This is a genomic window from Chthonobacter rhizosphaerae (assembly GCF_013839525.1).
Taxonomy (GTDB): domain Bacteria; phylum Pseudomonadota; class Alphaproteobacteria; order Rhizobiales; family Pleomorphomonadaceae; genus Chthonobacter; species Chthonobacter rhizosphaerae.
Map to the genome: position 1 here is coordinate 1 of NZ_JACDIS010000008.1, position 57,671 is coordinate 57,671.

Below are 57,671 nucleotides of genomic sequence, written 5' to 3' on the forward strand. Positions count from 1 at the left end.
CCAACCGACCGCACCATCACCCGCGACCGTGGGAAATTCCCCCCGTCGGCTGGATCCCGGCTTCCGCCGGGATGACGATCGAGCGTTCGGCGGCCGACCAGCGAAGCTCGCCCGCTCCGCCCCAGGTCGTCACCCCGGCGAACGCCGGGGCCCAACCGACCGCACCATCACCCGCGACCGTGGGAAATCCCCCCGTCGGCTGGATCCCGGCTTCCGCCGGGATGACGATCGAGCGTTCGGCGACCGACCAGCGAAGCTCGCCCGCTCCGCCCTTGGTCATCACCCCGGCGAACGCCGGGGCCCAACCGACCTCACGATCACCCGCGACCGTGGGAAATTCCCCCCGTCGGCTGGATCCCGGCTTCCCCCGGCCAAGACAGCTGCTCAGTCTTCGATCTGCCCCACGTCCCGGATCGCCCCCCGCGCCGCGCTCGTCGTCATCGCCGCGTAGGCGCGAAGCGCAGGCGTCACCTTGCGGGGGCGCGCGACCTCCGGCTTCCAGGCCGCCTTACCCTTCGCCGCCATGGCGGCGCGGCGTTCGGCGAACACGGCGTCCGACACGTCCACCCGGATCACCCGGTTCGGGATGTCGATGACGATCGGGTCGCCTTCCTCCACGAGCCCGATCAGCCCGCCTTCCGCCGCTTCGGGCGACACGTGGCCGATGGAGAGTCCCGAGGTGCCGCCGGAGAAGCGGCCGTCGGTCACGAGCGCGCACGCCTTGCCGAGGCCCTTCGACTTCAGGTAGCTGGTCGGGTAGAGCATCTCCTGCATGCCGGGGCCGCCCTTCGGGCCCTCGTAGCGGATCAGCACCACGTCGCCGGCCCGGATCTCGTTGGAGAGGATCGCCTTCACGGCCGCGTCCTGGCTCTCGAAGATCCGCGCCGGGCCGTTGAACTTCAGGATGCTCTCGTCGACGCCCGCGGTCTTCACGATGCAGCCCTCTTCGGCGAGGTTGCCGTAGAGCACCGCGAGGCCGCCGTCCTTGGAGAAGGCGCTCTCGACCGACCGGATGGTGCCGCCTGTCCGGTCGTCGTCGAGGTCCTCCCAGCGGTTCGCCTGGCTGAACGCCACCTGGGTCGGCACGCCGCCGGGGGCCGCGCGGAAGAAGTCCTTCACGCTCTCGGACCGGGTGCGGGTGATGTCCCAGCGCTCGATGGCGTCCTTCATGGTGGCCGAGTGCACCGTGCCGCAGTCCGCGTGGATCAGCCCGGCCTTTTCCAGCTCGCCGAGGATCGACATGATGCCGCCCGCCCGGTGCACGTCCTCCATGTGGACGTTGGCGACCGACGGGGCCACCTTGCAGAGCACCGGCACCCGGCGGGACAGCCGGTCGATGTCCTTCATGGTGAAGTCGACGCCCGCCTCGAAGGCGGCCGCCAGCAGGTGCAGCACCGTGTTGGTGGACCCGCCCATGGCGATGTCCAGCGTCATGGCGTTCTCGAACGCCTCGAAGGTGGCGATCGAGCGCGGCAGGACCGACGCGTCGTCCTGCTCGTAGTAGCGCTTGGCAAGATCGACCGCCAGGTGGCCGGCCTCCACGAACAGCCGCTTGCGGTCGGCGTGGGTGGCCAGCGTCGAGCCGTTGCCCGGCAGCGACAGGCCGAGCGCCTCGGTCAGGCAGTTCATGGAATTGGCCGTGAACATACCCGAGCAGGATCCGCATGTCGGGCAGGCCGACCGCTCGATCACCTTCACGTCCTCGTCGGAGATCTTCTCGTCCGCGGCCGCCACCATGGCGTCCACGAGGTCGAGCTTCTTCAGCTTGTCGCCCAGGACCACCTTGCCGGCCTCCATCGGGCCGCCCGACACGAACACCGCCGGAATGTTCAGCCGCATGGCCGCCATCAGCATGCCCGGGGTGATCTTGTCGCAGTTGGAGATGCACACCATGGCGTCCGCGCAGTGGGCGTTGACCATGTACTCCACGCTGTCGGCGATCAGGTCGCGCGAGGGCAGGGAGTAGAGCATCCCGTCGTGGCCCATGGCGATGCCGTCGTCCACCGCGATGGTGTTGAACTCCTTGGCGACGCCGCCCGCCTTCTCGATCTCCCGCGCCACCAGCTGGCCGAGGTCCTTCAGGTGCACATGGCCGGGCACGAACTGGGTGAAGGAGTTCACCACCGCGATGATCGGCTTGCCGAAATCCTCGTCCTTCATGCCGGTCGCGCGCCACAGGCCGCGCGCCCCGGCCATGTTGCGGCCATGAGTGGTGGTACGGGAGCGATAGGCAGGCATCTTTCGTCCTCGGGGGTGTTCGGGCAATTTTCGTGCGTATACCGGTTTTGGATTCCGCTGTCCAAGGGATCGGGGAGCGACCCCGATCACGGACGGGCGAGGGGGTGTGGGGCCGGCCCCGTCACGGCCGACAATACCCCGCCAGTGGGACCGACAAACCCCGGTGTGGGGGCGTGTCGTCGCGCCGGTGTCAGCCGGCCTCCAGCTCCGCCGCCTCGTAAGTGCCGGAAAGCTCCAGCCATTCCTCCTCGGCGGCGTCGATCGCCTTCAGGGCGTCCGCCCGTTCCTTGGAGAGCTTCGCCCCCTTGGCCGGGTCCCGGGTGAAGAGATCCGGGTCGGCGAGCGCCCCGTCCAGCTTGGCGACTGATTTGCGAAGCGTCTCGATCCGGCTCTCAACCGCTTGAATCTGCTTGCGCAGCGGCGCCAGCTGAGCGCGCCGTTCGGCGGCCAGCCGGCGGCGGTCCGCGTTGGTCACCTTGTCGGCCGCCTTGGCGTCCGCCTTCTGGCCGGAGGTACCGGAAAGGACGTAGCGGGTGTAGTCGGCCATGTCGCCGTCGAACGGCTTCACCTGCCCGTCCGCCACCAGCCAGAGCCGGTCCGCGGTGGCCTCCACCAGGTGCCGGTCGTGGCTGATCAGGATCACCGCCCCGTCGAAGGTGTTCAGCGCCTCGATCAGGCTTTCGCGGCTGTCGATGTCCAGGTGGTTGGTCGGCTCGTCCAGAATCAACAGGTTGGGACCGTGGAAGGTGGCGAGACCCAGCAGCAGCCGGGCCTTTTCGCCGCCCGAGAGTTCCCGGGCCGGCGTGTCCATCTTGGAGGTCTCCAGCCCCATCCGGGCGACGCGCGAGCGCACCTTCGCCTCCGGCTGGTCCGGCATCATCCGCCGCACGTGCTCCACGGCGCTCTCCGCCGGGCGCAACTCGTCCAGCTGGTGCTGGGCGAAGTAGGCTATCTCGATCTTGGTCGCCCGCGTGACATCGCCGTCGAACGGCTCCAGCCGGCCGGCGATCAGCTTTGCGAGCGTCGACTTGCCGTTGCCGTTCTTGCCGAGAAGCGCGATCCGGTCGTCGTCGTCGATCCGGAGCGACAGGTTGCGCAGCACGGGCCTCGCCGGGTCGTAGCCGACCGTCAGCTTGTCGAACACCAGGATCGGCGGCGCGATCTTGGCGCGCGGCGGCGGAAAGGTGATCGGCTCAACGTGGTCTTCCACGACCGCGTCGATGATCTCCATCTTCTCCAGCATCTTCACGCGCGACTGCGCCTGGGTGGCCTTCGAGGCCTTCGCCTTGAACCGATCCACGAACGCCTGCAGGTGCTTGCGCCGGGCCTCCTGCTTCTCCCGGGCCTTCTCCTGCAGCAGCAGCTTCTCGCGCCGCTGCCGGGCGAAGCTGGAATAGCCGCCGCGCCAGAGGGTCAGCCGCATCTGGTCGAGATGGCAGATGTGGTCCACGGCGGTGTCCAGCAGGTCCCGATCGTGGCTGATCAGCAGCACCGTGTGCGGATACTTCTGCACATAGCTCTGCAGCCAGACGGTGCCCTCCAGGTCCAGGTAGTTGGTCGGCTCGTCGAGGAGCAGAAGGTCGGGCTCGGCGAACAGCACCGCCGCCAGCGCCACGCGCATCCGCCAGCCGCCTGAAAAGTCCTTGCACGGCCGCAGCTGGTCCGCCGCGTCGAAGCCGAGGCCCGCCAGGATGGTGGCCGCCCGCGCTTCCGCCGAATGGGCGCCGATGTCGGCGAGCCGGATCTGGATTTCCGCGATCCGGTGCGGGTCCGTGGCCGTCTCGGCTTCAGCGAGAAGCGCCAGCCGCTCCGTGTCGGCCGCGAGCACGAAGTCCAGGAGGCTCTGGTCCGTTCCCGGCGCCTCCTGGGCCACGCGGCCGAGCTTCATTGCCCGCTTGAGGTCGACCGATCCGCTCTCCGGCGACAGGTCACCCGCGATCAGGCCGAACAGGGTGGTCTTCCCCGTCCCGTTGCGCCCCACGAGCCCGACCTTCGCGCCGTCGTGGATGACCACGGACGCCTTCTCGAGGAGCGTTCTCCCGGCGATGCGGTAGGTGAGGTCGGTGATCGTCAGCATGGCACGGGTTTGGCCGACGCGCCGCCGGAACGCAAGTCCCCGCGCGCCGCGGACGACGTATCCCCGTCCTGCATGCAAGCTTCAGCACGTTTTTGCCCGGCATCACCGCCGAAGGCTCCATGGGCCCGCCGGGCGCTTACGCCCGGCACAGGCCGAGAGGAGGTGAGACGATTGAAGATCCGGCTTAGGCTGGTCGTCAGGCTGTATGGTTGGCGCCTGCAACTGATGATCAGCATCTAAGAGAACGGAGGTCGGGCTCTCAGCCCGGCCTCCACCGGATGGGTCCGTCTCACCTCCCTCGTGCTGAAACTCTAGCACAACGCTTTCCCAGTGGAAGCATCCGTGGCTTTCCACGGAGCATCGCAGACTGCGATCGAACGGCTCGGCCGCTCGTAACAACCTTCCGAAACCATGATGTTTTTGTCAGGCCCGCACTGCCCGGTCACAGTGGACCTGCCGGGCATTCTCGCCCGGTAAAGGCCGAGAGGAGGTGAGACGATTGAAGATCCGGCTTAGGTTGGTCGTCAGGCTGTATGGTTGCCGCCTACTTCTGATGATCAGCATCTAAGAGAACGGAGGTCGGGCTCTCAGCCCGGCCTCCACCGGATGAGGTCGTCTCACCTCCCTCGTGCTGAAACTCTAACACAACGCTTCCCCAGTGGAAGCATCCGTGGCTCTTCACGGAGCATCGCAGACCGCGATCGAACGGCTCGGCAGCCCGTAACAACCTTCCGAAACCATGATGTTTTTGTCAGGCCTGGAATGCCGGGTCACAGTGGACCCGCCGGGCAGTCTCGCCCGGTAAAGGCCGAGAGGAGGTGAGACGATTGAAGATCCGGCTTAGGTTGGTCATCAGGCTGTATGGTTCCAGCCTGCACCTGACGATCAGCATCTAAGAGCACGGGGGTCGGGCTTGAAGCCCGGCCTCCACCGGATGGGTCCGTCTCACCTCCCTCGTGCCGTCAATTCTACCATGTCCGGCCACGCCGTCAAAGCCCGTCCGGCGGTTCACACGGTGAACTGCTGGCCGAGCTCCACCACCCGGTTGGACGGGATGCGGTAGAAGTCCGTGGCGTTCGCCGCCATGCGGGTGAGGGCGATGAACAGCCGGTCCTGCCACACCGGCATGCCCGACTGGGGCGACGCCCTGAAGGACCGGCGGTTCAGGAAGAAGCTCGTCGACATGATGTCGAACTTCAGCCCCTGCTTGCGGCAGAGCGCCAGCGCCTTCGGCACGTTCGGCGTCTCCACGTAGCCGAACGTCAGCGTCACGCGGGTGAAGTCCTCGTTGAGGAAGTCGATCTTCACCCGGTCCGCGTCGGACACCCGCGGCGCGGTGGAGACGCGCACGGTCAGCACCACGTTCTTGGCGTGCAGAACCGTGTTGTGCTTCAGGTTGTGCATCAGCGCGCTCGGCGCGATCTCCGGGTCTGACGTCAGGAACACGGCCGTGCCCGGCACGCGGACCGGATGCGACTTCTCCAGCATGCGGATGAGTTCCACGAGCGGCACGCTCTCCCGGTGCGACTTCTCGTAGACGATCTGCGTTCCCCGCACCCAGGTCCACATGGTGATGGTGATCAGCGTGGCCAGCATCAGCGGGAAGTAGCCGCCGTCCATCACCTTCAGGAGGTTGGCGCCGAGGAAGATGATCTCGATCGCCAGGAAGGGCGCGACGATCGCCACCGCCATCCAGAGCGGCCGCTTCCAGGCCTTCCAGACCACGATGAAGGCAAGGAGCGAGGTCATCACCATCTCGCCGGTCACCGAGATGCCGTAGGCCGACGCGAGGGCGCTGGACGACTGGAAGAACACCACCAGCACCAGCACGCCGGCGAGGATCAGCCAGTTCACCCGGGGCATGTAGATCTGGCCCGCCTGGGTCTCGGAGGTGTGCCGGCTCTCCAGGCGCGGCAGCAGGCCGAGCTGCACCGCCTGCTGGGTCAGCGAGAACGCGCCGGTGATGACCGCCTGGCTCGCGATGATCGTCGCCACGGTGGCGAGGATCACGTAGGGGAGGCGCGCCCACTCGGGCACGAGCAGGAAGAACGGGTTCTCCATGGCCTCTGGATGGGCGAGCACCAGCGCGCCCTGGCCGAGATAGTTGAGCGTGAGCGCCGGGAACACGAGAACGAGCCACGCCGCCTGGATCGGGCCGCGGCGGAAGTGGCCCATGTCCGCGTAGAGCGCCTCGGCGCCGGTGACGGCGAGGAAGACGGAGCCGAGCACCACCAGCGCCAGGAACCCGTGTTCCACGATGAAGGAGACGGCCGACAGCGGGTTGAGCGCGTGGAGGATGCCCGGATCGTCGCCCACGTGGATCGCGCCGGATACGGCCATGCACAGGAACCAGAAGGTGGTGATCGGCCCGAACAGGGCGGCCACCTTGCCGGTGCCGAAGCTCTGCACGGCGAACAGCGTCACGATGATCACGATCGTGAGCGGCACGACCACCTCGTCGAGGCCGGGCGCGACGAGCTTCAGGCCCTCCACGGCCGAAAGCACCGAGATCGCAGGCGTGATGACGGCGTCGCCGTAGAAGAGCGAGGCTCCGAGCACGCCGAGGACGAACACCACCGCCGAGCGGCGGCCGATGGCGCCCTGGGCCAGGGCCAGCAGCGACAGCGTGCCGCCCTCGCCCCGGTTGTCCGCGAAGAGAATGAACAGGACGTACTTGACGGTGACGATCAGCGTCAGGGCCCAGATCAGCAGCGAGACGACGCCGGTCACCTCGGCGCGTGTCACGCCGTCCACGGCCGTGTGGTGCAGCGCCTCGCGAAACGCGTAGAGCGGACTCGTCCCGATGTCGCCGTACACCACGCCCATCGACCCGAGCGCGAGCGCGAAGAAGCCCGCCTTGCTGTGGCTGCCCGTGTGGTCGTGGTCGCCGGACTTGTCGGGGCTCGTGGGGGCGGCGGTCTGAGCGGGCGGAGGAGGCACCGCGTTGCTGCCTGGGGTTTCGCTCATGTCGAACCGTTTTGGCGATCGGACGTCGAAGGACGTCGGCTCGATCGGCCGGCGCAGCGTTTACGGGATCGTGAGGTCGTTCGCAAGTGCACGCGACCCACGCGCCCCGCCGCGGCGGGTGCTGCCGGCCATTATCCGGCACGGGACGGCAAAGGGAAAGCCGGCGGATTCCTGTTGGTATCACTACGGCCGCCGCGGTTGTCCGCGGCGGCCGTCGCTCGAAGGGATAGGAACGCGATCAGATGCCGTCGGCGAGCGGCTTTACCACCACATGGCGCGCGTCGGCCGAGCAGGCGACCTGGAAGCCCTGCCCGTCGGGGGCGCTCACGTTGGCGCCGTTGCCGGCCGCGACCGACACCTGGATGCGGCTGCCCATGGCCGGGATATCGTCGTCGGACACCCGGTCGGCGATCACGACGGTCAGGTTGCAGGTCTGCCCGTCCTTGGCGAAAGTGCCGACCGCGTGCTTGGAGCCGAAGTCGTGGGTGAAGCCGTAGCCGGCGGCGTGCACGGACGGCTGGGGAGCCACGAGGCCGATGTCGGCGACAGCCGGGGCGGCGGACAGGGCGGTGAGGGAGAGGGCGGCGGCGAGGGAAAGAAGGCGGGCGTTCATCGTTTTCAAGCTCCAGACAAGACCTGGGTGGTCGGGGGGCGCGCCACCGAGGGAGGGAGGTGGCGCGCCCCAATCGACGAGAGGGAGGAGGGACTCCACCGCGTCGGGTCGGGCGGCCGGCTTGGGAGGGTTCGGTCGCCCGGGGTGGTTCACGTCGCCGGCTGGTCTAGGGGAGGACCGGCGGCGCGAACCTGAAATCATGCAACACGCAACGTGTCCGAATGCGGGGGCGTCGGCATTCGAGCGATCCGCTCGAAGCTCTGCCAGGACATTCTTCGTCAAATGAATACGTGTCTTCTCAATCGCGTCTGACGCTCAGCGGCTGGCCGTCGCGAGGCGGACGGTCGGTCCACCCGGTTCGGTGCTGAACGCCCGGCGCTGATCAGGACTTCCCCGGAGGCGTGAGGCAGGCGGAAGGGGAGGAGAGATCCATCCGTTCTGCCTTGTTTCCGGTGAAGCGCCGTACCGCGCCGATGGGTGAATCTATACCCGATGGTGCGGTGCAAAAGAAAGAGCCCCATCATAGGCTCAACCGATTGAAACGCCCCTAAACCGTTTTAGCCGAGTTCATTTCTTTTGCGGTCCGAATAAAGAAAAACTGAAAAGTGGCGCACTGCCTCTGCCTAATCGCCAAAACGGATGAGAAAATCCGGGGCAGAAGATGATGCGTTGATAGGTATTGCCTATCAATGGATGTTAGCAGGCGCAGCATTTCGGTCGGCCGGGATGGTCCGCGTCATGAACCGGGCTCGCCACGGGTCCTCGGGCGTGGTAAGCGGCGGCCGTCGGCCTGACGGTCAAGGCTGCAGCGGCGGCGCCATGTCACTCTTCCATCTGCTCGTGGTGGCCGTCGGCGGGGCGGCGGGTTCTGTCTGCCGCTATGCGGTCACGCTGGCGGCCGCTCGGGTTCTCGGGCCGGGCTTTCCCTGGGGAACGCTCGTGGTCAACGTCGTAGGGTCGGCCGCGATGGGGCTCCTGGTCGGGGTCCTGGCTGCGCGGTCCGACGGCGGGTCGCAGGCGGTGCGACTGCTGATCGCGACCGGCTTTCTCGGCGGCTTCACGACCCTGTCGTCCTTCTCGCTCGATGCGGTCATGCTCTACGAGCGGGGCGAGGGCGGCGCGGCGTTGATCTATGTGGCCGCTTCGATACTTCTGTCTCTGGGCGGGCTGGTCGCCGGTCTCGCCCTGGTGAGGACTCTTGCATGACTGACGCGCCCGCCACCGGCCCCCGGGTCGAACTCTTGACGGTGGCCAAGGACGAGGCCGGGCTGCGGCTCGACCGGTGGTTCAAGGAACACTATCCGGGCCTCGGCTTCGGCCATCTGCAGAAGCTCATCCGCTCCGGCCAGGTGCGGGTGGACGGCAAGCGCGTGGAGACGTCCACCCGCGTGGCTGCCGGCCAGGTGGTGCGCGTGCCGCCGCTGCAGTTCGGCGACGCGGCTGCCTCGTCCTCGTCCTTCGCAGTGGAGGGCAACGGCGCCCCGATGGCGCGCCCCAAACAGACGCCGTCCGCCAACGAGGCCGATTACCTGCGGGCGCTGGTGCTCTACGAGGACGAGCACGTGTTCGTGTTCAACAAGCCGGCCGGGCTCGCCGTGCAGGGCGGTTCGGGAATGACGCGCCATATCGACGGCATGCTGGAGGTGTTTCGCGACCGGAAGGGCGTGAAGCCGCGTCTCGTGCACCGGCTGGACCGGGAAACCTCCGGCTGCCTTCTGGTGGCGAAGACGCGCCTCGCGGCGTCCACCCTCGCCCGGACCTTCCAGACCCGGTCGGCCCGGAAGATCTATTGGGCGCTCGTCTACGGCCAGCCGAGGCCGGCCCAGGGCAAGGTCTCCACCTATCTGAAGCGGGTGGCGAGCCCGGACGGGGACATGATGGTGGTCGCCAAGCACGGCGAGAAGGACGCCCAGCACGCGGTGACCTACTATTCCACCGTGGACCACGCGGGCGGCAAGATGGCGTGGCTCACCATGAAGCCCACCACCGGCCGCACCCACCAGCTGCGTGTCCACTGCCAGGCGATCGGCCATCCCATCATGGGCGACCCGCGCTACTTCGACATCGAGAACTACGAGTTGCCGGGGGGCATCCAGAACCGGCTGCACCTGCTCGCCCGCCGCCTCACCATCCCGCATCCGGCAGGCAAGGGCGTGATCGACGTGACGGCGCCGCTGCCGCCGCACATGCTGCAGTCCTGGAACCTGCTCGGCTTCGAGACCGAGGACGACCCGCGCGCCGATCCGAAGTTTCCGGAGGACTGAGCGCCGGTTTTGGCGAGGGCGCGGGGTGCGACCTTCCGTCAGACCGCGATGGTCGTTCTTGCGCCGCAATCCTCGACCGGAGAATACTCCCCGCCGAGCGGTCGTCGCGCTCGGCAGGACGCCTGAGAGGGAAGACTTCCTAGTGGAAGGCACCGTAGAAGGCCGCACAGACGGAGGAAACTGTTCATGAGGACGCTTTTCGCGGCGCTGGTCGCCGGTATTGTCGCGCTCGCGCCGCTGGCAGCGGAGGCTCACGGTCCGACTCGCCAGAAAGTGGAGATCTCCACCGAGATCAACGCGCCGGCGGACAAGGTCTGGGCGGTGGTCAGCAACTTCCAGGACCTGTCCTGGGTGCCGGGCGTCGCCAAGGTCGAGGGTTCGGGCAGCGAGGTCGGCTCCGAGCGGGTGATCACGCTGGAGAACGGCGAGACCCTGAAGGAAAAGGTCGACAAGCTCGACGCGGCCAAGATGATGATCATGTATCGGGCCGAAGGGGACAACGTGAAGTTCCTGCCGGTGACCAACTATTCCTCCCGCCTCACCGTCAAGGCGAACGGCAGCAAGTCCACCGTCACCTGGTGGGGCGCCTTCTACCGCGGCTATCCGAACAACGATCCGCCGGCGGAGCTGAACGACGAGGCCGCCGTGAAAGCCGTGACCGGCCTCTACAACGCCGGCCTGGAAGGCCTGAAGAAGAAGCTGGAGAGCGGCAGCTGATGACGGCGGCGAAGGCCATCCGCCGCATGGCGGCCGCCGCCGGCGTCTTCGCCGGCTGCCTGGCGCACGCCGGGCCGGCCGCCGCCGACGAGGCCTTCGTCACCAACCAGCAGAGCGACGACGTCTCCGTCGTCGACCTCGACACCGCCACCGTGGTGGCGACGATCCCGGTCGGCGGCAAGCCGGCCGGTGTCGTCGTGTCGGCCGACGGCGCCCGGGCCTATGTGTCGAGCCCCGAGGGCAAGTACGTCACCGTGATCGACGCGGCCGCCCGCTCGGTGGTCGGCCGCATCGATGTCGGCGGCGGGCCGGTGGGGATCGTGCTCTCGCCGGACGACCGTCGCCTGTTTGTGGCCGACTGGTACAACAACCGGATCCTCGCCATCGACACGGCCACCCTGAAGGTGGCCGGCACGGTTCCGGTCGGTCGCGCCCCGGCCGGCATGGCGGTGACGCCGGACGGTTCGCTGCTCGTCTCTTGCGACCGCGACGACGACCGGCTCTCCTTCATCGACACCCGGACGCTCGCCGTGGTCGGCACGGCGACGGTCGGCACCCATCCGTTCGCCGTCACCTTGTCCCCGGACGGGGCGACCGCCTACGTGGCCAACGTCATGTCCGACGACATGTCTGTCGTCGACGTCGCGGCCCGGAAGGAGACCGCCCGCGTGCCGACGGGCGACACGCCCTACGGCGTGGCGCTTTCCGGCGGTCTCGGCTTCGTCACCGACCAGCACGCGGACACCGTGACGGTGTTCGACATCAAGACGCTCGAGGTCGTCAAGACCGTCGACACGCCGGCATTCCCGGAAGGCATCGCGGCCGCCCGGGACGGGCGGAAAGTCTGGGTCGCGAGCTGGAACGACGACCTTCTGTTCTCTCTCGACACGGCCACATTGTCGGTCGTTGACGAAATCCCCGTCGGAACGAGCCCGCGGGCCTTCGGCAACTTCATCCGCCGCACCGATTGAGAGGCCGCGCCGGTCACGGGCCGCAGGTGATGTCCACGGTCTTGGACCACGTGTCGATCACCTGTCCGGCCTCCTCGATCCGCGCCGTCACCTCGAGTCCGGCGCAGCCGTGGTCGACGATGAAGGACCGCATGGCGGTTCCGAAATTCCCGATCGACCGGATGGGCCAAGCCTTCTCGAACAGGACCGCACCCTCCGGCCGCGTTCGCGCGGTCGCGTAAAGCGTTGGCGGATCTTGGAATTCCGCATTCGGCTCGCCCTCCACGATGACGTCCACCACCAGCTGGACCGACCGCCCGTCCGGCCCGTTGGCCGCGACCGGCCGGTCCGCCTTGGCGACGTCGTCGGAGACGCCGCCGCTGTCCTCGAAGAGGAGCAGGATCTTGGACGCCCCGAACCGGAGGTCCGCCGCCGCGTCCGCGTCCACCGCCTGGAGGCCGACCGCCGCCACGACTGCACCGACCAGCCACCGCATGAACCCGATCCTCCCCTTTTCCGGCGACCCTGCCGGCGGACGCCGAGCCGAGGATCGTCTCCGAGATTGCCATCTCGCCGGAAAAGCCGAAACCCGGCTCGTCAGGCGAAACCCGGCTCGGCAGGCATGCGCACGCCCACTCTCGACAGGCGGCCTGCTTGGCGATAGTTCCCGTTCATGACCCTTTCCGCTCCCAAGCTGGTGCTCTTCGATTGCGACGGCACCCTCGTCGACAGCCAGGTGATGATCGTGTCCGCCATGACGCGGGCGTTCGAGACATCCGGGCTCGCGCCGCCGCCGCGCGAGGCGGTGCTCTCCATCGTGGGCCTGTCCCTGCCGATCGCGATCGCGCGGCTCCTGACGGCGCATCCGGACCTGCCGGTCGACCCCCTGGTGGAGGCCTACAAGGCGGCATTCTTCGAGCTGCGGCAAAGCCTTGACCATCAGGAGCCGCTGTTTCCGTTCGCCCGCGAGACGATCGAGGAACTGGCCGCCCGGCCGGACGTTCTGCTCGGCGTGGTGACGGGAAAGTCCCGCCGCGGACTGACCGCCATCCTGGCGCTGCACGGCCTCGCCGATCACTTCGCGGTGCTGCGCACCGCCGACGACGCGCCGTCGAAACCGGATCCCACCATGGTTCTGGACGCGGTCGCGGCCGTGGGCGGGGAGGTGGAGCGGACCGTGGTCGTGGGCGACACCACCTTCGACATCGAGATGGCCAGGGCCGCCGGTTCCCCGTCGATCGGCGTGTCCTGGGGCTATCATCCGCCGGAGGCGCTGACGGCGGCGGGCGCCCGCACGGTGATCGACGATTTCCGGGTCCTGCCCGGCCTTGTCACGGACCTGTTCGCCTGAGGAGCACCGCCATGCCGGATCTTTTCGACGACCTCGCCGGTCCGACCGACGCCGACCGCGACCGGGCGTCCACCGAGCGCCGGGCGGCCGCCCGCGAACTGCCGAAGCGCTTCTACAAGGAAGCGTCCGTCACGGCGGGGGAGGGCGGATTCGCCGTCCAGCTGGACGGCCGCCCCGTGCGCACGCCGGCCCGCCGGACCCTCTTTCTGCCGACGGAAGCTCTGGCGGCGGCGGTCGCGAAGGAGTGGGCCGACCAGGGGCTCTATGTGGACCCGGGCACCATGCACCTGACCCGGCTCGCCAATTCGGCCATCGACGGCGTCGCCGATCAGACTGATGCGGTGGCCGACGACGTGGCCAAGTACGCCGGGTCCGACCTCCTCTTCTACCGCGCCGACGGTCCCGAGCGGCTGGTGGAGCGGCAGACCGAGCTGTGGGACCCGATCGTCGCCTGGGGCGAGCAGCGCTTCGGCGTGCGTCTCCGCCTCGCCGAAGGCGTGATGCCGGTCGAGCAGGACGCCGCCGTCCTCGCCGCCGTGCGGAACGCGGTTCCGCGCGATCCCTTCGTGCTCTCCGGTCTGCACGCCATGACGACGCTGATGGGATCGGTTCTTCTCGCCTTCGCGGTGCTGGAAAGGCGCATCGGCCTCGACGAGGCCTGGACCGCGGCGCACGTGGATGAGGACTGGAACATCGAGCTCTGGGGTGAGGACGAGGAGGCTGCCGAGCGGCGGGCCTATCGGCGAGCCGAGTTCGCCGCCGCCGCCTCCCTGGCTGGGCTCTGAACGGCCGGCGCGCGGCTCTCCACGCCCGTTCGAGCTCGAGGTTTGCGCTTCGAAGCGAATTCCGGTCGTGCTAGGCTGCTCGCCACGAGGGAGGTGAGACGACTTTCATCCGGTGGAGGCCGGGCCTGAGCCCGACCCCCGTTTGTCTTAGGTGCTGATCGTCAGGGTTAGGCGCCACCCGAACAGCCTGACAACCAGCCTAAGCCGGATCTTCAATCGTCTCACCTCCTCTCGGCATGATGCCGGGCGGGTTACCCGGCTTCGCCACTGTGGCCCGCGGCATCGATCCTCGCAAAAACGTCATGGTTTCCGCATGAGCGGCGGTGTCCGATTGGCACCGGGCGCATTGGACAGGCATTCGGGTCGGTGCCATCACTACGTGGCTTGCGGATGCGGACACGCACGCCTTCCGGAGGCGCCGCTCTGGCCAAGGTTTGCGCTTCGAAGCGAATTCCGGGCGTGCTAGGCTGCTCGCCACGAGGGAGGTGAGACGACCTTCATCCGGTGGAGGCCGGGCCTGAGCCCGACCCCCGTTTTTCTTAGACGCTGATCGTCAGGGTTAGGTGGCACCCGAACAGCCTGACAACCAGCCTAAGCCGGATCTTCAATCGTCTCACCTCCTCTCGGCATGATGCCGGGCGGATTGCCCGGCTCGGCCACTGTGCTCGGCGGCGCTCTTATCTTCAAAAACGTCGTGTTTGATGCATCTACCGCGGTTCGGCCCGAGGTCGATGGGCTTCGGGCGCCGGCGGTATCGAGGACGCACAATCAAACCTGCGTGACCGCTGTTCGCCTGTCGTCGAACCGACCGATACTCCTTCGCCGGGGGGAGACCGGGAGAGACCGATGACGGACCGCATACCGATCACTCAGGAGATGATCCGCCTCTACGACGAGTACACGCACCTCACCCTCGACAGGCGGGGCTTTCTGGAAAAGCTCACCAAGGCGGCCGGGTCCACCGCGGCGGCGGCTGCCGTCGTGCCGCTCCTGGAAGCCAGCAAGGCGCGCGCAGCCGTGATCCCGGCGGACGATCCGAGGATCGTCAGCGAAACCGTCACCTACCCGGGCGCGTCAGGTGAGATGAAGGGCGTTCTGGTGCGCTCGGCGGACGCGACCGGCGAACTGCCGGCGGTGATCGTCATCCACGAGAACCGCGGTCTCAACGGCCATATCGAGGATATCGCCCGGCGCCTGGCGGTGGACGGCTTCCTGGCGCTCGCGCCCGACTTCCTGTCGCCCTCCGGCGGAACGCCGGCGGACGAGGACCAGGCGCGCCAGGCGATCGGCGCGCTCGATCCCAAGACGACGCTCGACAACGCGGCCGCCACGGTGACCTTTCTCCAGGCCCACGAGCGCAGCAACGGCAGGGTCGGCGCGGTCGGCTTCTGCTGGGGCGGCGGGCTCGTCAATCAGCTGGCCACCGCCAGCGAGGCCCTGAAGGCCGGTGTCGCCTACTACGGACGAACGCCGGATCCGGCGGCGGTGCCGAACATCAAGGCCCGGATGCTCCTGCACTATGCCGGGCTCGACGAGCGCATCAACGCGGGGATCCCGGACTATGAAGCCGCCCTGGAGGCGGCCGGGGTCGACCACGAGATCCATGTGTACGAGGGTGTGAACCATGCTTTCAACAACGACACGTCTTCGGCCCGCTACGACAAGGCGGCGGCGGATCTTGCGTGGCAACGCACCGTGACCTTCCTCAAGGACACTCTCGACTGACTTTTATTCATGGCGTTTGTCGATGAATCCATAGGGCGGCCGCGTGCTTCGCGGCCGCTTTTGCGTGTTGTCCGCCGTCAAGCCACGTGATTTGTTGAAGAATGCGCTCTTTGTGCAGTGCACCTAAAGAAGATCGCTATCGCAACATAGGCAATCTCAATGATTGTATTGAGAAAATCGAACTCGTGACAGAACGTCCGCTTGTGCCGACGTGCCTGTTCGGTGTTAATCTGCCGCCACAACAAAACAAGCTCGTGAACCGAGGGCAGCCTTGACCGTCAAATTCGCCGAGAAGTCGCGCCCCATGACCCGCGACGTGGCATCCCCCAAAGGACGGCAGGTCGACGACGTGTCGATCGCCGAAGTCCGCGCCCTTCTCGGTGCGGAACCCCGCCGCCGCGATCTCCTGATCGAGCACCTGCACAAGCTGCAGGACCACTACGGCTGCCTGCACGCGCGCCACCTGAGGGCGCTCGCGGAAGAGATGCGCATCGCCCAGGCGGAGGTCTACGAGGTCGCGAGCTTCTATCACCACTTCGACATCGTGAAGGAAGGCCACCAGGCCCCGGCGCCGGTCACGGTGCGCGTGTGCGATTCCCTGTCCTGCATGATGGCGGGCGCCGAGCAGGTGATCGCGGCCCTGCAGCAGGGCTTCGATCCGGCGGCCGTGCGCGTGGTGCGCGCGCCCTGCGTCGGGCGCTGCGCGGAGGCGCCGGCGGCGATCGTGGGGCGGAACGCGGTCGGCTCGGTCACCCCGGAGAGCATCCTCGGCCTCGTGGCCGAAGGCCGGACCCGGCCCGAACTGCCGGCCTATGTGGATTTCGCGGCCTATCGGGCGGCCGGCGGCTACCGGCTTCTGGAAAGCTGCCTGAAGGGCGAGCGCACGCCGGACGAGATCATCGCCTTCCTGTCGGACTCGGGCCTGCGCGGCCTTGGCGGCGCGGGCTTCCCGACCGGCCGCAAGTGGTCGATCGTGAAGGGCTATCCGGGCCCGCGCCTGATGTCGATCAACGGCGACGAGGGCGAGCCCGGCACCTTCAAGGACCGCTTCCACCTGGAGCGCGACCCGCACCGCATGATCGAGGGCGCGCTGATCGCCGCCTGGGCGGTCGGGTGCGAGCGCATCTACATGTACATGCGCGACGAATACCCGACCGTGCTGGAGATCCTCGCCCGCGAGTTCGCGGCGGTGACGGCGGCGGGTCTCGCCGACCATGCGGGGCTGGAGCTTCGCCGCGGCGCGGGCGCCTACATCTGCGGCGAGGAGAGCGCCATGCTCGAGTCGATCGAGGGCAAGCGCGGCCTGCCGCGCCACCGGCCCCCGTACATCGCAGAGGTGGGGCTGTTCGGCCGGCCGACCCTCAACCACAATGTCGAGACCCTGTTCTGGGTGCGCGACATCGTGGAGAAGGGCGTCGACTGGTTCGCCAGCCAGGGCGTGAACGGCTCGAAGGGCTTCCGGTCCTGGTCGGTGTCGGGCCGTGTGAAGGAGCCGGGCGTGAAGATCGCGCCGGCCGGCATCACCATGCATCAGCTGATCGAGGACTATTGCGGCGGCATGGCGGACGGCCACACGTTCAAGGCCTATCTGCCGGGCGGCGCCTCCGGCGGCATCCTGCCCGCCGCCCTCGGCGACATCCCGCTCGACTTCGGCGGCGGTCTCGCCGGCCACGGCGCCTTCGTGGGCAGCCACGCGGTGGTGGTCCTGTCCGACCAGGACAACATCAGGGACGTCGCCCTCAACCTGATCGACTTCTTCAAGCACGAGAGCTGCGGGCAGTGCACGCCCTGCCGAAACGGCACGGAAAAGCTCGTCTCGCTTCTGAAATCCCGTCATCACGACGAAACCGCGATTGTGGATGTGATGCAGGTGATGCGCGACGCGTCCATCTGCGGCCTCGGGCAGGCGGCGCCGAACCCGATCAGCCATCTGCTGACCTTCTTCCACGACGATCTCGCCAAGGTGCAGTCATGACCGACAGCATTGCCTTCAAGCTCGACGGCCGCGACGTCGTGGCCGAGCCGGGCGAAACCATCTGGCAGGTGGCGCAGCGCTGCGGCACCGACATCCCGCACCTCTGCTATTCGCCGGCGCCCGGCTACCGGCCGGACGGCAACTGCCGCGCCTGCATGGTGGACATCAAGGGCGAGCGCGTGCTCGCCGCCTCGTGCATCCGCACCCCGACGCCCGGCATGGAGGTCTCCACCGAGTCCCACCGCGCCGTGAAGGCGCGCGAGATGGTGTTCGAACTCCTGGCGACCGACCAGCCGCCGAAGGAGGAGGCGCCGGATCCCATGTCCCACTTCTGGGCGTGGACCGACCGCATGGACATCGAGGTGGGCCGGCTGCCGAAGAAGGAGCACGGCACCCACGACATCTCCCACCCGGCGATGGCGGTGAACCTCGACGCGTGCATCTCCTGCGGCCTTTGCGTGCGCGCCTGCCGCGAGGTCCAGGTGAACGACGTGATCGGCATGGGCTACCGCGGCGGCCACGCGGTGCCGGTGTTCGACTTCGACGACCCGATGGGCAATTCCACGTGCGTGGCCTGCGGCGAGTGCGTGCAGGCCTGCCCGACCGGCGCCCTGTTCGAGAAGAGCCTGATGGACGAGGCCGGCAAGAAGCGCACGGTGGTGCCGGACCGCACCGTCGACAGCGTCTGCCCCTACTGCGGCGTCGGCTGCCTGACCAAGGTGTCGGTGAAGGATGACCGGATCGTCCAGGTGGACGGCCGCGACGGTCCGGCCAACGAGAACCGGCTCTGCGTGAAGGGCCGCTTCGGCTACGACTACATCTTCCATCCGCACCGGCTGACCGTGCCGCTGATCCGCAAGGAAGGCGTGCCGAAGGACGCCCATATCCACATGGATCCGGGCAACCCGTGGGACGTGTTCCGCGAGGCGACGTGGGAAGAGGCGCTGGACGCGGCGGCCAACGGCCTGAAGACCGTGCGCGACCGGGACGGCGGCAACGCGCTCGCCGGCTTCGGTTCGGCCAAGGGCTCCAATGAGGAGGCCTACCTGTTCCAGAAGCTCGTCCGCCAGGGCTTCGGCACCAACAACGTGGACCACTGCACCCGGCTCTGCCACGCCTCCTCGGTGGCCGCCCTCATCGAGGGCATCGGCTCCGGCGCGGTGACGGCGCCCTTCACGGCCGCCGACACGTCGGACTGCATCATCGTCATCGGCGCCCGTCCGGAGCAGAACCACCCGGTGGCGGCCACCTACCTGAAGCAGGCCGCCAGGCGCGGTGCCAAGCTGATCGTGATGGACCCGCGCGGCCAGGGCCTGATGCGGCACGCCGCCTACGGCCTGAAGTTCACGCCCGGCCGCGACGTGGCGCTCCTCAACGCGATGATCCACACGATCATCGAGGAGGGGCTGACCGACGAGCAGTACATCCAGGCCAACGTGGACGGCTTCGAGGCCCTGAAGAAGAAGATCAAGGACTTCTCGCCCGAGGAGATGGAGCAGGTCTGCGGCATCCCGGCGGAGACCATCCGCGAGGTGGCGCGCACCTACGCCAAGGCCGAGCGGTCGATCATCTTCTGGGGCATGGGCGTCAGCCAGCACGTCCACGGCACCGACAACACCCGCTGCCTGATCGCGCTCGCCCTCATCACCGGCCACGTGGGCCGCGAGGGCACGGGCCTTCACCCGCTGCGCGGCCAGAACAACGTGCAGGGCGCGTCCGACGCCGGCCTGATCCCGATGATGTACCCGGACTACAAGTGGGTGACGGACGAGACCGTCCGCCTCGGCTACGAGGACCTGTGGGGCCGTCCGCTGGATCAGAACCGCGGCCTGACGGTCGTGGAGATCATGGACGCGATCCACGAGGGCAAGATCAAGGGCATGTACGTCCAGGGCGAGAACCCGGCCATGTCCGATCCTGACCAGCACCACGCCCGCGCGGCGCTGGCCATGCTGGAGCACCTCGTGGTCCAGGACATCTTCCTCACCGAGACCGCCTGGCACGCGGACGTGGTGCTGCCGGCCTCCGCCCACGGCGAAAAGCTCGGCACCTACACCAACACCAACCGGCAGGTGCAGATCGGCCGGCAGGTGGTGCCGCCGCCGGGCAAGGCGCGCCAGGACCTGGAGCTCATCATCGAGTTGGCCAACCGCCTGGGCTGCGGCTGGACCTACGGCTCGGTCGCCGAGGTGTTCAACGAGATGGCGGCTGTGATGCCGTCGCTCGACAACATCACCTGGGAGCGCATCGAGCGCGAGGGCTCGGTGACCTATCCGGCCGACGCGCCGGACAAGCCGGGCAACGAGATCATCTTCGGCGACGGCTTCCCGACCGCCGACGGTCGCGCCCGCATCGTGCCGACCGACCTCGTGCCGCCGGCCGAACTGCCGGACACCGAGTTCCCGCTGGTGCTGACCACCGGCCGCCTGCTGGAGCACTGGCACACCGGGGCAATGACCCGGCGCGCCGGCATCCTGGACGGCCAGGAGGGCGTGGAGATCGTCTGCATGCATCCGCGCGACATCGGCCGGCTCGGGCTCACCGCCGGCGAGCGCGTGGCGGTGGAGACGCGCCGCGGCCGGGTGGAGCCGATCCTGCGCGCCGACCGGGACGTGACCGAAGGCATGATCTTCATGCCCTTCTGCTTCACCGAGGCGCCGGCGAACTTCCTCACCAACCCGCAGCTCGACCCCTTCGGCAAGATCCCGGAGTTCAAGTTCTGCGCCGCGCGTGTGGGGCGGATCGAGCTGCAGGCCGCGGCCGAGTGATCTGAAACGCGAGGGACCGGCGGGATCGCCCCGCCGGTCCGCGCCATGCCGGCTCAAGTCGCGGACCGACCGCGCCGGACGCCATCGGGCCCGTGGGCACGACACGGGGCACGAGCTCACCCGCATCGCGCCCGGCAGCTCCGCCGCCCCTTGGCGGAAACGCGCCACGGCGGCGAAAGCGCGGTCGGGCTGACAGGATTTCCGTCTTGCCCCGGTGCCGCGGACGTGGTCTCAACGGTGCCGTCCCGCCAGCCACCGGCCCGTCCCTACGTGTCCCCCACCGCCAAAGGCGTTCTGCTCAAGATCCTGTCGACCCTCGCGTTCGCCGTGATGGTCGTGCTGATCAAGCTCGTCTCCGACCGGGTACCGCCCGGGGAGGTGCTGTTCGCGCGCGCCTTCTTCGGCACGCTGCCGGTTCTGGTGATGCTGCTTCTCGCGGGCGAGCTGCCGAAGGCGCTGAGGACGAGCCAGCCCATGGGGCATGTCCGGCGCGCCGTGGTCGGCACCATCTCGATGTTCTGCTGGTTCGCGTCGCTCACCTATCTGCCCCTGCCGGACGCAACCGCCATCAACTACGCCGGGCCGCTGTTCGGCGTCCTGTTCGCCGCCATGCTGCTTGGCGAGACGGTGCGGATCTACCGCTGGTCGGCGGTGGCGGTCGGCTTCCTCGGGGTGCTGATCGTGCTGTCCGGGCAGCTCACCGGCGACCTCGCCTCGGGCGGGGCCGACCGGCTGATGGGCGGCCTCCTGGCGCTCGCCTCGGCCGTGTTCGCGGCCCTCGCCATGGTGACGGTGCGCAGCCTGACGGCGACCGAGACCACCGGGGCGATCGTGTTCTACTTCTCCACGTCGGCATCGGTGCTGGCGCTGTTGTCGCTGCCGTTCGGCTGGGTGATGCCGCTGCCGATGGATGCGCTCGCCCTGGTGATCGCCGGCCTCTGCGGCGGCGTCGGGCAGGTGCTGATGACCCAGGCCTACCGCTACGCGGAAGCCTCGGCGATCGCGCCGTTCGACTATGTGAACATGATCTGGATCGTGATTGCCTCCTACGCGGTGTTCGGCGACGTGCCGACCGCGACGGTGCTGATCGGGTCGGCGATCGTGATCGCGTCCAGCATCTTCGTGGTGCTGCGCGAGCGGCGGCTCGGCATCGAGCGGCGACGCGACGCCGCCGCCCCCGGCGGACAGACCTGACCGCGCCCGCCGGTTGACAGGCGGGGACGGGGACCGCATATGACCTCTCAGTGACGAGGGGCGCCGAACCGGTCGGGACCGACCGGCCGCCGGCTGAGACGAACCCTTAGAACCTGATCCGGGTCGTGCCGGCGGAGGGACGTCACCGAGGCCGGACTGTCCCGAATCTCCTCGCCCTTCGCTCCATGGCCCGGCCCTCGAGGCATGATGGCGGGCGGATCCTCACCTATCGGACGAACGACACCGGACGTCGCCGTGCTCGGCGCGGGCGTGATGGGCCTCGTCGCCGCGCTCACCGCCCGGCGGGCGGGCCTTCGCGTCGCCGTGTTCGATCGGGCGGCGGATCTTTCGGCCGGCGCCGGCTGGCGCTCCGGCGGCATGCTGGCGCCCGAATGCGAGGCCGAGGTGTCGAGCCCCGCCGTGGTGGCGCTCGGCCGCCGCTCCATGGCGCTCTGGCCGGCGCTCGCCGATGTGGCGCTGAACGGCACCCTGGTGGTGGCGCCCCCGCGCGACCCGTCCGCGCTCGCCCGGTTCGCCCGCATGACCACGAGCCACGCGTCTCTCGGCGCCGACGCGGTGGCGGCCCTGGAGCCTGCGCTCGCCGGCCGCTATGGCCGTGCGCTGTTCTATGCCGGGGAGGGCCATCTCGACCCGCGCGAGACCCTGACCGGCCTTGTCGGCCGCCTGCGCGACGCCGGCGTCCCGGTCACCTTCGGCTGGACCGGCGAGGAGGCGGAGCTTGCCGCCGCCGCGGTGATCGACGCCCGCGGCCTCGGCGCGCGCGACCGGCTGCCCGGCCTTCGCGGCGTCAAGGGCGAGATGGCGCTGGTGCTGAGCCGCGAGATCGCCCTGGAACGCCCCGTCCGCCTGCTCCATCACCGGCATCCGCTCTACGTGGTGCCCCGGCGCGACGGCGTGTTCATGATCGGCGCCACCACGATCGAGAGCGACGAGGGGCTGGCCGTCACGGTCCGGTCGGCCGGAGAGCTGCTGACCCAGGCCTATGCGGTGCACCCGGCCTTCGCCGAGGCCGAGGTGCTGGAGTTCAACGCAGGGCTACGGCCCGCCATGCCGGACAACGAACCGGTGATCCGCCGGGTCGGTCGGACGATCGTGGTCAACGGCCTCTACCGGCACGGCTGGCTGCTGGCGCCGGCTCTCGCGGCGGACGTGGTCGGGTACATGCTGACGAACGAGGAGGGGAAGACCCCATGCGTGTCCGTCTGAACGGCGAGATCGTGGAGACCGCGGCGGACGACCTGCCGGGGCTCCTCGCCGAGCTGGAGTTCGACCCGGCGGTGGTCGCCACCGCCGTCAACGGTGATTTCGTGCCGAGGACGGCGCGCGCGGGCGTGCGCCTCGAGGACGGGGACAAGGTGGAGGTGATCAGCCCCCGCCAGGGAGGCTGACGCCATGGTGACCTTCTACGACCGCACGTTCGAGAGCCGCTTCCTCCTTGGGACCGCGCGCTACCCTTCGCCGGAGGCGCTGGCGGAGTCGGTCCGCCGCTCGGGCGCCGAGATCGTCACGGTCTCGCTCCGGCGCGAGACGGTGGGCGGCGCGAAGGCCGGTCACGCCTTCTTCGACCTCATCAAGCGGCTCGGCGTCACGGTGCTGCCGAACACCGCCGGCTGCCACGGCGCCCGGGAGGCCATCACAACGGCCCAGATGGCCCGGGAGGTGTTCGACACTCCGTGGATCAAGCTGGAGGTCATCGGCGACGACGAGACCCTGCAGCCGGACCCGTTCGCCCTCGTGGAGGCCGCGCGGGCGCTGTCGGCCGACGGCTTCCAGGTCTTCCCCTACATGACGGACGATCTGGTGCTGGCGGAGAAACTGATGGAAGCCGGGTGCCGGGTGCTGATGCCCTGGGGCGCGCCGATCGGCACCGGCAAGGGGCTGAACAACCCCTATGCGCTCACGCTCCTGCGCCGGCACTTTCCGGAGGCGACCCTGGTGGTCGACGCCGGCATCGGCGCGCCCAGCCATGCGGCGGCGGCGATGGAGCTCGGCTACGACGCCATCCTGCTCAACACCGCCGTGGCGACCGCCGGCGATCCGCCCGCCATGGCGGAGGCCTTCGCGGAGGCGATCCGCGCGGGTCGGCGCGCCCACGAGGCGGGCCTGATGGCCGAGACCGACCTCGCCGTCGCCTCCACGCCGGTGTTCGGCACTCCGTTCTCGCCGTTCGCCGGGTGACCGGCTCCGACACTCCTTGAGGATCCTCCATGCTGCCGCGCTTCTACCAGATCGTCGATCGCGCCCACTGGCTGCCGAGGCTGCTGCCGCTGGGGCTGAAGCTGGTGCAGCTGCGCATCAAGGACCTCGATCCGGACCATCGCCGCCAGGAGATCCGCGAGGCGCTGGCGGCCTGCCGGGCGGCGGGCGCAACCCTGGTGGTGAACGACTTCTGGCGGGACGCCATCGACCTCGAGGCCGGCTACGTCCACCTCGGCCAGGAGGACCTCGCCGAGGCCGACGTGGCGGCGATCCGGCGGGCGGGCCTGAAGCTCGGCGTCAGCACCCACAGCCACGAGGAGCTGGAGACGGCCCTTGCGGCCGATCCGGACTATGTGGCGCTCGGCCCGGTCTATCCCACCACCCTGAAGGTGATGCCGTGGGCGCCGCAGGGGCTGGAGCGCGTGACCGAATGGAAGCGGCTGATCGGCGACCGGCCGTTGGTGGCGATCGGCGGGCTCACCCTGGAGCGGGCCGAGGCGGTGGCGGCGGCCGGGGCGGACACCCTGTCGGTGGTGTCCGACGTCTTGTCGAACCCGTCGCCGGAGGCGCGTCTGCGCGCCTGGCTGGCGGCGGCGGAGCGGTGGCCGGGTGGGGCGGCGGCGGCCTGAAGGGTCTGGCGCCGGAACGGTGAAGGCCGTCAGAACGCCTTGAAGGTGATGATGGTCTTGGTGTCCACGATGCCGGCGACCGAGTGGACCTTCTCGTTGACGAAGTGGCCGATGTCCGCGTCGGCCTCCACGTAGAACTTGGCCAGGAGATCGTAGTCGCCGGCGGTGGAGTAGATCTCGGAGGCGATCTCGCGCTCGGCGATGGCGCTCGCGACCTCGTAGGCCTTGCCGAGCTGGCATTTGATGAGAACGAAGAACGGCTTCATCGAGGCCTCCGGCCTGGAGCGGATAGGGGCGAACGGCGCGCAGTCGACCAGAAGAGGCCGCCGCGCGCAAGACACGGGAGAATGGCAATGACGGCGATCGCGGTCACCATCGCGGGTTCGGATTCGGGCGGCGGAGCCGGCATCCAGGCCGACCTCAAGACGTTTTCCGCCCTCGGCGCCTACGGGGCGAGCGTGCTCACCGCCCTCACGGCGCAGAACACCCGCGGCGTCTCCGCCATCCACGACGTGCCGCCGGGCTTCGTGCGGGCGCAGATGGACGCGGTCTTCTCCGACCTCGCCGTGAACGCCGTGAAGATCGGCATGCTGGCGAGCCCGGAGGTGATCGAGGCGGTCGCCGGCGGATTGGACGCCCACGGCCAGGCCTCGGTGGTGCTCGACCCGGTGATGATCGCGGCCAGCGGCGATCCGCTGCTCAAGGACGAGGCGGTCGCGACCCTGCGCGACCTCCTGATGCCGCGCGCCCTCATCGTGACGCCCAACCTTCCCGAGGCGGCGCGGCTGACCGAGACGGGCGTGGCCGACACGCGGCAGGCCATGCAGACGCAAGGCGAGGCGATTCTCGCCATGGGCGCCCGGAGCGTGCTGGTGAAGGGTGGCCACGGCGGCGGCGCCGAGAGCGCCGACCTCTTCCTCGACGCGGAAGGGCCGTTGTGGCTGACGGCGCCTCGTCACCGGACGGAGAACACGCACGGCACCGGCTGCACCCTGTCGTCGGCCATCGCGGCGGGCCTCGCCCGGGGACGGCCGCTTCGCGATGCGGTGGCGGAGGCCAAGGTCTATGTGACGGAGGCCATCCGGGCGTCCGACCGGCTGGCGATCGGCCATGGCCACGGGCCGGTGCACCACTTCCACGCCTGGTGGCAGGACTGACGCCGATCGTGCAGGGTTCCGACCCTGGCGCTAGGGCAATGGTGGCATTCCCGCAACACGTGCTTCGGAATGTGAACGGGATTGCGGGATCGCCGGCCCGGCACGGGACAGGGTAAGCGGAGCCTTCCGCAACGACAACGATTGCCGGAAGTTCCGGGTCGCATGTCAGAACCCGAAAGGAAGGACGGAGTTCCCGTTACGTCACCCCGGCGGGAAGTACCGTAACGTCATTGAAAGTACGACGAAAATCCGCCGGTTGCCGCGCACGTCAACTCCTCGCACACTGCTTCCCAACCATCGCCGTCCAGCCGACAAAGGGGCTGTCCGGACGAGGGCGAACAAGACAAACCGGGTGAGGACCATGGCGGGACGGGCATTCAAGGCGGGTGTTGCCGCAGCGGCGCTGATGGGGGCGGCGGGCGCTGTGATGGTGGGTTCGACGGGCGCCGCGCACGCGGGCGCTTTCATGCTGCGCGAGCAATCGACCTACGGCCAGGGCGCGAGCTTCGCCGGCGTCGCCGCGCCGGGGGACAGCATCTCCAGCATGTACTGGAATCCGGCGGCGGTGACGACGGCGGTCGGCCTCGTGTTCGAGAGCAACCACACATTCATCTCGCCGCACGCGGATTTCGATCCGGACAGCCGCACGAGCCCGCTGCTCGGCGCCCTGGTGCCGGGCGATGGCGGCGACCTCGGCGTCGACGCGTACCTGCCGTCCAGCTACACGGCCTACCAGGTGAACGAGGATCTCTACCTCGGCCTGTCCATCAACACGCCCTTCGGCCTTGCGACCCATGCGGATCGGCCGTGGGTGGGGCAGGTGGACCACCTGCGGGCCAAGGTGCTGAGCGTCAACGTGGCGCCGACCATCGGCTACAAGATCAACGACCAGATCAGCATCGCGCTCGGCGCCCAGATCCAATACTTCAACGTGGACCTGACCCGCGCGCTGCTGCCGACTCCCACCTCGCCGACCGCCAACCTTTCCGGCGACGACTTCGGCTTCGGCTTCACCGCGGGCGTGACCTTCGAGCCCACGGAGGGCACCACCATCGGCCTCGGCTTCCGGTCGGCCATCGCGCAGTCGCTGGAGGGCGAACTCGTGTCGCCGGCCAGCCCCGGCGGTCTGCCCATCACGGCCGACCTGACCCTGCCGGAGATGGTCACCCTTGGCGTGCGCCAGCGGGTGAACGACCAGTTCACCCTGCTCGCCGGCATCGAGTGGACCAACTGGAGCCGCCTCGGCATCGTGGACGTGGACAACGCCGCGGCCGGCACGGTGACGGAGCTCGACTTCGAATACCAGGACGGCTGGTTCTTCTCGCTCGGCGCCGAATATGCCTGGAACGACAACCTGACGCTCCGCTCCGGCCTCGGCTACGAGATCTCGCCCGTGCGCGACGAGTTCCGCTCCGCCCGCCTGCCGGACGCCAACCGCATCTGGGCCTCGGTCGGCTTCACCTACGAGGTCAACGAGCGCCTGTCGTTCGACGCGGCCTACACGCACCTCTTCGGCGAGGAGTCGGACATCAACCGCACCAACGCGCTGCCCGGCGGCCTCGGCCTGCCGGCGACCGTCACCTATGCCGGCTCGACCGAAGCGAGCGCCGACATCGTGGCGGTGTCGCTGCGCTACAAGCTCGGCGGCTGAGGCGCGGGCAGGGGCTCGCGGCCAGGCGCCGGCGAGGGGCTGGCGCATCTCGGGCCGTCGTCACGACGGAAGATATGGATCGGACCAAGGGGCGGCGCTTGCGGGCGCCGCCCTTTTTTCATCCGCGCACCAGAAGTGCGGCGACTGTCCCACCCGCCGGCCTCAACTCAGGGAGGTTTGCAGAGGCAAGTAACGTTGCAAGTCTACGTCTTCTTCCGACGATGAAGTGGCAATAACTACTCTGACAATTGTGGCGCCGGGAGGGTGTGAAGACAATAAGGATGTGGTCTGTTGCATTTGCAGCTGGCGTTTGTGCCACGATGGACGGGCGGCGCCGAGGGGCGCCGCCCGTTTGATCTTTGCCGCCTCAGCCCTGGATCGCCGCCCAGAGGCGGGCCGGGGTGGCGGGCATGTCCATGTGACGGATGCCCTTGCCGAAGTCGAGGGCGTCGACCACCGCGTTCATGACCGCGGGGGTCGCCCCGATGGTGCCGGCTTCGCCCGCGCCCTTGATGCCGAGCACGTTCGTGGTGGACGGCACGTTGCGGGTCTCGAAGTGGAAGCCCGGCACGTCGTCCGCGCGCGGCATGGTGTAGTCCAGGAAGGACGCGGTCAGAAGCTGGCCGGTCTCGTCGTAGACCGTGTGCTCGTGCAGCGCCTGGCCGATCGACTGGACCACGCCGCCGTGCACCTGGCCGGCGAGAAGCATCGGGTTCACCGTGACGCCGAAGTCGTCCACGATGGTGTAGCGCAGGATGGCGACCACGCCGGTGTCCGGATCGAGCTCCACCTCGCAGATGTGGGTGCCGTTCGGATAAGTGCACTCGTCCTGGACGAAGTTGCCGTGGGCCTTGAGCTTGTCCGGATCGGGCGCGGACGCGGCCACGTCGGCGAGGGTCAGGGTCTTGTCCGTGCCGACCACGCGCACGTGGCCGTCGATCAGCTCCAGGTCCGCCGGCGAGGCTTCCAGTCGGTCGGCGGCGAGCTCCTTGATCTGCTCGGCGAGCGCCTTGGAGGCGATGTCCACCGACGCCGCTCCGAGCGGGATCGACCGCGACCCGCCGGTGCCGCCGCCGCGTGCCACCCGGTCCGTATCGCCTTGTACCGTCTCGATCTTCTCAAGGTCGAGGCCGAGAGCGGCGGCGATGATCTGGCCGTAGGCGGTGGCGTGCCCCTGGCCGTTCGTCTGCGTGCCGATGAAGAGCGTCGCCGTGCCGTCCTTGTTCAGCACCACGTTCGCCTCCTCCGAGCCCGGAAAGGCGCAGGCCTCGATATAGGTGGCGATGCCGAGGCCGCGCCACTTGCCCTCGGCCTTCGCGGCGGCCTGCCGGGCCGGAAAACCGTCCGCGTCGGCCACCGCCAGGGCGCGGGTCAGGTGGCCGTCGAACTCGCCGGTGTCGTAGAGGCGGCCGGTCGGCGTGCGGTAGGGCATCTGGGCCGGCGTGATGAAGTTGCGCCGGCGGATCTCCACCGGGCCGAGGCCGGTCTCGCGGCCGGCGAGGTCCATCAGCCGCTCCAGCAGGTAGGCGGCCTCGGGTCGGCCCGCGCCGCGGTAGGCGTCGGTCGGGGTCGTGTGGGTGTAGACGCCCTTCACGGAGGCATGGAACGCCGGCACGTGGTAGACGCCCGTCGACATGGTGGCGCCCACCCACGGGATGAACGGGCCATACTGGTGCAGGTAGGCGCCCATGGCGGCGACGAGGTCCACCGAGAGCGCCAGGATGCGGCCGTCCCCGTCGAGGGCGAGGCGACCGGTCACCACGTTGTCGCGGCCGTGGGCGTCGATCTGGAAGTGTTCCGTGCGGTCGGACACCCACCGCACCGGGCGGCCCAAGTCCTTGGCGGCCTTCATGATCAGCGGATACTCGCCGTACACGAACGCCTTGGTGCCGAAGCCGCCGCCGACGTCGGGGGTGACCACGCGGATGCGGTCGCGATCGACGCCGAGGATGTCGCGGGCGAGCACGTCCCGCACGCCGTGGCCGCCCTGGGTGCCGGTGGTGAGCGTCCAGCGGCCGGTGCCGGCGTCGTACTCGGCGACGGCGGCGCGGGGCTCCATGTAGTTGCAGACGATCCGGTTGTTGACGAGCGTCAGTTCCACCACCCGGGCGGCGGAGGCGACGGCGGCGTCGGCGGCGGTCTTCTCGCCGAAGCCGTATTCGAAGGCGAGATTGCTGCCGTGCTCGGGCCAGACGAGGGGGGCGTCCGGGTCGAGCGCGCGGCCGGTGTCCACCACCACATCGGTGGGCGTGTAGTCGACCTGGATGCGTTCGGAGGCCTCGCGGGCCGCCGCCGCCGTGTCGGCGAACACGACGGCGATCGCCTCGCCCACGTGGCGGACGACGTCCTTGGCGAGCACCGGATGGGGCGGAATCCAGAAATCGGACCCGTCCGCCTGTTTCGGCCGGGCCTTGGTCGGCATCAGGCCGATGTCGGCGATGTCGTCGATCGTCCAGACCGCCCGGACGCCCGGCGCGGCGCGGGCCTCGTCGAGCCCGGAGAGCGCAAAACCGGCGTGGGCCATGGCCGACCGGAGCACCACCATGTGGAGCGCGCCGGGCGGCAGGAAGTCGGCGGTGTAGTGGCCCTTGCCGGTGATCAGGGCGGCGTCCTCGCGGCGGCGCACGGGAGCGCCGATCCCGAATTTGCGATTCGTGATCTCGTTCATGTCTGGACCTTCCAGGAGAGGACGACGGAGAGTTGGCCTGACTATAGCGTCGGCGACGCAATAGACCAGGGGCGACGAGCCGAAGCGCGCCAGGTGCGGAACCGGAGCATGGCGGGCGGGATGTCCCCGACCGCCGCCGTCCCCGGCCTTCGAGTCGGGTTCAGATGTGCGGCGGCGAGTTCGCCGTGACGCGACCGACGTCCTTCCAGATGAAGGAGCGGGCGGTGAAATCCTTGTAGGCGAGGAAGAGGTCCACCTGCCGCCGGTTGATGCCCGGCAGGGACGTGACGCCCGGTCCGGCCCAGGGCGAGAACGGGTTCTGGCGGAGGTGGGCGTGAAGCTCCATCCGCAGGGTCGGCTTGCCGCTCGGGGTGCGGGCGTGGAAGCCGAAGGTGTCGGCGACCACGAGGGTGTTCGCCTTGACGGTCACCTTCCTCGGCTCCGGGAGTCCCATCTCGGCGAGTTCGTGCGGGCGGACCCGGAAGGAGCCGTGCGCGTGGTGAAGGCGCGGGTCGTCGCGGGCGGTGAGGCTGGTGCGGTGCTCCCACGCCAGCCGTTCCGGCGTCAGGCGGTGGGATCCGGGCACGTACATGAACGGGCCGTCGTCCTCGCCCACGTCCTGGAGGAAGAGCCAGAGCTTCGCGGTCGGGTGGAAGGTGTCGGCGTGGACGTCCGTCTGCGGGTCCGGCGTCTCCCGGTCCGGCTCGGCGATCACCGTCTGGATGAACCAGGCCGGAAAGCCGCCGGTGGAGGCCGCGTACTGGATCAGCCCGCGAATCCGGCGGTCGTCGATCACGCGCTCGGCCGCCGGCAGGTCGCGGAGCACGGACGGGCCGACCGGCGTCATCCGGGTGACGGTCTGGCCCTGGCGCATCTCGCGGGCGGGGAGGGGACGCGTGCGGAGGGTTTCGACCAGTTGGTCGAAGTCCGCCTCAGGCAGGACGTTCTCCAGGATCACGAAGCCGTCGCGGTCGAACGCGGCGCGGTGGTCCGGGTCCACCCGCTGGGCGAGAATTGCCCGCCGGCGCTCCGCCGCCCGCCAGGCGAGGCTGATCCGGGTGCGGTGGAGACCACGCTCGTTGAGCTTCGGGTCTCCGAGCAGCGGATTCTTCAGGAAGGACTTCGTCCCCCCGACGAGGCCCGCGGCCCAGATCGGCGTCTTCAGCCAGTCGAGCGAAATCATGCGCCCGTTTCCTTGCGTGAGCCACAACCCCAACCGTGCAGAAGGAATACCGGCGGAATCGAACACGCGTCAATCAGCATACATATGCCGTACGGACGTCCGGCCCCACGCGGTCCGGCATTTCCTGCGCCCGTTCGCGGACGGTGCTCCGATGTCTCGGGATAGCGACAGAGATGATCCGCACAGGAGACTTCACGCTGTCCGATAGCTGGTCCGGCGCAGATATCGACGGGGTCTTCGCGGCGGACCGATGCCGCGCTCTCGTCGCCAGCCCGAGCGCGTCCGCGACCCGATTGCATGGTTCATGTGTTCCGGGTCGTGTCCTCACATAATCCTGCAACATTTAAAATCTGACAGTAGTGCCAGATCACATTTGCTGGATTCTTAGAGATGTTCGTCCGTGACCGTATTGACGTGAACCGTTTATTTCAGGGCTTCGGCCGGCTGGGCAGGTTAGGCCTTCTTGTTGGCGGCGTCGTCGCGGCGTCGGCGTCGTTCCACGCTTCTCGCGCCGCCGACTTGGATTGCGTGACGACCGGATTGGTATTCGCCATCGACGCGTCGGGCAGTATCGACGACCGAGACTACTTTCTTCAAACGCGTGGCATCGCGTCCGCTCTCCGCGATCCGGAGGTCATGGCCGCCATCGAGGCGTCCGGCGGTCTGGCGGCCGCCGTCGTGGTCTGGTCGGATGACGCCTTCGAGTCACGGACGCTTCCCTGGCGTCTCGTGAGGCGACCGGCCGACGCCGATGCGCTTGCGACCGCGATCACGTCCCTGCCGCGTTACGGCACAGGAAGCACCGACCTCGGCGGGGGACTCTGGACCGCTCTCGACCTCTTCCTCGACCCGCGCCTCTGTATAAGGCGAAAGGTCGTCGATGTGTCCGGTGATGGTCGCGAAACCATCGAACCGAAAAGACGGAAGAGCGTCTCGCTGGCGGCGGCGCGCGCACGGGCGGAACAAACGGGCGTCACCGTCAACGGTCTCTGCGTGAGCGGCGAGGAAGCGGGCCTGGAGGCGTTCTATCAGGCAAAGGTCGCGTCCGGTGCGGGCTCCTTCGTCATCTGCACCCCGACCTTCGACGGGTTTGGCGAAGCCATGCGTAGAAAGCTCCTGCGGGAAATCGGCGCGCCCGAGCTTTCCCTGCTGCAGGCACCCGTCGCCATGACGGTCGCTCCATGATCCAACGGGCGCGATGAACGCAAAGAGGCGCCGCGCCCGCCGAGGGCAAAATTCACATGGATGACGCGGTCGCCCGGCCGAGGACGGCCGGAATGGCGGCCGCCACCTCGGGCGGGACGACGCCGTCCCCGAACCGACGTCGTAGATGGCCCGCCAACCCGACGATGACGTTTTCACGCGCGGTCGGATCAACATAGTTCCGAGCGCAGATGTAGTAGCTCCAGAGCAGGAGCGACCGGGCATACTTCGCGGAAACGACCCTGAGATGGATCCTGACCGGGAGAGACGGGTCCGTTTCGCCGGGTGTCGCATAGACGAGGCGATACGGCCCTTTGCTGATCGGAGAGCGGGTCAGCACCACAAGCTCCCGGTCCTTGCCGGCGAAGTCTCCCGAGGCGAGCAGGTTCTGGCAGATGAAGGAAACGATGTACCGTTCCATGACCGTTCCCGGCTTGCACATGCCGCGAGCCTGCCGGAGGAGGGCGAGCCCGCTGTCGAAGTCGCCGGTGAAGCATCGCAGCGGGCCGAGAGTGGAGAGCGCGTGCCCGACCATCGTCGTCCGTCGAAAGGCGTCCTCCGCAATGTCGAGCGCCATGGGCCGGTAGACCGGCCCGAGGAAGAAAAGCAAGTTTGCAGCCGACAGGGCGTGCTGCGGGTCCTTCAACAACTCCGGCAGGGACCCGAGCAGGAGATCCCGCATCTCGGCCTCGTCATGCTGACGAGGATCGTCCTTCGCCAGGAACCGCCATCCATCGATGACGTAGCGCGTGTGGATGGTCACGGCGAGCAGAAGCTTCGTGACGGCGTCCCCGCTTCCACTGCTGATCTGTTTGCGCAGACGGGTCTCGTTAAGGCGCCACAAGTCGGCCGATGGAAAGGCTTCGCCCTTCAGTTGGCCGACCTCCTCCGGATGGTCCGATTTCGAGTCACTGATGAACGGGGCCGCGGCTTCCACCAACCGAAGGGCGATCGGCGCGGCCAAAGGTCCTTCCTGCCCGTCCGCATCGAGCAACGATCGCCAGAGTGCCGTCAGGTGGTCCGAGACGATCGTCTTCGGAGTTGCACGCGCGATGTCCGGATCGCGCCTGACGCTGAGAACCGGACCACCGGGTCGCCGCAGGACGGAGATGCAATCCAGTCGGTCGCCGTCCGTGACGAAGAGGAGTTCGAGATAGAACCGAGCAGTGTCACTGGCGGCCTGGGCAGAGGAGGAGAAGGCGGCATCGACGAGGATATCCTGCCCGTCCGCGACTTCGGCCCTGACCGCTTCGGCCAGATTTTCGGCGAAACACATCGGCCGATGGTCGGCCGGATCACCGTCGCCCATCCGTGTGAACGGGCCGATCACGAGGAAGGCCCCGGTCGCGGCACGCGTGCGAGGGGCGATCCAAATATAGCCTTCGCCATATCGGGTGGAGATGAAGACCGGCTTGCGGGCCGAGTCGCCAAGCTTCGCCCTCAGGCGCACGATCGTGAAGTCGATGTTCCGGTCCGAAGCGGAGGACCCCGGTTCGGTGGTCGCGTCGAGAAGCTGATTGCGCGTGCGCAGAATACCGGGACGGCCGGCGAGATCCGCCAGCAGCCGACGTTCGGTTCGGGTGAACCGGATCTCCGCTCCGTCCTCCCGGCGTGCCGAACTGAAGTCGGCCGCGAAGATCAAGTCTGCGAAACGGATCGACTCTGTCATGGCGCCAAAGCGGAAATGGTGAGCGGAATAGCCCGGGCGACGGAAGCGCCGCGACAAATCTAGAAACAGGGATCAGTCTGACGGGTGAAATCGTAAAAAACAACGATTCATTGCACAGTCCTGCCTCCCGTCTGTTCGGCGTCTCGTTGGTTCCGTTTGGCGAGCGCCCGGAGGCCGAGGGCGCTGGCGCGTCCCCGGCACGGCCGACAACCGCTGCTATCGCCAAGTCGCGGCGGCGTCCGTGGCGAAGTCGGCGAAGCGGATCGGAGGGCGGCCGAGGAGATCCGCGACGGTGGTGGTGGTCGCGGCCGTCTGGCCGGCCCGGACCGCGCCGTAGAGCCCGCTGAGGAGTTCGACAAGCGCCTGCGGCGCGCCGGCGAGGGAGGCCCTAAGCGCCGCGTCGTCCACCGGCACGTAGCGAATGGTCCGGCCGAGCGCGGCCGAGAGCGCCTCGGCGACCTGATGACGGGTCAGGCTTTCCGATCCGGTCAGGCCGTAGGCCTTGCCGTTGTGCCCCGGCTCGGTGAGCGCCTTGACGACCACGGCGGCGATGTCCCGCGTGTCGATGAAGGCCGACGCGCCGTCCGCGGCAGGCTCGTAGAAGGCGCCCTCGGTCCGGATCGTCGCCGCGTGGGCGGTGGAGAAGTTCTGGTTGAAGAAGGTCGGCCGGATGTGGGTCCACTCCAGGCCGCTCGCCTCGATGGCCCGTTCCGCCCGACCATGGGGGCTCTCCGGGGCGAGTTCCGCGCCGAGATAGGAGAGCTTCACGATCCGGCGGACGCCCTTGTCCCTGGCGAGCGCCAGGAGATCGATCTCGGCGGCCGGCAGCAGCCAGGGCGGGGCGGCGGTGAAGAGGGCGGTGACGCCGTCGAGCGCGGCCGCATGGGCCGGCACGTCGGCATAGTCGAAGGCGACCACCTCGGCGCCCGGGAAAGCGGCGCGGGCCTTGGCGAGATCGCGGGCGCCGACGCGAACGGCGTGTCCACCGGCGAGGAGGGCGGCGACGAGGTCGGTGCCGACCTTGCCGTTGGCGTTGGCGACGAAGAGGGTCATGTGGGGTCTCCTTGAACGAGGGCAGCGGGTGCCGCCGCTGGAGAGACCCTAGCCAGACCACGAGTTGAGCGGTACTGAAGAAGCATCATGACTGATTTCAATGATGCTCAACTCCGCCGGCTGGACGGCACGTTGCTCCTCGTGTTCGCCGAGGCGATGCGGACGCGCAAACTCACCAGGGTGGCGGACCGGCTGGCTCTGACCCCCTCTGCGGTCAGCCATGCGGTCGGCCGGTTGCGGGACATCTTCGAGGACCCGCTCTTCATCCGGCGGGCCGACGGCATCGAGCCGACCGAGCGTGCGCTCGCGCTCTTGAAGCCGGTCTCGGCGGCGCTCGACGGGATGCGGGGCGCGTTCGCGGTGGGCGAGACGTTCGATCCGGCGCGGATCGTGCGGACGTTCCGGGTCGCGGCGCTCGACTACGCCTTCTCGGTGGTGGGCGGGGCGGTCGCCGCCAGGGTGCTGAGCCCGGCGCCGGGCGTGCGCCTCGCCCTCGTCGCCGCCGGCCGGCGGGACGCCATGGACAAACTGGCGGCCCGCGAGATCGATTGCGCGATCGGGGTGTTCGACCCGCAGGCCGGCGAGACCGAGACGCGGCGGATCCTGCGGGAAAGCTTCGTCACCATCAGCCGCGCCGGGCATCCGCGGCTCCGGGCCGGGCTCGACCTCGACAGCTTCACGACGCTCGACCACGTGATCGTGTCCGGCAGCGGCGATTTCCACGGGGCCGTGGACGACGCCCTCGCGGCCGTGGGCCGCACGCGGCGAGTGGTGCTCGCCATCCCGCAGTTCTTCGGGGCCTTCGCCACCGTGGCGTCCACCGACCTGATCGCGTCCGTGCCGCGCCAGTTGGCGGAGACTCACGCCGGACGCTTCGGGCTCGACGTGCACGAGACGCCGGTACCGGTGGCCGGGTTCGACATCGTGGTGCTGTCGGCGGTGCGGACGGTGCCGGACCGAGGGCTCGACTGGCTGCTCGACCAGCTGGTGTCGATCGGCGACGGCGAGCGGGCCTGAGGCGGGGCGCGCCATGACGGCGCGCCCTCACACAGCGGACTTGAGGCGGCGGATCGGGGAGGGGGCCACTCAGAGGCCGAGGGCGCTGGCGCCGTCCTCCGCGCGACCGACCACCCGGCGGAAGGACGCGAACAGGTCGCGGCCGATGCCCCACTCGTTGTCCTCCAGGTTCTCGGTGGCGACCGGGCGGGCGCTCCACTCGGCCGCGTCCACCAGCGCCTCCAGGGTGCCGGCGATGCCGTCCACGCGGACGAGATCGCCGTCGCGGAGCTTGGCGATCGGGCCGCCGTCCACCGCCTCGGGCGTGACGTGGATCGCCGCCGGCACCTTGCCGGACGCGCCGGACATGCGCCCGTCGGTGACGAGCGCCACCCGGTAGCCGCGGTCCTGCAGGAGGCCGAGAGTGGGCGTCAGCTTGTGAAGCTCCGGCATGCCGTTGGCCTTCGGGCCCTGGAAGCGGATGACGGCCACGAAGTCGCGCTCCAGCTCGCCCCGCTTGAAGGCGGCCAGCATGGCGTCCTGGCTGTGGAACACGACGGCCGGGGCCTCGACCACCTGCCGCTCGGGCTTCACCGCCGACGTCTTGATGACGGCGCGGCCGACATTGCCCTTCAGCACCTTGAGGCCGCCGGTCGCCTGGAACGGGCTGGACGCCGGGCGGAGCACCTTCTCGTCGGCGCTCGCCGCCGCGGACGGGGTCCACTCCACCGCGCCCCCCTCGGTGAGCTTCGGCTCCACGGTGTAGCCGGAGAGGGGCGTGCCCCAGACCGTCTTCACGTCGTCGTGGACGAGGCCTTCGTCGAGGAGCGTGCGGATGAGGAAGCCCATGCCGCCGGCCGCGTGGAAGTGGTTCACGTCCGCGAGGCCGTTCGGGTAGACGCGGGCGACGAGCGGCGTCGCGTCGGAAAGGTCCGAGAAGTCGTCCCAGGTCAGGTGGATGCCGGCGGCGCGCGCCATGGCGACCAGGTGCATGGTGTGGTTCGTCGACCCGCCGGTGGCGTGGAGGCCGACGACGCCGTTGACGATCGCCTTCTCGTCGATCACCTGGCCGACGGGCGTGAACGCGTTGCCGGTGGCCGAGATGGCGAGGGCCCGCTTGGCCGCTTCTTTGGTGAGGGCGTCGCGCAGCGGCGTGTTCGGGTTGACGAAGGTGGCGCCCGGCAGGTGCAGGCCCATGATCTCCATCAGCATCTGGTTGGAGTTGGCCGTGCCGTAGAAGGTGCAGGTGCCCGGGCCGTGGTAGGACGCGCTCTCCGATTCCAGGAGCTCCTTCCGGCCCACCTTGCCTTCCGCGTAGAGCTGGCGAATGCGGGCCTTCTCGTCGTTCGGCAGACCCGAGGTCATCGGGCCGCCCGGCACGAAGACCGCCGGCAGGTGGCCGAAGGAGAGGGCGCCGATCACGAGGCCGGGCACGATCTTGTCGCAGATCCCGAGATAGACGGCCGCGTCGAACATGTCGTGGCTGAGCGCCACGGCGGTCGACATGGCGATCACGTCGCGGGAGAAGAGCGACAGCTCCATGCCGATCTGGCCCTGGGTGACGCCGTCGCACATGGCCGGCACGCCGCCCGCCACCTGGGCCACCGCGCCCACTTCGCGGGCGGCGGCCCGGATGACCTCCGGATAGGTCTCGTAGGGCTGGTGGGCCGACAGCATGTCGTTGTAGGCGGTGACGATGCCGAGGTTCGGCGCCACGTCGCCCTTGAGGGCGTCCTTGTCGCCGGGGCCGCAGGCGGCGAAGCCGTGGGCGAGGTTGCCGCAGGCGAGCCGGTTGCGCCGCGGGCCCTTCTCGGCCTGCTTCAGGAGGCGCTCCAGGTAGCGCTGGCGGGTGTCGTAGGAGCGCTTCTGGATGCGCTCGGTCACGTCGCCGATGCGGGCTTGGATGGTCATGAGGAAGCTCCGGGGGACGGGGTGGTGTCAGGGTTTGCGGGGCGAGGCGAGGGCCTGTTCGAGGGCGAGGCGAGGCGGTTCGGCTTCGACATCCCGTCGCGACGGGGTTGAAGCATCAAGGCGCGCTTTCCTCGGCGGAGTCCGCCCGAGCGCGCGTGGGTAGGGCGGCGAGGCGCTCCCCCAGTTCAGCCTGGGCGAGCCTCAAATCGTAGGCGACCTGAAGATTGAGCCAGAAGTCCGGGCTCGTTCCGAACCAGTGCCCGAGGCGAAGGGCCGTGTCGCCGGAGATCGACCGCTTGCCGTTGATGATCTGGCTGATCCGGTTTGCCGGCACGTCCAACTGACGAGCGAGTTCCGCGGGGCGGACGCCTGCCTCGGCCAGTTCGTCAGCCAGGATCTCGCCGGGATGGATCGGGGGACGCGCCATGGTGCGAAGCCTCAGTGATAGTCGACGATTTCGACGTCCGATGGTCCTGATTGGCCGTCCGGCCACATGAAGCAGATGCGCCACTGCATGTTGATCCGGATGCTGTATTGCCCGACGCGGTTTCCGTGCAGCGCTTCCAGCCGATTGCTCGGGAGGGCGCGAAGATCGGCGAGCGTTGAAGCCGCCGAGAGGATTTCGAGACGCTTGTAGGCCTGGCGATCGAAACCCTGGAACTCCCTGACGAACTGCCCGGACGCAAACGCCTCGGTGCGTTTGTCCCTGTAACTGAGGATCATCGTCCGGCCTCAAGGTATGTACGCGTTACGTCACACGTCAATACTCATTCGCCGCGACCACCTCACCCGCACCAGAACACCACCGGCGGCTTGGGCGACTTCAGCACCGCCCGGACCGGCATGGCGAGCGGGTCCTCGCCCGCGAGCGCCTCGTCGAGCACCGCCTTCTTGCCCGTGCCCTCGATGTGGAGGGCGAGGCGGTCGGCGGCAAGGATCATCGGCAGGGTCAGCGTGATCCGCGGTTCGCCGGCGCCGGGCGCGCGGATGGCCGCCACCGCCGCGCCGCCGATCGGGTCGATGGCGTCGGCCAGGCGGTCGCCGCCGGGAAAGAACGACGCCGTGTGGCCGTCGTCGCCCATGCCGAGCACCACGGCGGCGAAGGGCAGGGGCATGTCGGCGAGGGTGCGGGCGACGAGGCCGAGGCTTTCGTCCGGCGTCGTGGTTTCCCGGTAGAGCGGCACGAAGGTGGCGAGTGCCGCCTTGTCCCGGATGAGGTGGCGGCGGACGAGCGCGCCGTTGGACCGCTCGGACGTTTCCGGCACCCATCGCTCGTCCACCAGGGTGACGAGCACGTTCGGCCAGTCGAGGTCGAGCGCCGAGAGGGCCTCCAGGAAACGAATGGGCGTGCGACCGCCGGAAACCGCGATGGCGGCCTTGCCGTCCCGGGCGATCCGATCGGTGATGGCATCGCCCACGAAGGCCGAAAGGGCCGCCGCCAGGCTGTCCGGGCTGTCGAAGGTGCGTTGGTCGAGCATCGGGTGTCTGCCGCTTGGATCGAGGTCAGGGCCGGCCGCGGGAGCCCGTGGCCGGGAAGCGCGGGCGCCCGGCCACGGCGTCCGCACCGGAAAGGCGATGGCGGCGGTCCGAGAGTCGGGCCGCCGGCGCCGGCCGCAGGACGGGCCGGTCAGGATCGCCCTCACCGGGCGCGCCGCGCCGCCCGGCCGCCGTCGTCAGGCGGCGTCCTCGTGCCAGGTGCGGCCGTCCCGCTCGATGAGCGCGATGGCGGCGGACGGGCCCCAGGTGCCGGCGGTGTAGGCCTTCGGCGGGTCGCGGCTCTCGTCCCACGCGGTGCGGATGGGGTCGACCCACTTCCAGGCCTCCTCCACCTCGTCGCGGCGCATGAAGAGGGTGGCGTTGCCGCGGACGACGTCGAGCAGCAGGCGCTCGTAGGCGTCGGGGCTGCGCACGTTGAAGGCGCTCGCGAAGCTCATGTCGAGGGGCACGCGGGTCAGCCGCATGCCGCCGGGGCCGGGGTCCTTGATCATCAGCTGCAGCTTCACGCCCTCGTCCGGCTGCAGGCGGATGACGAGTTCGTTGGCCGCGAGGCTGCCGGCGCTCTCGTCGAAGATGGAGTGCGGCACCGGCTTGAAGCGGACCACGATCTCGGACTGGCGGGCGGCGAGCCGCTTGCCGGTGCGCAGGTAGAAGGGCACGCCGGCCCAGCGCCAGTTCTCCACCTCGGCCTTGATGGCCACGAAGGTCTCGGTCCGGCTTTCCTTGTTGGTGATCTCGTCCAGGTAGCCCGGCACGGCGCCGGTGGTGGACGCGCCGGCGCGGTACTGGCCGCGCACGGTGCAGACGTCGGCGGCGAGGCCCGTGATGGGCTTCAGCGACTTCAGGACCTTCAGCTTCTCGCCGCGCACCGCGTCCGCGTCGAGCGAGGTGGGCGCCTCCATGGCGACGAGGCAGAGGAGCTGCAGGATGTGGTTCTGCACCATGTCGCGCATGGCGCCGGACGTGTCGTAATAGTCGCCGCGACCCTCCACGCCGATGGATTCGGCCACGGTGATCTGCACGTGGTCGATGTGGGCGCTGTTCCAGAGCGGTTCGAACAGGGCGTTGCCGAAGCGCAGCGCCATCAGGTTCTGCACCGTCTCCTTCCCGAGATAGTGGTCGATCCGGTAGATCTGCTCTTCCTTGAAGATCCGGCCGACCGCGTCGTTGGTGGCGCGCGCGGACGTGAGATCCTTGCCGAGCGGCTTCTCCACCACGACCCGCGTCTGGTCGGTGATGAGGCCGTGGGCGCCGATGCGCTCGCAGATCGGCCCGAAGAGGTCCGGCCCGGTGGCGAGGTAGAAGGCGCGCACCCGGTTCTCGCCTTCCTTCAGGAGGGCGGCGAGGCTTTCCCAGCCGTCGGACGACGTGGCGTCGGCGGCCACGTAGTGGATGCGGGACAGGAAGGTGTCGAGCACCTTCGGGATGATCTCGTCCGGCCGGAGATAGCGCTCCAGGGCCGTCTTCACGTCGGCCCGGTAGGCCTCGTGGCTGCTCTCGCGGCGCGACACGCCGATGATGCGCGCGACCTCCGGCAGCTGGCCGTCGAGTTCGCGATGATAGAGCGCCGGCAGCAGCTTGCGGCGGGCCAGGTCGCCCGTGCCGCCGAAGACGACATAGTCGAACGGATCGACCACGATGATGCGACTGGTCATGCTGCGCCGATGCTCCATTCGATCCCTCACCCTTTCCTGTGCGGCCGACGATCCGCCGCGCCCGCACCGGCGAGCGATGGCGACGACCTTCGGCCTGCGGGCGACCGGGGGTGGGGGACGAGACCCGCCGGCAGCCGTTGCAACGCTACTTTCGTCTATACCAATTTATTTCGGCGTCCGAAACCAATCTTGACGCACCGCATCGTGCGTTCAGGATTCGGCAAGCGACTTGTACGTGGCGACGAGGCCCTTCGTCGAGGCGTCCTGGTCGGCGGAGGGCTCCGCTTCCCCTTTGAGGATGGGCAGCAGGCGGTTGGCCAGCTCCTTGCCGAGCTCGACGCCCCACTGGTCGTAGGAGTTGATGGCCCAGATCGTGCCCTGGACGAACACCTTGTGCTCGTAGAGAGCGATCAGCCGGCCCAGCATCCGCGGGTCCAGCGTCCGGTAGAGGAGGGTGTTGGTCGGGCGGTTGCCGGGAAACACCTTGTGCGGGGCGAGCGCGGCGATCTCCGCGTCGGACTTGCCGGCCTTGCGCAATTCGGCGGACGCCTCCTCCAGCGTCTTGCCGCGCATCAGCGCCTCGGTCTGGGCAAGGGCGTTGGAGACGAGCTTGGCGTGGTGGTCCGAAAGCCGCTCGTGCGGCACGGCGGCGATGAGGAAGTCGGCCGGGATGACGTCCGTGCCCTGGTGGATCAGCTGGTAGAAGGCGTGCTGGCCGTTGGTGCCCGGCTCGCCCCAGACGATCGGCCCCGTGGCGCGGGGCACCGGGGAGCCGTCGAGGGTGACGCCCTTGCCGTTCGATTCCATGTCGAGCTGCTGCAGGTAGGCCGGAAAGCGCGACAGGCGCTGGTCGTAGGGCAGCACCGCGTGAGTGGAGAAGCCCCAGACGTTCCGGTACCAGATGCCGAGGAGCGCCATCAGGACGGGGATGTTCTCTTCAAGCGGCGCGGTGGCGAAGTGGCGGTCCACCTCGTGCGCGCCCTCCAGGAGGGCCTGGAAGTTCGTGTAGCCGACGGCGATCGCGACCGGCAGGCCGATGGCGGACCAGACCGAATAGCGCCCGCCGACCCAGTCCCAGAAACCGAAGGCGCGCTCCACGTCGATGCCGAAGGCCGCGACCTTGTCGAGGGCGGTGGAGACCGCGCAGAAGTGCGCGCCGACGGCCGCCTCGCCGAGGGCGTCCGCCACCCAGGCGCGCGCCGTGGCGGCGTTGGTCATGGTCTCGGACGTGGTGAAGGTCTTCGACGCGATGATGAAGAGCGTGGTCTTCGGATCGAGCGTCGCGAGGGTGTCGGCGATATGGGCGCCGTCCACGTTCGACACGTAGTGGAGGCGCGGGCCGCCCCCCGAATAGGGCGTCAGCGCCAGGGTCGCCATGGCGGGGCCGAGGTCCGAGCCGCCGATGCCGATGTTCACAACGTCGGTGAAGCGGGCGCCGGTGGAGGACGCGACGGTGCCGTCGCGCACGCCTTCGGCAAAGGCGCCGACGCGGGCGAGAACGGCCTCCACGTCCGGCATCACGTCCTTGCCGTCGACGAGGATGGGCGTCTTGGACCGGTTGCGGAGCGCCACGTGGAGCACCGCGCGCTTCTCGGTGGTGTTGATGGCCGCACCGGACAGCATGGCGTCGCGCCGGGCCTCGACGCCGGCCGTGCGGGCGAGGTCCACGAGGAGCGCCATGGTCTCGTCGGTAACGCGGTTCTTGGAATAGTCGAACAGAAGGTCGTCGAGGCGAGCCTGGAAGCGCTCGAACCGGCCGGGGTCCTCCGCGAACAGGGTGCGGAGCGGACGGTCGGCCATCGCGGCCTTGTGGGCGTCGAGGCGGGCGAACACGTCGTCGAGGGCGCTGGTCATGAAGGGAGATCTCCCCGGGATCGGTATTGAGCGGCGCGGATCATATGAGTCCAAGTGTGTAGGCGCCAGGGGGTGGACGGATTGGATGCGCGCGCCATGCAAGCGCCCTTGGCGCGTCCGGGACACGGGCCCGCGTGCGTCGTTTCGAGCAGTTTCGGCCTCGTCTCCCGCCGCATCCAAGTTTTCGTAAACATTTCGTCCCGCCGCCTGTCACAAAACTGAGACGGGACTCGGACTAAATCCGCCCAACTGCACCAGCAAGGCGAGCGGCGTCCGACCGGTCGATACAGCCGACATGTCCGCGAACGAAGAACCCAAGCATTTCCGGAGCCTGTTCCTGTCGGACATCCATCTCGGCACACGGGGATGTCAGGCCGAACTGCTGCTCGATTTCATGCGGCTGCACGATGCCGAGACGATCTACCTCGTCGGCGACATCATCGACGGTTGGCGGCTGAAGCGCATGTGGTACTGGAGCCAGCCGCACAACGACGTGGTCCAGAAGCTGCTGCGCAAGGGCCGCAAGGGCGCGCGCATCATCTACCTGCCCGGCAATCACGACGAATTCCTGCGCGGCTATCTCGGCACCCACTTCGGCGGCGTCGAGGTGGTGGACAGCATCGTCCACGAGGCGGCGGACGGAAAGCGCTACCTGGTCATCCACGGCGACCAGTTCGACGTGGTCGTGCGGCATGCCAAGTGGCTCGCCTTCTTCGGCGACTGGGCCTACATGACCGCCCTCAACCTCAACACGGTGCTGAACAAGATCCGCCGCTGGCTGGGTTTTCCCTACTGGTCCCTGTCCGCCTGGGCGAAGCTGAAGGTGAAGAACGCGGTCAACTTCATCGGCGCGTTCGAGCAGGCGCTGACCGGGGAAGCGAAGCGCCAGGGCGCCGACGGGGTGATCTGCGGCCATATCCACCACGCCGCCATGCACGAGCGCTTCGGCCTCACCTACATCAACACCGGCGACTGGGTGGAGAGCTGCACGGCCGTGGCCGAGCACCACGACGGCCGGTTCGAGATCATCACGTGGCATCACCTCGGCCACCAGAGGCAGCCGCTGCTTCCGGCGCCGGTCAGCGCACAGGCGGCCGAATGACCCGCATCACCATCGTGACGGACGCCTGGCACCCTCAGGTGAACGGGGTCGTGCGCTCGATCGAGCGCACGAACGAGGAACTGGCCAAGATGGGGGCGCTGGTGTCCATGGTGACGCCGCAGGCGTTCCGGACGATCCCGTGCCCGACCTATCCGGAGATCCGCCTCGCCATGGCGACCTACCGGACGGTCGCCAAGGAGATCGAACGCAGCCAGCCGAGCTATGTGCACATCGCCACGGAAGGTCCGCTTGGCGTGAAGGCGCGCAAGTGGTGCATGTCCAACCGCATGCCCTACACGACGAGCTATCACACCCGCTTCCCGGAATATGTGTCGGCGCGCATCCCGGTGCCGGAACGCTGGCTCTACGCGCTGGTCCGGCGGTTCCACAACGCCGGGGCGGGCTGCATGGTGGCGACGGACACCCTGGCCAAGGAGTTGTCCGCCCGCGGTTTCAAGAACCTGATGCGCTGGTCGCGCGGGATCGACGCGGACCTTTTCCGGCCGCGCCCGTTCGCCGAGTCGGTGCTGGACCTGCCTCGGCCGATCTTCATGAACGTCGGCCGGGTTTCGGTGGAGAAGAACATCGAGGCCTTCCTGGATCTGGACCTGCCCGGCAGCAAGGTGGTGGTGGGCGACGGCCCGCAGCGGGACAGCCTGCAGAAGCGCTATCCGGCGGTGCATTTCACCGGCGCCAAGTTCGGCCAGGAGCTCGCCCGGCATTATGCGAGCGCGGACGTGTTCGTGTTCCCGAGTCGGACCGACACGTTCGGCAACGTGATCCTGGAGGCGCTGGCCTCCGGCGTGCCGGTGGCCGCCTATCCGGTGATGGGACCGCTCGACATCATCGGCCAGGCGCCGGTCGGGTCACTGGACGAGGACCTGAGGGCCGCGTGCCTGAAGGCGCTGACGATGTCCCGCGAGGCGGCGCGGGAGCACGCGCTCCGCTACTCCTGGGCCAACAGCGCGCTCCAGTTCCTCACCAACGTGCGGATCGCCAACGGCGAGCGACTGGCGGAAAGCTCCGCGGCGGAATAGGGGTTTCCGGATCCGGTCCGATTCGGGAGCTCGCCCGTGCGCTTCGACACCCCGCCCGCCATCGACGACATCCGCGCCGCCGCCGTCCGGCTGAAACCCCATGCGGTGCGCACGCCCCTGCTGCCGGTGCCGCTGCCGGGCGGCGGGCTCGCCTTCGCCAAGGCGGAGGTGCTGCAGCGGACCGGCTCGTTCAAATTCCGCGGCGCTTTCAATCGCTTGTCCCTGATCGACCCGGCCGCGCGGAGCGCCGGCGTGGTGGCCTGCTCGTCGGGCAACCACGCCCAGGGCGTCGCCGCGGCGGCGGCGATCCTCGGCATGCCGGCGACCATCGTGATGCCGTCGGACGCGCCGGCGGTGAAGGTGGCGCGCACCCGGGAGCTGGGCGCGGCGGTGGTGCTCTACGACCGGGCGACCGAGGATCGGGAGGCCATTTCGGCGGAGATCGCAGGGCGGACCGGCGCCACGTTCGTGCACCCGTACAACGACGCGGGCGTCATCGCCGGGCAGGGGACGGTGGGGCTGGAGATCGCGGAAGACCTTTCCGCACAAGGGCTTGCCGCTGACGCGGTGGTGGTCTGCGTGTCCGGCGGCGGGCTCATCGGCGGGGTCGCGGCGGCCCTCGAGGCACTGTCGCCGGGAACCGCGGTGCATGCGGCGGAGCCGGCCGGCTTCGACGACTACGGCCGGTCGATCGCGGCGGGCGAGCGGGTGGCGAACGCCCGGGCGTCCGGATCGATCTGCGACGCCCTGCTGGCGCCGACGCCGGGAACCATCGGCTGGGAGATCGGCCGGCGGCGGGTGGTTTCGGGCGTCTCGGTCACGGACGAGGAGGCGCTGGCGGCGGTGGCGTTCGCGGCGCGGACCTTGCGGCTGGTGGTGGAGCCGGGCGGAGCGGTGGCGCTGGCGGCGCTCCTGACGGGGAAGATCGAGACGGCGGGGCGGACGGTGGTGGCCGTGCTGTCGGGCGGAAACATCGACGACGCGATGCTGACGCGGGCGCTAAGTCTATGACCTGAAACGCCGTTCAGGCGCAATCCGGATCCGCGCGGGCCGGCGGTCAGGAGAAGAGGGCCTGGCGTTCGACCCGGGAGAGGCGGGCGAGGGGATCCTCCGCGAGGGTCGGCGCGGCGTCGAGGCCGACCGCTTCTGTGACCTTGTTGAGGGTCTCGATCGCCTGCTCCATGGCCTCGGCGGCGCGGGCGAGAACTTCGGCTTCCTCGCCCCCGGCGTCCTCGGTCTCGGACGAGACAAGGCCGAGGTCGATCTGCGGATCGCCGGGCGATTCCTGAACAATCGCAGTAATTTCGCCGAGGAGCGGCGACGGTAGCTCGGCCGCGAGGGCGTCGATGTCGGCGGCGGAGAAATCGAGGTCGATCGGGAGGTCGATGGCCGGAGCGGGGAGAAATGAAGGGTTCTCGACGGGCACGGCGGCTTCGGCGCCGTCGTTTCCGGCGGTCTCGATCGGGCTCGTCTCGAACACGTCCGCGGGCGCGTCGGACGCCGCCACATAGGGCGTCGTGAGGACCACATCCGCCGCCATGTCGTCGGTTTCGGCCGGGGCCACATGGGCCACAGTGGCGGTCATGTGGTCCACATGGGCGCCGACGGGCGCGAGGTCGGGCTCCGGCGCCTCGAACCGCATCATGTGGTCCACGAAGGACTGGTCGACGCCCTCGCCGGCGAGGGCCGGACCGTTGAGGAGATGGGCGTCCGGACGGGCGTCGTCCGGATGGGCGGTGGTCGGGGACACGGTCCGGAGCGTGTCGTCGCCAAGGCCCCAGATCTCGATCATCGCATCAATGCGACTCTCCAGATAGCGGAGAACGTGGACGACCTTCTGGGTCCGCTGGCCGGTGAGATCCTGGAAGGAGCAGGCGGTGTAGATGGTGGTGGTGAGGGTCTCCAGGGTGTCGCAGGTCTGCTCGTCCACCCCGGCGTCCCGCATCAGCCATGCGAGTTCCTGGATCTTCTCGGCGGCGCCGAGGATTTCCCCGGTGGCGGTCTCGGTCTGGCTGACGATGGCGTCGAGCTCGTTGGACGCCATGGTGAAGCGGCTGTCGGCGCTGGGCACGCTGTGCTTGATCTGGGCGATTTCGCGCTTGGTCTGCTCGATGGCGTCCTTCATCTCGCCGATGTCGAGGCGGATGCGGTCGATGTCGGGACGGCGCTCGCGCTTCAGCACCCGCTCCAGGCCGCCGATGGCCTCCAGCACGAGGGCGGTATCGGCGGACCGGTGCCGCCGGGCGTATTCGGCCAGAAACCAGCGCCCCTTCTCGGTCTCCATCACGGCCGCCTCGATGGCGTCGTAATCGGACTGGAGCGAAGGAGGGCTGGGCAGAGGCGGCTCCGTCATCGTATCCCCGTCTACGCCAAGCACAATGGAGGGAACCGCCGCGGCGCAGCCCCCTTGCCATCATGACGCAGCGTCCTGATATTTCCATCAATATCTCGGACGATTCCTTGCAATTTAGTTTATAGGCCCGCGCCGGGAGAGCAATCCGGATGTCGGACAAATCGGACGGGATCGGTAGGATCCCGTGCAGGCGATCACGCCAGCGCGTCCATCCGGCGGGAAACCACTCCAGATTCAATAAGCTGCGGCATTCTGTAATCGATCAAGTCATGCAACTTGGTCGAAGAATGCACTGAGCCGCTGCGTTTTGCCGGCCATGGTTTTCAAGGCCGATGGACCTGCCGGTCGGAGGCGATCCTCTCTGCATGCCGAAAACTATATAGATTTTGTCCGACGATCAACACGGTCGCAAGGTGTTGCGTCTCATGGATTCGGATGATTTATTCGCCCGCGTTCGAGACGACATCAGCACAACCAATCTGGTCCTCGATCGGTGCCCCGATTGTGCGCTGCTGGAGACGAGTGGGGCGGGGTCAAATGAGGCGCGGGGCGGTCGAGGTGCGGATGGCGGCGTTCTTCGCCGCGTCCTACGTCATCACGGGAATCGTCATTCCGTTCTATCCGGTCTTCCTGACCGACCGGGGCTTTTCCGGCGAGACGATCGCATTCGTGCTCGCCGCGCCGCACCTCCTGCGACTCGTCACCATGCCGCCACTCGCCTACGCGATCGATCGCTGGGCCGATCCGCGTGCCGTGCTGACCGCCGTCGCGGCCGCCATGCTGGTGGCCGGCATCGCGGCGAACGGGGCCGCGCTCGACTGGATGATCCTGCTGGCGGCGGTCGTCCTCATGGTGCTGATGTTCGACTATGCGCCGCTTTGCGACGCGGTGGCTCTGTCGTTCCAGCGGGCGAAGCTGGCGGACTACGGGCGGATGCGGCTCTGGGGTTCGGCGAGCTTCATCGCGGCGAACCTCGTCGGTGGCGTGGCGCTGGACCATATGGGCGTGCCAGCCATCGAGGTGCTGGTGATCGTCGGCGCCGTGCTGGCGATCGGCTCCACATTCCTGATCCCGCGCGTGCCGCGGGCGGCGCCGCTTGGCGCCGGCGCGGCGGCGGTGCTGAGGGAGCCGGCCTTTCTGGCGGTGCTCGCCGCCGGCGCGATGATCCAGGCGGCGCACGCCGGCCTCTATGGATTCGCGACGCTGACCTGGCAGGGGCGGGGGATCGACGAGAGCACGATCGGAGCCTTCTGGGCGGTCGGCGTGGTCGCGGAGATCCTGATGTTCCTGGTGGCGAGCCGGATCCCGGCCTCGGTGCCGACCACGGCGCTGATCGCGGCGGCGGGGGTCGCGAGCGCGATCCGCTGGTCGCTGTTCACGGTGGACATCGGGGTGGCGGGGACCTTTCTCCTCCAGGGCATGCATGCCTTCACGTTCGCGATCGGCCACTACGGCATGATGCGCTTCATTCTCGAGCGGGTGCCGGAGGAGCGGGCCGGCAGCGCGCAGAGCGCCTATGTGATCCTGATCGGGATCTTCATGGCGGCCGGATCGGTGATCGCCGGCCAGATGTGGGAGCGGGTCGGCCCGGACGCCTTCCTGTCGATGGCGGCGTTCTCCGCCCTCGGTTGCGTGGTGCTGGCGGCCACCGTGCCGGGGGTGCGGCGGCTGCAGCGGGTCTGAGGTGACGGTCGCACGATCCCGCGGGGCGGCGACGGCCTCGCCAGGAAAGCGTCATCGCCGAAAACGTCATCCCTCGAAGGCTTTCTCGAGGGCGCCATTCTCCGCGGCCCACCCCCGAGACCCTCGGCCCCTTCACCCCCAGAGGGCGGGGGCGGGCGGGAAGACGGTGGAGCCGTCGTAGGAAAGGCCGGGCTCCCGGTCGCGGGCGAGGAGGAGCGGGCCGTCCAGGTCGACGAACCGGGCGGTCTGGGCGAGGATCATGCCGGGCGCCATGGACAGGGACGTGGCCACCATGCAGCCGGCCATGATGAGGAGCCCGGCGTCGTCGGCCGCCTTCGCCATGATCATGGCCTCGGTCAGGCCGCCGGTCTTGTCGAGCTTGATGTTCACGGCGTCGTAGAGGCGGGCGAGGCGCGGGATGTCCTCGCTCGTGTGGGCGCTCTCGTCCGCGCAGACCGGCACGGGACGGTCGAGGCCGGCGAGGACGTCGTCGTCGCCGTCCGGGAAGGGCTGCTCGATGAGCGCGACCCCGGCCTCCAGGCAGGCGGCCGACAAGGCGGGCCAAGCCTCCGGGGTCCAGCCCTCGTTGGCGTCCACGATGATGCGGGACCGGGGCGCGCCGGCGCGGACGGCCCGGAGACGCTCCACGTCGCCCTCGCCGCCGAGCTTGATCTTCAGGAGGGGGCGCGCGCTCGCCACGGCCGCCGCCGCCCGCATGGCGTCCGGGGCGTCGAGCGAGAGGGTGTAGGCGGTGACCACGGGCTCCAGGGTGCCGAGGCCGAGGAGGGCGGCGGCGGTGGTGCCGGCGGCCTTCGCTTCCAGGTCGAGGAGCGCACAGTCGACCGCGTTGCGGGCCGCGCCGGCCGGCATGGCGAGGCGGAGTTCATGGCGGGTCATCCCGGCCTCGACGGCGGGGCGCTGCATCTCGATGGCGGCGAGAACCGTTTCGGGAGTCTCGCCGTAGCGGGGATAGGGGACGCATTCGCCGCGGCCGACGTGATCGCCGGAGCGGACCGTCGCCACCACCACGACCGCCTCGGTCTTGGAGCCGCGCGCGATGGTGAAACGGCCGGCGATGGGCCAGCGCTCCACAGCGGTGGAAAGTTGACGATGCATGTGCTGCCTTTCCGCCACGGCCACCGAGGAAACCTGGTTCCGGCCGCATCCGTCAATTCACTTTGAACGGCTTGCCGTCGACAGGAGCGGCCGTCAAGGGATAGGAGGGAAAGAACGGCGGCCGCGCGACCCGGGGGGTGGCAAGGCCGCGGGCTCGGAGTGCCATGGCGGACAGGACCTTGCCGGCGATCGACGCGCCGGGACCCGGGGGCGAGCGAGGCGACGCGCCGATCGACGTCAGCGCGGATCGCGGCGGCGCGCGCGTCCGGCTGTCGGGCGACTGGACGATCGAGAACGCCGCGCGCCTGGAGACGCGCCTCTCCCCCGACACCCTCGCGGCGACCGCCGGCACCATCGTGATCGACGGCAGCGACATCGGCCGATTCGACACGGCTGGCGCGTGGCTCGTGGAGCGGACGCGACGGCAGCTGGACGGCCGGGGCGTGTCGGTCTCGTTGACGGGCTTTTCCGAGGCGCAGCAGATCCTGATCGCGGCCGTGGACAAGACCGGCCGGACGGAACTGCCGGAGCCGCCGAAGGTGTCGCCGGTCGTTCGCTTCCTGACGCTGGTGGGGCGCGGGGCGGCGGAGATCATCAGCGACGCCAACGCGCTCGCCGCCATGCTGGGCGAGTTCATCATCGCGCTCGGCGGCACGCTCGCCTGGCGGCGGCGGATGCGCTGGGCCGCCTTCGTGAACCACATCGACCGGGCCGGCTTCCAGGCGGTGCCGATCATCGCCCTGATGAGCTTCCTGATCGGCATGATCATCGCCCAGCAGGGCGGCTTCTACTTCCGCAGCTTCGGGGCGGAGCTGTTCGTGGTCGACCTGGTCGGCGTGCTCGTCTGCCGCGAGATCGGCGTGCTCCTGACCGCCATCATGGTGGCGGGCCGGTCCGGCTCGGCGTTCACGGCCGAGATCGGCTCCATGAAGATGCGCGAGGAGATCGACGCGCTGACGGTGCTGGGCGTCTCGCCGGTGGACGTGCTGGTGGTGCCGCGTCTCCTGGCGCTGATCGTGACGCTGCCGATCCTGGCGCTGGTGTCGGACCTCGCGGCGCTCGCGGGCGCCTGGGTGGTGACGCTCTTCTACATCGGCGTGCCGACGGACACCTTCCTTCTTCGCCTGAAGGAGGCCCTGACGGTGACCTACGTGATGGTGGGTCTCGTGAAGGCGCCCTTCATGGCGCTGGTGATCGGCCTCGTGGCCTGCGTGGAGGGGATGAAGGTGAAGGGCTCGGCGGAGAGCCTCGGCGAGCACACGACCGCCTCGGTGGTGAAGGCCATCTTCATGGTCGTTGTGATGGACGGCATCTTCGCCATGTTCTTCGCGTCGCTGGGGATCTGACACCATGGCGTCCGATCCCACCCCCGCCGACACGCTGAACCGCCCCGCCACCCGGACGGACCGGGAGGCGATCATCCGCGGGCGCGGGCTGACCGTGGGCTTCGGCGAGAACCTGATCCTGGAGAACCTGGACATCGACGTCTACCGGGGCGAGGTGCTGGGCGTCGTCGGTGGCTCGGGCACGGGCAAGTCGGTGCTCCTGCGCACCATCATCGGGCTCAACGCCAAGCGGGCCGGGACCGTGGAGGTGTTCGGCGAGAACCTGGACGAGGCGAGCCCTGCGGAGCGCAACCGGATCGGCCGGCGCTGGGGCGTGCTGTTCCAGCAGGGCGCGCTGTTCTCGTCGCTGACGGTGGCGCAGAACGTGGCGATCCCCATGCGCGAGCACCTGGACCTGCCGGCGAGCCTGACGGACGAGCTGGCGCGGCTGAAGATCGAGCTCGTGGGCCTGCCGGCGGACGCGGCGGAGAAATACCCGTCGGAGCTTTCTGGCGGCATGATCAAGCGCGCCTCGCTGGCGCGCGCCCTGGCGCTCGACCCGGACATCGTGTTCCTGGACGAGCCGACGGCGGGGCTGGACCCGATCGGCGCGGCGGACTTCGACGCGCTGATCCAGAATCTCCGCGACACCCTGGGGCTGACCGTCTTCATGGTGACCCACGACCTCGACAGCCTGATCGGCATCACCGACCGCATCGCCGTGCTCGGCAACAAGAAGGTGCTGGTGGACGGCACCTTCCGGGAGCTGAAGACGGTCGATCACCCGTGGGTCGACGCATACTTCAACGGCGAGCGCGCCGAGCGCCTCAAGATCGAGTGAGTTCAGGACATCCGATGGAATCACGGGCGAACTACGCGGCGATCGGCCTCTTCGTCCTCGTCATGCTGATGACGGGGCTGGGCTTCCTCTACTGGCTGACCAACGCCGGCGAGCGGGCGCGGCAGGTGGACGTGCGCGTGGTGTTCAACGGCGCCGTCACGGGCCTCAACACCGGGTCGGCGGTGCTGTTCAACGGCATCAAGATCGGCGAGGTCGCGCGGCTGACCCTGGACGACCGCGACCCGAACACGGTGGTGGCGATCATCAGCGTGGACCGGACGACGCCGATCCGCACGGACACCCGGGCGACGCTGTCGTACCAGGGGCTGACGGGCGTCGCCAACCTGCAGCTGGAGGGCGGATCGCGCAACGCGCCCCTGCTGGTGGACGCGGTGCCGGAGGACAACGGCACGCCGACCATCCAGGCGGAGGTGTCGCCGTTCCAGGACATCATCGAGAGCGCCCGGAACGTGCTGACCAAGGCCGACAACGCCATGACGGCCATCGACGAGTTCGTGACCGAGAACCGGCCGGCGGTGAGCCGGACGGTGGCGAACGTGGAAACCTTCAGCCGGGCGCTCTCGGACAACGCGGGGGCGGTTTCGGGGGCGCTGGAGAACGTGGGCCGGGCCGCCGAGGCGGTGGGTGACATCTCCGGCGACCTGAGGGGTTCGGCGGAGCGGCTGGAGCAGCTGCTGACGGCGGTGGAGCCGGACCAGGTGCGCACGGCGGTGACCAACCTGGTCACGTCGGCGGAACGGCTGAACACGGTGCTGACGCGGGCCGAGCAGGTGGCGAACGGCATCGACCCGGCGGCGATCAACCAGGCGGTGACCAACGTCTCCAGCGCGGCGGCGAGCCTCAACGACACCATCCAGCGCGCGGGCGCCGTGGTGGAGGCGATCGAGCCGGCGGAGGTGGACCGGCTGATGGCGAGCCTTGCGACCGCGGGCGACGACGTCTCGGCCGCCGCCAAGCGGGCGGACGGGCTGCTCGCCTCGGTGGACCCGGCGCGCGTGGGGCAGATCGTGACCTCGGTGGACGTGGTCTCGCAGAACCTCGCGGACGTGTCGGCCACGGTCGGGACGGTGGTGTCGTCGGTGCGCGACACGTTCGACAAGGCGGGCACCCTGATCGGCGCGGTGGACACGGAGAAGGTGCGCTCCACGGTGGACGACGTGTCGTCGTTCGCCGGCACGCTGGAGAGCTACACCCCGCAGGTGAACAGCATCCTGGCGGACGTGAAGTCGGCGTCGGAGAGCCTGCGGCGGCTCGGCGCCACCATCGACGAGCGCAACGGCGACGTGAACCGCACCATCACCGAGGCGCGCAACCTGGTGCAGCAGCTGAACGGCATCGCGACCCGGGCCGACGGCGTCCTGCAGAAGGTGGACGCCTACGTGGAGGGCGACGGCGAGGGCCTGATCCAGGAGGCGACCGCGACGCTGCAGTCGATCCGGCAGGTGGCGGACACGCTGGGGGCCCAGGTGGGGCCGATCACGGCGAACGTGGCGCGCTTTTCGGAGCGGGGCCTCAACGGCTTCGCGCAACTGGCCGAGGACGGGCGGCGGGCCCTGTCGCGGCTCGACCGGGTGCTCTCGGGGATCGAACAGAACCCGCAACAGTTCATCTTCGGCGGCGATGGCGTGCCGGAGTATCAGCCGCGGCGGCGGTGAGGAGGGGCAGCGTGGGACGAGTGCATGACGGACGGCGCGCGGCCGCGCGCATGGCGACGCGCGGACTGGCGGTGGCGGCTGCCGCGGGGCTATCCGCCTGCGCGGCGCTCGGCGGCGGGGGCGCCCCGCCGGACATCTACGACCTGACGGTGCCGGCCTCGATCGAGGACGCGGGCGGCGGGCGGACCACGGCGCAGATCCTGGTGCCGGCGCCGTCGGCCATCGACGCGCTGAACACCACCCGCGTGGTGGTGCGGCCCTCGGGGGCGCAGATCGCCTACTTCCCGGGCACCTCCTGGAGCGACGAGCTGCCCTCGCTGGTGCAGGCCAAGCTGGTGCGGGCGTTCGAGGACTCCGGCAAGGCGAAGGCGGTGGGGCGGCCCGGCGAGAGCCTCGCCATCGACTACCAGGTGATCGTGGACATCCGGGCGTTCGAGTTGGACATCGCGGGCGGGCGGACCGCCCACGTGGCGCTGGGGGTGAAGCTCCTCGACGACCGGAGCGGGCAGGTGCGGGCGACGCGGGTGTTCGACGCCCGCGTGCCGGCGCGCAGCGACGCGCCGGCGGACGCCATCGCGGCGCTGGACGCGGCGGCGGGGCAGGCGTTCACGGAGATCGTGGCGTGGACCGCCGGGGCGATCTGAGGGCGCGCCCGGTGCGGGTGTTCGCGACGGGGACTGGGCGTGGATGGCCTGGCGGATGCGGGGCGGTCGGCGGCGGGTGGGGTCGTCCGAGACGGCGCGGATGACGGGACCGTCGGTTGGGCCCCGGCTTTCGCCGGGGTGACGGTTCCGGTGGCTGGGCGGGGACGCGCTGGTGGGGGTGACTGTTCCGGTGGCTGGGCCGCGACGCGCTGGTGGGGGTGACGGTTCCGGTGGCTAGGCCGCGACGCGCGCGTGATGGGGTGACAGTTCCGGTGGCTGGGCGGGGACGCGCCGGTGGAGTTCGTGCGTGACGAACGGGGCGACGGCGGTGGGCCGGATGCTTGACGGAAAAGGGGCGCCTCGCGGCGCCCCTTTCGCGTTCCGGACGGGCCTTGACCCCTCACGCTCCGGACGGGCCTTGGCCCGTCGCGTTCGGACGGGCCTTGACCCGTCGCGTTTGGTCGGGCCCAGGCCTCAGCCGAGCTTGCCGCTGGCGTGGGCCAGCATGGTGTAGACCTTGCCGGTGTCGGAGTTGAGGTAGGTCTGGGCGAGGGTGCCGTCCGGGTCCTTGCGGGCGGCGTCCTCGTAGAGCGAGCGGAAGTGGTCGATGTAGCGGTCGACCGCCACGCGGAATTCCGCGTCCCGCTGGTACTTGCGGCGGATCTCGTCGAAGGTCTGCTGGCCCTGGAGGTTGTAGAGCCTCCGGGTGAAGACGTTCGTCTCGCCGCGGCGGTAGCGGTTCCACAGGTCCACGAAGGCGTCGTGGTCGATGGCCCGGGCGATGTCGACCGACAGCGAGTTGAGGCTCTCGATCATGTGGCCGGGGGTGCGCGACCCGTCGCCGCCGCGTCCGCCGTTGTCCTGGCGGGTCGGCTCGGCGGGGCGGCCGTCGTTGCGGGCCGGGCGGTCGTCGTCCTGGACGCGGCGGAGCAGGTCGGAGATCCAGCCGCGTTCGCGGGGATCGCCGTTGCCGGGCTCGGCGCGGCGCTGGTCGTCATAGGCGGCGCGGGCCGGGCGCTCCGGCTGGGCCGGACGGTCGGCGGGGCGCTCCGCGACGGGACGCTCGGCCGGGCGCGGCGGCTCGGGCTGGCGCTCCGGCTGGGCCGGGCGCTCGGGCGCGCGGTCCACGGGCCGTTCGACCGGACGCTCCACCGGGGCCGGACGCTCGGCCGGAGCCGGACGCTCGGCGGCCGGGGCGCGGGCCGGACGCGGGGTGTCGACGAGAGCCGAGCCGCCGCGACCGCCGACCGTGGCCTGGCGCGAGACGATGTCGTTCAGCTCGCTGAGGGCCTTGATCTGCTCGCTCACCACGCGCCGCATGGCGTTGGTGTGCTGGACGGTCTCCTGCGGCAGGTCGAGGACGCCGCGGGAGATGTCCTGGCGGATCGTCTCCAGCTCGCGGGCCACGGCCCGGGTCGCCTTGCGCATCTCCTCGGCGGACTCGGCGAACCGGTCGACGGCGCCGCCGATGGAGGAGTTGATCTCGCCGACCAGCTGGTCGCGGATCGAGCGCACCAGCTCCTGGCTCCGCTGGCCTTCCAGCTCGGCCGTGTGGCCGAGGGACTGGATCTGCTCGGCCACGCTGGCGGTCGCCGTCTCGGCGCTGCGCGTCAGCATCATGCCGACCTCGCGCAGGCGCTTCTCGGCGGCCGACAGGGTGCCCTGCATGAGGCTGGCGAAGCCGGCGGCGGACCGCTCGATGGCGGCGTTGCGCTCGGCGATCTCCTCCACGATCCGCTGCATGACGGCGGCCCGTTCGTCGACGGTGCCCTCGAAGCCGCGGCTGGTCTGCTCCAGGCTCTCGGCCGCGATCTGAAGGGCGCGCGCCTGCTCGGAGAAGCGGGCGGTGACGCCGCCGATCTCGCCGAGCACCCGGTCCGAGAGGGTGTCGAGAGCCGACACGGTGTCGGCGATGTCGCGGGCGGACGCGCCGGTCTCGGCGGTGACCCGGTCGATGGTGACGCGCAGGTCCTCGGTCTGCTGGGTCAGGCCGTACTCGATCCGGCCGAGGTTGGCGGCCGTCTGGTCGAGCAGGGACTTCAGCCGCTCGTTCGCCTCGCCGAGTTCGGAGATGACCACGGCCACGTCCGTGCGGATGCGGTCGTTGGTGCCGTCGAGGGCGTCGACGATCAGGCGGCCCTGGCTGTCGAGGGTGTCCAGCATGGCGCGGGAGGCGGTGACGAGCGAGCGGGTCGCCTCGTCGCCGGCGGCCACGATGGACCGGCCGATGGCGTCGCTGTCGCTGCCGAGGGCCTCCAGCACCGCCTCGGCGGCGGCCCGGACCTCGCCGGCGATGGCGGCGCCGCGGCGGTCGAGCTCCGCGGAGAGCGCGTCGGTGCCGGTGGCGAAGCTGCCCGCGATGGCCTCGGTCTGGCCGTCCAGGAGGCCGGCGAGCTCGGCCATGCGGTCGCGCAGGATCCCGGCGAGCCGCTGGGTGCGCTCGTCGAGACCGTTGGCCACGTCGTCGACGCGGCCGATGAGCACGCGATCGATCGCCTCGGAAATTTCCGCCAGGCGGGTGGACGCGTTGGCGACCGCCAGGGTGAGGGCCTCGCTGGAGCGCTCGGTCTCGCCGGTGAGGCGGGTGGAAATCTCCTGGACCGACCCGAGCAGGTTCGACCGGACGCGGGCGCTCTCGCCGGAGAGGCGATCGGTGACCTCGTCCACCGACACGGTGAGGAGGTCGCGGGCGCGGGTGCTCTCCTCGCCGATGCGGTCGGCAAGCCGATCGATCGAGCCGGTGAGGATCTCGTTGGCGCGGGTGCTCTCCTCGGTGATCCGGCCGGACACCTCGGCGAGGGAGCCGATGAGGAGATCGCGGGCGCGGACGCTCTCGTCGAGCAGGCGGCCGGACACCTCGTCCACCGAGCCGATGACGATCTCCCGGGCGCGGGTGCTCTCGTCCGAGATGCGGCCGGTGATGT

The 57,671-nt window shown here is 69.3% G+C and carries 45 protein-coding genes, 1 pseudogene and 1 riboswitch (1 of these 47 running past the window's edge); of the genes and pseudogenes, 26 read left to right on the top strand and 20 right to left on the bottom strand.

Going from position 1 to position 57,671, the window contains the following annotated elements:
* Positions 1–16: 16 nt before the first annotated feature.
* The 5 genes from HND91_RS15015 to HND91_RS15035 form a co-directional block, all read right to left on the bottom strand.
* Entirely contained in the window at positions 17–280 is a 264-nt protein-coding gene (locus tag HND91_RS15015) for a hypothetical protein (protein ID WP_181707418.1), read from the bottom strand.
* Positions 281–384: 104 nt separating this feature from the next.
* Positions 385–2,238 carry a dihydroxy-acid dehydratase gene (gene ilvD, locus HND91_RS15020; RefSeq protein WP_181707419.1) on the bottom strand — a complete coding sequence of 618 codons (1,854 nt, stop codon included), beginning with the start codon at positions 2,236–2,238 and terminating at the stop codon, positions 385–387.
* Positions 2,239–2,428: 190 nt separating this feature from the next.
* The gene (locus HND91_RS15025) at positions 2,429–4,315 is read right to left on the bottom strand and encodes an ABC-F family ATP-binding cassette domain-containing protein (RefSeq protein ID WP_181707420.1); all 1,887 of its coding nucleotides are present in this window, start codon (positions 4,313–4,315) and stop codon (positions 2,429–2,431) included.
* 1,008 nt (positions 4,316–5,323) lie between these two features.
* Positions 5,324–7,282, bottom strand: coding sequence for a potassium transporter Kup (locus tag HND91_RS15030; protein WP_181707421.1), 1,959 nt, complete (start codon positions 7,280–7,282; stop codon positions 5,324–5,326).
* A 238-nt stretch (positions 7,283–7,520) separates the two neighbouring features.
* Complete coding sequence (locus HND91_RS15035; RefSeq protein ID WP_181707422.1) at positions 7,521–7,895, bottom strand: hypothetical protein; 375 nt, start codon at positions 7,893–7,895, stop codon at positions 7,521–7,523.
* 819 nt (positions 7,896–8,714) lie between these two features.
* On the opposite strand from HND91_RS15035, the gene crcB reads away from it, so the two are divergent.
* From crcB to HND91_RS15055, 4 genes are all read left to right on the top strand, one after another.
* Complete coding sequence (gene crcB, locus HND91_RS15040) at positions 8,715–9,101, top strand: fluoride efflux transporter CrcB (protein ID WP_181707423.1); 387 nt, start codon at positions 8,715–8,717, stop codon at positions 9,099–9,101.
* The gene (locus HND91_RS15045; RefSeq protein WP_181707424.1) at positions 9,098–10,159 is read left to right on the top strand and encodes an RluA family pseudouridine synthase; all 1,062 of its coding nucleotides are present in this window, start codon (positions 9,098–9,100) and stop codon (positions 10,157–10,159) included. Before crcB ends, HND91_RS15045 begins: the two co-directional genes overlap by 4 nt.
* A 186-nt stretch (positions 10,160–10,345) precedes the next feature.
* Complete coding sequence (locus tag HND91_RS15050; RefSeq protein WP_181707425.1) at positions 10,346–10,876, top strand: SRPBCC family protein; 531 nt, start codon at positions 10,346–10,348, stop codon at positions 10,874–10,876.
* On the top strand, positions 10,876–11,847 hold the full coding sequence (locus HND91_RS15055; protein WP_246329508.1) for a YVTN family beta-propeller repeat protein: 972 nt from the start codon (positions 10,876–10,878) through the stop codon (positions 11,845–11,847). The genes HND91_RS15050 and HND91_RS15055 overlap by 1 nt, the downstream gene beginning before the upstream one ends.
* A 13-nt stretch (positions 11,848–11,860) precedes the next feature.
* Here the strand turns inward: HND91_RS15055 and HND91_RS15060 are convergent, their stop codons facing one another.
* Complete coding sequence (locus tag HND91_RS15060; RefSeq protein ID WP_181707426.1) at positions 11,861–12,322, bottom strand: hypothetical protein; 462 nt, start codon at positions 12,320–12,322, stop codon at positions 11,861–11,863.
* Positions 12,323–12,499: 177 nt separating this feature from the next.
* Between HND91_RS15060 and HND91_RS15065 the strand changes: the two genes are divergently transcribed.
* The 10 genes from HND91_RS15065 to HND91_RS15110 all read left to right on the top strand — a co-directional run bounded on the left by HND91_RS15065 (position 12,500) and on the right by HND91_RS15110 (position 24,473).
* The gene (locus HND91_RS15065) at positions 12,500–13,177 is read left to right on the top strand and encodes an HAD-IA family hydrolase (protein WP_181707427.1); all 678 of its coding nucleotides are present in this window, start codon (positions 12,500–12,502) and stop codon (positions 13,175–13,177) included.
* Positions 13,178–13,188: 11 nt separating this feature from the next.
* The gene (locus HND91_RS15070; protein ID WP_181707428.1) at positions 13,189–13,962 is read left to right on the top strand and encodes an ATP12 family chaperone protein; all 774 of its coding nucleotides are present in this window, start codon (positions 13,189–13,191) and stop codon (positions 13,960–13,962) included.
* Positions 13,963–14,808: 846 nt separating this feature from the next.
* Complete coding sequence (locus HND91_RS15075; protein ID WP_246329509.1) at positions 14,809–15,687, top strand: dienelactone hydrolase family protein; 879 nt, start codon at positions 14,809–14,811, stop codon at positions 15,685–15,687.
* Positions 15,688–15,991: 304 nt separating this feature from the next.
* Positions 15,992–17,662: an NAD(P)H-dependent oxidoreductase subunit E gene (locus HND91_RS15080; RefSeq protein ID WP_181707618.1), complete on the top strand. Its 1,671-nt coding sequence runs from the start codon at positions 15,992–15,994 to the stop codon at positions 17,660–17,662.
* Entirely contained in the window at positions 17,659–20,430 is a 2,772-nt protein-coding gene (gene fdhF, locus HND91_RS15085) for a formate dehydrogenase subunit alpha (RefSeq protein WP_181707429.1), read from the top strand. Before HND91_RS15080 ends, fdhF begins: the two co-directional genes overlap by 4 nt.
* A 237-nt stretch (positions 20,431–20,667) precedes the next feature.
* On the top strand, positions 20,668–21,624 hold the full coding sequence (locus HND91_RS15090) for a DMT family transporter (RefSeq protein WP_343057350.1): 957 nt from the start codon (positions 20,668–20,670) through the stop codon (positions 21,622–21,624).
* 46 nt (positions 21,625–21,670) lie between these two features.
* Positions 21,671–21,781, top strand: a riboswitch (TPP riboswitch).
* Positions 21,782–21,879: 98 nt separating this feature from the next.
* On the top strand, positions 21,880–22,851 hold the full coding sequence (locus tag HND91_RS15095) for an FAD-dependent oxidoreductase (RefSeq protein WP_343057351.1): 972 nt from the start codon (positions 21,880–21,882) through the stop codon (positions 22,849–22,851).
* Positions 22,836–23,033, top strand: coding sequence for a sulfur carrier protein ThiS (gene thiS / locus HND91_RS15100; protein ID WP_181707431.1), 198 nt, complete (start codon positions 22,836–22,838; stop codon positions 23,031–23,033). Before HND91_RS15095 ends, thiS begins: the two co-directional genes overlap by 16 nt.
* Positions 23,034–23,037: 4 nt before the next feature.
* Complete coding sequence (locus HND91_RS15105) at positions 23,038–23,823, top strand: thiazole synthase (protein WP_181707432.1); 786 nt, start codon at positions 23,038–23,040, stop codon at positions 23,821–23,823.
* A gap of 29 nt (positions 23,824–23,852) precedes the next feature.
* Positions 23,853–24,473 carry a thiamine phosphate synthase gene (locus HND91_RS15110; RefSeq protein ID WP_181707433.1) on the top strand — a complete coding sequence of 207 codons (621 nt, stop codon included), beginning with the start codon at positions 23,853–23,855 and terminating at the stop codon, positions 24,471–24,473.
* A gap of 29 nt (positions 24,474–24,502) precedes the next feature.
* Here HND91_RS15110 and HND91_RS15115 read toward each other — a convergent pair whose 3' ends face one another.
* Positions 24,503–24,739, bottom strand: coding sequence for an Lrp/AsnC ligand binding domain-containing protein (locus HND91_RS15115; protein ID WP_181707434.1), 237 nt, complete (start codon positions 24,737–24,739; stop codon positions 24,503–24,505).
* A gap of 87 nt (positions 24,740–24,826) precedes the next feature.
* Here HND91_RS15115 and thiD point away from each other — a divergent pair, with 87 nt between their 5' ends.
* Positions 24,827–25,630 carry a bifunctional hydroxymethylpyrimidine kinase/phosphomethylpyrimidine kinase gene (gene thiD / locus HND91_RS15120; RefSeq protein ID WP_181707435.1) on the top strand — a complete coding sequence of 268 codons (804 nt, stop codon included), beginning with the start codon at positions 24,827–24,829 and terminating at the stop codon, positions 25,628–25,630.
* Between the two features lie 361 nt (positions 25,631–25,991).
* Entirely contained in the window at positions 25,992–27,281 is a 1,290-nt protein-coding gene (locus tag HND91_RS15125) for an OmpP1/FadL family transporter (protein WP_181707436.1), read from the top strand.
* 367 nt (positions 27,282–27,648) lie between these two features.
* Here HND91_RS15125 and HND91_RS15130 read toward each other — a convergent pair whose 3' ends face one another.
* Together HND91_RS15130 and HND91_RS15135 are read right to left on the bottom strand one after the other, a co-directional pair.
* On the bottom strand, positions 27,649–29,949 hold the full coding sequence (locus tag HND91_RS15130; RefSeq protein WP_181707437.1) for a xanthine dehydrogenase family protein molybdopterin-binding subunit: 2,301 nt from the start codon (positions 29,947–29,949) through the stop codon (positions 27,649–27,651).
* A gap of 160 nt (positions 29,950–30,109) precedes the next feature.
* Positions 30,110–31,132, bottom strand: a complete 1,023-nt coding sequence (locus tag HND91_RS15135; protein WP_181707438.1) for a phytanoyl-CoA dioxygenase family protein — start codon at positions 31,130–31,132, stop codon at positions 30,110–30,112.
* A 390-nt stretch (positions 31,133–31,522) separates the two neighbouring features.
* Here HND91_RS15135 and HND91_RS15140 point away from each other — a divergent pair, with 390 nt between their 5' ends.
* Positions 31,523–32,317, top strand: a complete 795-nt coding sequence (locus HND91_RS15140) for a DUF1194 domain-containing protein (protein WP_181707439.1) — start codon at positions 31,523–31,525, stop codon at positions 32,315–32,317.
* A 52-nt stretch (positions 32,318–32,369) separates the two neighbouring features.
* On the opposite strand, the gene HND91_RS15145 is transcribed toward HND91_RS15140, so the two are convergent.
* Positions 32,370–34,004, bottom strand: a complete 1,635-nt coding sequence (locus HND91_RS15145; RefSeq protein ID WP_181707440.1) for a winged helix-turn-helix domain-containing protein — start codon at positions 34,002–34,004, stop codon at positions 32,370–32,372.
* A gap of 216 nt (positions 34,005–34,220) precedes the next feature.
* Positions 34,221–35,057, bottom strand: a complete 837-nt coding sequence (locus HND91_RS15150) for an NAD(P)H-binding protein (RefSeq protein WP_181707441.1) — start codon at positions 35,055–35,057, stop codon at positions 34,221–34,223.
* 87 nt (positions 35,058–35,144) lie between these two features.
* On the opposite strand from HND91_RS15150, the gene HND91_RS15155 reads away from it, so the two are divergent.
* Positions 35,145–36,074, top strand: coding sequence for a LysR family transcriptional regulator (locus HND91_RS15155; protein WP_181707442.1), 930 nt, complete (start codon positions 35,145–35,147; stop codon positions 36,072–36,074).
* 69 nt (positions 36,075–36,143) lie between these two features.
* Here HND91_RS15155 and edd read toward each other — a convergent pair whose 3' ends face one another.
* The 6 genes from edd to pgi all read right to left on the bottom strand — a co-directional run bounded on the left by edd (position 36,144) and on the right by pgi (position 42,970).
* The gene (gene edd, locus HND91_RS15160) at positions 36,144–37,964 is read right to left on the bottom strand and encodes a phosphogluconate dehydratase (protein WP_181707443.1); all 1,821 of its coding nucleotides are present in this window, start codon (positions 37,962–37,964) and stop codon (positions 36,144–36,146) included.
* A gap of 115 nt (positions 37,965–38,079) precedes the next feature.
* Positions 38,080–38,391 (bottom strand): HigA family addiction module antitoxin, encoded by a 312-nt coding sequence (locus HND91_RS15165; protein WP_181707444.1) that lies wholly within the window; start codon positions 38,389–38,391, stop codon positions 38,080–38,082.
* A gap of 11 nt (positions 38,392–38,402) precedes the next feature.
* Positions 38,403–38,687 (bottom strand): type II toxin-antitoxin system RelE/ParE family toxin, encoded by a 285-nt coding sequence (locus HND91_RS15170; protein ID WP_181707445.1) that lies wholly within the window; start codon positions 38,685–38,687, stop codon positions 38,403–38,405.
* Between the two features lie 62 nt (positions 38,688–38,749).
* Positions 38,750–39,442: a 6-phosphogluconolactonase gene (gene pgl, locus HND91_RS15175; RefSeq protein WP_181707446.1), complete on the bottom strand. Its 693-nt coding sequence runs from the start codon at positions 39,440–39,442 to the stop codon at positions 38,750–38,752.
* A gap of 195 nt (positions 39,443–39,637) precedes the next feature.
* The gene (zwf, locus tag HND91_RS15180; RefSeq protein WP_181707447.1) at positions 39,638–41,116 is read right to left on the bottom strand and encodes a glucose-6-phosphate dehydrogenase; all 1,479 of its coding nucleotides are present in this window, start codon (positions 41,114–41,116) and stop codon (positions 39,638–39,640) included.
* 210 nt (positions 41,117–41,326) lie between these two features.
* Positions 41,327–42,970: a glucose-6-phosphate isomerase gene (pgi, locus tag HND91_RS15185; protein ID WP_181707448.1), complete on the bottom strand. Its 1,644-nt coding sequence runs from the start codon at positions 42,968–42,970 to the stop codon at positions 41,327–41,329.
* 295 nt (positions 42,971–43,265) lie between these two features.
* On the opposite strand from pgi, the gene HND91_RS15190 reads away from it, so the two are divergent.
* From HND91_RS15190 to HND91_RS15200, 3 genes and pseudogenes are all read left to right on the top strand, one after another.
* Positions 43,266–44,072: a UDP-2,3-diacylglucosamine diphosphatase gene (locus tag HND91_RS15190; RefSeq protein ID WP_181707449.1), complete on the top strand. Its 807-nt coding sequence runs from the start codon at positions 43,266–43,268 to the stop codon at positions 44,070–44,072.
* Positions 44,069–45,076, top strand: a pseudogene (locus tag HND91_RS15195) (glycosyltransferase family 4 protein); the annotation flags it as partial. The gene HND91_RS15190 and the pseudogene HND91_RS15195, both read left to right, overlap by 4 nt.
* A gap of 69 nt (positions 45,077–45,145) precedes the next feature.
* Entirely contained in the window at positions 45,146–46,120 is a 975-nt protein-coding gene (locus tag HND91_RS15200; protein WP_181707451.1) for a pyridoxal-phosphate dependent enzyme, read from the top strand.
* A 46-nt stretch (positions 46,121–46,166) separates the two neighbouring features.
* Here HND91_RS15200 and HND91_RS15205 read toward each other — a convergent pair whose 3' ends face one another.
* Positions 46,167–47,462, bottom strand: a complete 1,296-nt coding sequence (locus tag HND91_RS15205) for a chemotaxis protein (protein ID WP_181707452.1) — start codon at positions 47,460–47,462, stop codon at positions 46,167–46,169.
* Positions 47,463–48,026: 564 nt separating this feature from the next.
* Between HND91_RS15205 and HND91_RS15210 the strand changes: the two genes are divergently transcribed.
* Positions 48,027–49,145, top strand: a complete 1,119-nt coding sequence (locus HND91_RS15210) for an MFS transporter (RefSeq protein ID WP_181707453.1) — start codon at positions 48,027–48,029, stop codon at positions 49,143–49,145.
* Positions 49,146–49,277: 132 nt separating this feature from the next.
* On the opposite strand, the gene dgcA is transcribed toward HND91_RS15210, so the two are convergent.
* Positions 49,278–50,261: an N-acetyl-D-Glu racemase DgcA gene (dgcA, locus tag HND91_RS15215; protein ID WP_181707454.1), complete on the bottom strand. Its 984-nt coding sequence runs from the start codon at positions 50,259–50,261 to the stop codon at positions 49,278–49,280.
* A 164-nt stretch (positions 50,262–50,425) separates the two neighbouring features.
* On the opposite strand from dgcA, the gene HND91_RS15220 reads away from it, so the two are divergent.
* The 4 genes from HND91_RS15220 to HND91_RS15235 are packed head-to-tail and all read left to right on the top strand — an operon-like array spanning position 50,426 to position 54,747.
* A complete protein-coding gene (locus tag HND91_RS15220; protein ID WP_181707455.1) occupies positions 50,426–51,607 on the top strand; it encodes an ABC transporter permease in 1,182 nt (393 codons plus the stop codon).
* 4 nt (positions 51,608–51,611) lie between these two features.
* Positions 51,612–52,427, top strand: a complete 816-nt coding sequence (locus HND91_RS15225; protein ID WP_181707456.1) for an ABC transporter ATP-binding protein — start codon at positions 51,612–51,614, stop codon at positions 52,425–52,427.
* 14 nt (positions 52,428–52,441) lie between these two features.
* Positions 52,442–54,103, top strand: coding sequence for an MlaD family protein (locus HND91_RS15230; RefSeq protein ID WP_181707457.1), 1,662 nt, complete (start codon positions 52,442–52,444; stop codon positions 54,101–54,103).
* An 11-nt stretch (positions 54,104–54,114) separates the two neighbouring features.
* Entirely contained in the window at positions 54,115–54,747 is a 633-nt protein-coding gene (locus HND91_RS15235; RefSeq protein WP_181707458.1) for an ABC-type transport auxiliary lipoprotein family protein, read from the top strand.
* Between the two features lie 474 nt (positions 54,748–55,221).
* Here the strand turns inward: HND91_RS15235 and HND91_RS15240 are convergent, their stop codons facing one another.
* Positions 55,222–57,671 carry the end of an apolipoprotein A-IV repeat region-like domain-containing protein gene (locus HND91_RS15240; RefSeq protein ID WP_181707459.1) on the bottom strand. Its footprint extends 4,414 nt past the window's final position, so only the last 2,450 of its 6,864 coding nucleotides appear in the window; its start codon lies off the right edge, out of view — the gene reads right to left on this strand; it ends in the stop codon at positions 55,222–55,224.

Coding starts and splice junctions, on each gene's coding strand:
- HND91_RS15015 (WP_181707418.1), bottom strand. CDS start 280: ATGACCAAGGGCGGAGCGGGCGAGCTTCGCTGGTCGGTCGCCGAACGC.
- ilvD (WP_181707419.1), bottom strand. CDS start 2,238: ATGCCTGCCTATCGCTCCCGTACCACCACTCATGGCCGCAACATGGCC.
- HND91_RS15025 (WP_181707420.1), bottom strand. CDS start 4,315: ATGCTGACGATCACCGACCTCACCTACCGCATCGCCGGGAGAACGCTC.
- HND91_RS15030 (WP_181707421.1), bottom strand. CDS start 7,282: ATGAGCGAAACCCCAGGCAGCAACGCGGTGCCTCCTCCGCCCGCTCAG.
- HND91_RS15035 (WP_181707422.1), bottom strand. CDS start 7,895: ATGAACGCCCGCCTTCTTTCCCTCGCCGCCGCCCTCTCCCTCACCGCC.
- crcB (WP_181707423.1), top strand. CDS start 8,715: ATGTCACTCTTCCATCTGCTCGTGGTGGCCGTCGGCGGGGCGGCGGGT.
- HND91_RS15045 (WP_181707424.1), top strand. CDS start 9,098: ATGACTGACGCGCCCGCCACCGGCCCCCGGGTCGAACTCTTGACGGTG.
- HND91_RS15050 (WP_181707425.1), top strand. CDS start 10,346: ATGAGGACGCTTTTCGCGGCGCTGGTCGCCGGTATTGTCGCGCTCGCG.
- HND91_RS15055 (WP_246329508.1), top strand. CDS start 10,876: ATGACGGCGGCGAAGGCCATCCGCCGCATGGCGGCCGCCGCCGGCGTC.
- HND91_RS15060 (WP_181707426.1), bottom strand. CDS start 12,322: ATGCGGTGGCTGGTCGGTGCAGTCGTGGCGGCGGTCGGCCTCCAGGCG.
- HND91_RS15065 (WP_181707427.1), top strand. CDS start 12,500: ATGACCCTTTCCGCTCCCAAGCTGGTGCTCTTCGATTGCGACGGCACC.
- HND91_RS15070 (WP_181707428.1), top strand. CDS start 13,189: ATGCCGGATCTTTTCGACGACCTCGCCGGTCCGACCGACGCCGACCGC.
- HND91_RS15075 (WP_246329509.1), top strand. CDS start 14,809: ATGACGGACCGCATACCGATCACTCAGGAGATGATCCGCCTCTACGAC.
- HND91_RS15080 (WP_181707618.1), top strand. CDS start 15,992: ATGACCCGCGACGTGGCATCCCCCAAAGGACGGCAGGTCGACGACGTG.
- fdhF (WP_181707429.1), top strand. CDS start 17,659: ATGACCGACAGCATTGCCTTCAAGCTCGACGGCCGCGACGTCGTGGCC.
- thiS (WP_181707431.1), top strand. CDS start 22,836: ATGCGTGTCCGTCTGAACGGCGAGATCGTGGAGACCGCGGCGGACGAC.
- HND91_RS15105 (WP_181707432.1), top strand. CDS start 23,038: ATGGTGACCTTCTACGACCGCACGTTCGAGAGCCGCTTCCTCCTTGGG.
- HND91_RS15110 (WP_181707433.1), top strand. CDS start 23,853: ATGCTGCCGCGCTTCTACCAGATCGTCGATCGCGCCCACTGGCTGCCG.
- HND91_RS15115 (WP_181707434.1), bottom strand. CDS start 24,739: ATGAAGCCGTTCTTCGTTCTCATCAAATGCCAGCTCGGCAAGGCCTAC.
- thiD (WP_181707435.1), top strand. CDS start 24,827: ATGACGGCGATCGCGGTCACCATCGCGGGTTCGGATTCGGGCGGCGGA.
- HND91_RS15125 (WP_181707436.1), top strand. CDS start 25,992: ATGGCGGGACGGGCATTCAAGGCGGGTGTTGCCGCAGCGGCGCTGATG.
- HND91_RS15130 (WP_181707437.1), bottom strand. CDS start 29,949: ATGAACGAGATCACGAATCGCAAATTCGGGATCGGCGCTCCCGTGCGC.
- HND91_RS15135 (WP_181707438.1), bottom strand. CDS start 31,132: ATGATTTCGCTCGACTGGCTGAAGACGCCGATCTGGGCCGCGGGCCTC.
- HND91_RS15140 (WP_181707439.1), top strand. CDS start 31,523: ATGTTCGTCCGTGACCGTATTGACGTGAACCGTTTATTTCAGGGCTTC.
- HND91_RS15145 (WP_181707440.1), bottom strand. CDS start 34,004: ATGACAGAGTCGATCCGTTTCGCAGACTTGATCTTCGCGGCCGACTTC.
- HND91_RS15150 (WP_181707441.1), bottom strand. CDS start 35,057: ATGACCCTCTTCGTCGCCAACGCCAACGGCAAGGTCGGCACCGACCTC.
- HND91_RS15155 (WP_181707442.1), top strand. CDS start 35,145: ATGACTGATTTCAATGATGCTCAACTCCGCCGGCTGGACGGCACGTTG.
- edd (WP_181707443.1), bottom strand. CDS start 37,964: ATGACCATCCAAGCCCGCATCGGCGACGTGACCGAGCGCATCCAGAAG.
- HND91_RS15165 (WP_181707444.1), bottom strand. CDS start 38,391: ATGGCGCGTCCCCCGATCCATCCCGGCGAGATCCTGGCTGACGAACTG.
- HND91_RS15170 (WP_181707445.1), bottom strand. CDS start 38,687: ATGATCCTCAGTTACAGGGACAAACGCACCGAGGCGTTTGCGTCCGGG.
- pgl (WP_181707446.1), bottom strand. CDS start 39,442: ATGCTCGACCAACGCACCTTCGACAGCCCGGACAGCCTGGCGGCGGCC.
- zwf (WP_181707447.1), bottom strand. CDS start 41,116: ATGACCAGTCGCATCATCGTGGTCGATCCGTTCGACTATGTCGTCTTC.
- pgi (WP_181707448.1), bottom strand. CDS start 42,970: ATGACCAGCGCCCTCGACGACGTGTTCGCCCGCCTCGACGCCCACAAG.
- HND91_RS15190 (WP_181707449.1), top strand. CDS start 43,266: ATGTCCGCGAACGAAGAACCCAAGCATTTCCGGAGCCTGTTCCTGTCG.
- HND91_RS15205 (WP_181707452.1), bottom strand. CDS start 47,462: ATGACGGAGCCGCCTCTGCCCAGCCCTCCTTCGCTCCAGTCCGATTAC.
- HND91_RS15210 (WP_181707453.1), top strand. CDS start 48,027: ATGGCGGCGTTCTTCGCCGCGTCCTACGTCATCACGGGAATCGTCATT.
- dgcA (WP_181707454.1), bottom strand. CDS start 50,261: ATGCATCGTCAACTTTCCACCGCTGTGGAGCGCTGGCCCATCGCCGGC.
- HND91_RS15220 (WP_181707455.1), top strand. CDS start 50,426: ATGGCGGACAGGACCTTGCCGGCGATCGACGCGCCGGGACCCGGGGGC.
- HND91_RS15225 (WP_181707456.1), top strand. CDS start 51,612: ATGGCGTCCGATCCCACCCCCGCCGACACGCTGAACCGCCCCGCCACC.
- HND91_RS15230 (WP_181707457.1), top strand. CDS start 52,442: ATGGAATCACGGGCGAACTACGCGGCGATCGGCCTCTTCGTCCTCGTC.